Genomic DNA, 57,671 nt, shown 5'->3' with positions numbered 1-57,671 from the left:
GAGAATCAGTATCGCGAGCCAGGACACAAGGTTACTCCAGTACATTTTGAAACAAAACTTGACCGGCAGGGGGCATACGGTATATACGTCTGCGCCTCTTGCGTTCCGTGCCGGACGTAAGCTACTTATATAAAGGAAGCAATAGGCGGAATTATAGCGCATGGGTAAATCACTGGTCATTGTCGAGTCACCAGCCAAAGCCAAGACAATCAACAAATACCTCGGTAACGACTTCATCGTTAAGTCATCGGTGGGCCATATTCGTGACCTGCCGACCAGTGGCCAGTCGAAACCGGTCGATGCCAAGGCGCGCGCGCGTCAGGCCGCGGAAACCCGCAAGATGTCTCCGGAACAGAAGGCGCTGCACAAGAAGCGCAAAGCCAAGGAACAGCTGATCAACCGCATGGGGATCGACCCCGAGCACGGTTGGGAAGCCAATTACCAGGTGTTGCCGGGTAAGGAAAAGGTGGTCGATGAACTGCGTCGTCTCGCCAAATCTGCCGATGCCGTCTATCTCGCGACGGATTTGGACCGCGAAGGGGAGGCCATCGCCTGGCATCTGAAAGAAAGCATCGGTCTGGCTCCGGAGAAGTATCGCCGCGTGGTGTTCAACGAGATCACCAAAAAGGCGATTCAGGAAGCGTTCGAGGAACCGGGCGAGCTGGACCTGAACCGCGTTAACGCCCAGCAGGCGCGCCGCTTTCTGGATCGGGTGGTTGGCTACATGGTGTCGCCGCTGCTCTGGGCGAAGGTGGCCCGTGGCCTGAGTGCCGGGCGGGTACAGTCTGTGGCGGTCCGGCTTATCGTCGAACGGGAACGTGAAATCCGTGCTTTTATACCCGAGGAATTCTGGGACCTGCATGCGCAGACCCAGGCTTCGAAAGGGGATGAGGTGCGGTTCGAAGTCGCCCGCTACCAGGGCGAAAAATACCGACCGGTCAACGAAGCGCAGAGCAATGAGCATGTCGAGCGATTGCGCGATCAAGCCTTCAAGATCACCGACCGGGAAGATAAGCCGACCCAGTCGAAACCCGCGGCACCCTTCATAACGTCGACCCTGCAGCAGGCGGCGAGTACCCGGCTCGGGTACAGCGTGAAGAAGACGATGACCATGGCTCAGCGGCTGTACGAGGCCGGCCACATCACCTACATGCGAACCGACTCGACCAATCTGAGCGGCGAGGCGGTCGCCTCGGCGCGCGAATTCATCGGCGATCAGTTCGGTGATGCCTACTTGCCGGAGAAGCCGCAGGTCTATGGCAGCCGAGAAGGCGCCCAGGAAGCCCACGAAGCGATTCGCCCGTCCTACGTGACCCGCAAGAGCCAGGATCTCAGCGACATGGAGCGGGACGCACAGCGGCTCTACGAGCTGATCTGGCAACGCTTTGTGGCCTGTCAGATGACGCCGGCCAAATACAAGAGTACGACCCTGACCATCGAGACCGCGGGTTACGAATTGAAGGCCCGTGGCCGGGTTGTGGTGTTCGACGGTTATACCCGAGTGATGAAACAGGCCGCCAAGGGCGACGAGGCCGTTGTGCTGCCCGACCTCAAAGTCGGCGAGCCGATGACCCTGAAAAAACTGGAACCCAAGCAGCACTTCACCAAACCGCCGGCACGCTACACCGAGGCCTCGCTGGTGAAAGAGCTGGAGAAGCAGGGCATTGGCCGTCCTTCGACGTATGCCTCGATCATCTCCACCATCCAGGACCGGGGCTATGTGCGGCAGCAAAATCGCCGTTTCTACGCCGAGAAGATTGGTGACATCGTGACCGATCGACTGACCGAGTCGTTCCGCGATTTGATGGAATACCAGTTCACCGCGCGTTTGGAAGAGTACCTGGATGAGATCGCGACGGGTGAGCGGACCTGGAAGCAGGTGCTGGATTCGTTCTACGACGATTTTACCCGTCAGTTGGAAAAAGCCGAGTCGAACGAAGACGGCATGCGCGCCAACGAGCCGACACCGACGGACATCGAATGCCCCAAATGCGGCCGACCGATGATGATTCGCAACGGCACCACCGGCGTTTTCCTGGGCTGTTCGGGCTACAACCTGCCGCCCAAGGAGCGCTGCAAGGGCACGCTCAATCTGATTCCGGGCGACGAAGCCCTGACGGTCGACGAGGACGACGATGAAGCCGAAGCCCAGGCATTGCGCCACAAAGAACGCTGCGACCGGTGCGGCACGGCCATGGACAGTTACCTGATCGATGAATCGCGCAAGCTCCACATTTGCGGGAACAACCCGGATTGTCCGGGTTTCAAGGTCGAAAAAGGGCAGTTCAAGATCAAGGGGTATGACGGCCCGACGCTCGAATGCGACAAGTGCGGTTCCGAAATGCAGCTCAAGAGCGGTCGCTTCGGCAAATATTTCGGCTGCACCAACGAAGACTGCAAAAACACCCGCAAGCTGTTACGCAATGGTGAGCCGGCACCGCCGAAAATGGATCCGATCCCGATGCCGGAGCTGCAGTGCCAGAAGGTGGACGACACCTACGTACTGCGCGACGGCGCCTCCGGTCTGTTCCTGGCGGCGAGCCAGTTTCCCAAGAACCGGGAAACACGGCCACCGCTGGTGAAAGAATTGCTGGCGCATAAAGCGGAGATTCCGGACAAGTACCAGTACATTCTCAAGGCACCGACCGAGGACGACGAAGGTCGCCCAACCGTGATCCGCTTCAGCCGCAAGGCGAAAGAGCAGTATGTGATGACGGAAAACGAAAACGGTAAGGCCAGTGGCTGGAAAGCGCACTACACCGGAAGTAAGTGGATTATCGATGAGAAGAAGGGCGGCAAGAAGAAGTAGACGCTCCGTTCCGGTTTGAAAAGGCCCTCCACGTGAGGGCGTTTTTGATTTCGGGGATGTTAGTGATGGTGGGCACCGCCCACCATCCATTAACCCAAAATCTTTCGATAGGCACATATCAGCCCTCAGGCATCGCACAAATAACCGCGGAACATAAAAAAACCGGCCGAAGCCGGTTTTTTATTTCTGCGAATCCGACTTTAGTCGCCGGACACATCCCGCTGGTCGTAACCTTTATACAGCTGGCGCGGACGACCGATGCGGTACGGGCCGCTGATCATCTCTTTCCAGTGGGCAATCCAGCCAGGCGTACGGCCCACGGCGAACAGCACCGTGAACATGTCGGTCGGGATGCCGATGGCCTTGAAAATAATGCCGGAATAGAAGTCCACGTTCGGGTAGAGCTTCTTCTCGACAAAATATTCGTCTTCCAGGGCGATTTTTTCCAGCCGCATGGCGATTTTCAGCAACGGATCGTCCTGAACGCCGAGCTCGGAGAGCACTTCATCGCAGGTGGCTTTCATGACTTTGGCGCGCGGATCGTAATTTTTATACACCCGGTGACCAAAGCCCATCAGACGGAACGGATCGTCCTTGTCTTTCGCACGGGCGATGTATTCCTCGATGTTGGCCTCGTCGCCGATTTCTTCCAGCATGTTGAGCACGGCTTCGTTGGCGCCCCCGTGAGCCGGGCCCCAGAGCGCTGCGATGCCGGCGGCGATGCAGGCGAACGGGTTGGCACCGGAAGAACCGGCCAGGCGCACGGTGGAGGTCGAGGCGTTTTGCTCGTGGTCCGCGTGCAGGGTGAAGATCTTGTCCATCGCCCGGGCCAGCACCGGGTTGACCTTGTATTCCTCGGCCGGGGTGCTGAACATCATGTGCAGGAAGTTCCCGCCGTAGGACAGATCGTTCCGCGGGTAGGCGAACGGCTGACCGATGGAGTATTTGTACGCCATGGCCGCCAGAGTCGGCATCTTGGAGATCAGTCGATGGGCCGCGACTTCGCGGTGCCGGTCGTTACTGATGTCCAGGGAGTCGTGGTAGAAAGCGGACAGGGCACCCACCACGCCGACCATGATGGCCATCGGGTGGGAATCCCGGCGGAAGCCCTTGAAGAACTGGTGCAGCTGCTCATGCACCATGGTGTGGTGCATGATGGCGTGTTCAAAGGTGGCTTTCTGGTCGGAGGAGGGCAGTTCTCCGTACAGCAGCAGGTAGCAGACGTCCAGGTAGTCGCACTCGTTCGCCAATTGGTCGATCGGGTATCCCCGGTGCAACAGAACGCCTTTCGCGCCGTCGATGTAGGTGATTTCAGACTCGCAGGATGCTGTGGACACGAAGCCCGGATCGTACGTGAACAGACCTTCACTGGTCAGGGATCGGACATCGACAACATCAGGACCCAGAGTGCCGGAATAAACAGGCAGTTCGATCGGGTCGCGTCCTTCGATGACTAACTTGGCTTTCTTGTCAGTCATGAGGCCTCCTCTCCAAAGCAGGGTTAGGCGTCGGATACGTGACGCGGGATGGTGTGGAAATGGCGCACCGGCGTTCGGGAGCCTGCTCCCCGGGGTCTGGGTACGACGTTGTACCGCTTTTGGTGAACCCGTTAACGCCCTGTCGTGCTTCTTTCTTTATAGAGTTGTGACACAGGGTGCGAAATCGCGCACAACTATAGAGAGTTTGAAACCTTTGTCAATTTGACTTCCGGGTGATACGGAGCCTTCTCCGCCGAAAGTCGCAGTTGAAAAGTTTTGTTAATGATTACAATAGCCAAAGGAAGTAATGTAGGAAAATTACAGTATTACCGGCACTGTGATCATTTGTAATTAGATACGACGATCACTATAATTCCGGCGCATTTCGGGGTTGGGCCCCCCTGGTCCAGCACTTCCAAACGCCCCATTGACGGGGCCCGCACTAAAAATTAAGAGTGACTGCCGTGAACGATCACCGACCAAAGAACCTTGATCTGACGACGATCCGAATGCCGGTTGCCGCCCTGGCATCCATTACGCACAGGATCACCGGTGTGATGCTGTTCTTCGCCGTAGGCTTCATGATCTGGGCGTTGAGCAACAGTCTGGAATCCCGCCAGGGATTCGAACAAACCGTTGCCATCATGACCCATCCTCTCGCGAAGTTCATTACCTGGGGCATCCTGTCCCTCATCGCCTACCATCTGCTGGCCGGCATCAAGCACCTGATTATGGATGCAGGCTATCTGGAAACACTGGAAACCGGTCCCGTGGCCGCCAAGGTAACCCTGGCCCTGACCGCTGTCGTCATCGTTCTGTTGGGGGTTTGGGTATGGTAAGAAGCATCACGAATCTGTCACGCAGCGGTCTCGCGGACTGGATGGTCCAGCGTGTATCCGCAGTCCTTCTGGCTCTCTATACACTCTTCCTGCTCGGCATCTTCATCGCCAACCCGGGTCTCGGTTACGAGCAATGGCAGCACCTCTTCTCCATTTTCTGGGTCAAAGTCTTCACCCTGATCACCCTGTTATCCCTGGTCGGACACATCTGGGTCGGCATGTGGACGGTCGTGACCGACTACATTCACAACGCCTGGGTGCGCTTCATCGTCCTGTTCGCGATCGCGGTGACTTCCTTTGTTTATCTGATTACCGGCATCACAGCCGTGTGGGGTGTATAAGATATGGCTAATGTAAAAACCATGACCTTCGATGCCATCGTCGTCGGTGGCGGTGGTGCCGGCCTGCGCTCGGCGCTGCAGTTGGCCGAATCCGGTCTCAACACGGCCGTGATTTCCAAAGTATTCCCGACCCGGTCGCACACCGTGTCCGCCCAGGGTGGTATCACCTGTGCGATCGCCAGTGCGGACCCGAACGACGACTGGCGCTGGCATATGTATGACACCGTCAAGGGTTCCGACTACATCGGCGACCAGGACGCCATCGAATACATGTGTTCCGTGGGTCCGCAGGCGGTGTTCGAGCTGGACCACATGGGTCTGCCGTTCTCCCGTTTTGAAAACGGCCGCATCTATCAGCGCCCGTTCGGCGGGCAGTCCAAGGGGCCGGACAACCCGACTCAGGCCGCCCGGACCTGCGCCGCGGCCGACCGGACCGGACACGCACTGTTGCACACCCTCTATCAGGGCAACCTGAAAGCCGGTACCAGCTTCCTGAACGAATGGTACGCGGTCGATCTGGTCACCAACGACAGCAATGCGGTTGTCGGTGTGGTGGCGATCGAAATCGAAACCGGCGACGTCGTCCATATCCAGGCGAAAGCGACGGTATTGGCAACCGGCGGTGCCGGCCGCATTTACGCATCCACCACGAACGCCCTGATCAACACCGGTGACGGCATCGGCATGGCGCTTCGCGCCGGCTTCCCGGTTCAGGATATGGAAATGTGGCAGTTCCACCCGACCGGCATCTACGGCGCCGGTACTCTGGTGACCGAAGGCTGCCGGGGTGAAGGCGGTTACCTGATCAATAAAGACGGCGAACGCTTCATGGAGCGTTACGCGCCCAACGCCAAAGACCTGGCCGGACGCGACGTCGTGGCCCGGTCCATGGTGCTGGAAATTCTGGAAGGCCGTGGCGGCGGTCCGGAAAACGATCACGTCTTCCTGAAGCTGGATCATCTGGGTGAAGAGCTGTTGCACAGCCGTCTGCCCGGCATTGTCGAACTGTCGAAGACCTTCGCTCACGTCGATCCGGCGAAGGAACCGATCCCGGTGGTGCCGACCTGCCACTATATGATGGGCGGTATCCCGACCAACGTCGGCGGTCAGGCACTGATGCAGGACGCCGACGGCAACGATCAGGTCATCGACGGCCTGTACGCCTGTGGCGAGGCGGCTTGTGTGTCCGTGCACGGCGCCAACCGCCTGGGCGGCAACTCCCTGCTCGACCTGGTGGTTTTCGGCCGTTCCGCCGGTATGCAGATCGAGAAAGTGCTGCGCGAAGGCTACGAGTCCAATGCCGCCACCCAGTCCGACATCGACAAGGCCATGGCCCGTCTCGATGCGCTGGACAACTCGCAGCAGGGCGAGAGCGTCGCCGAGGTCCGCAAGGACCTGCAAAATACCATGCAGCTGCACTTCGGGGTGTTCCGCGAAGGCAAGAGTATGTCCGAAGGTCTCAAGAAGCTGGGTGAGATCCGCGAGCGAGTCGGCCGGATCAAGCTGGACGACAAGAGCCGGGCCTTCAACACGGCGCGCATCGAGGCGCTGGAATTAACCAATCTCCTGGAAGTGGCCGAGGCGACCGCCGTGGCGGCCGAGCAGCGGACCGAGAGCCGGGGCGCCCACGCGCGCGAGGACTACCAGGATCGTGACGATGAAAACTGGCTGTGTCACTCCATCTTCAAGCCGGGTGATAAGACCATCTCCAAGCGGGCGGTCAATTTCACACCGAAGACAGTTGATACCTTCCAGCCCAAGGTCCGGACGTATTAATCCAACGAATTCGGGGAGCGCCGCAGTATGAAAGTCAGTATTTATCGTTACAATCCGGAAACCGACAAGAAGCCCTACATGCAGGACTATGACGTCGACATTCCGGCGGGCAAGGACCTGATGGTTCTCGACGTCCTGAACCTGGTCAAGGAACGGGACACGACCGTCTCCTACCGCCGCTCCTGCCGTGAAGGCGTGTGTGGGTCGGACGGTTTGAACATCAACGGCAAAAATGGCCTGGCCTGTATCACGCCACTGTCCTCAGTGAAGGGCGGACGTGATAAACTCGTCATCCGGCCGCTACCGGGCCTGCCGGTCATTCGTGACCTGGTCGTCGACATGGGCGTCTTCTACAAGCAATACGAGAAGATCAAGCCCTATTTGATCAACGACAAGCCAGCCCCGGCGATCGAGCGCCTGCAAAGCCCGGAAGATCGGGAAAAGCTGGACGGTCTGTACGAGTGCATCCTGTGCGCCTGCTGTTCGACCTCTTGCCCGTCCTTCTGGTGGAATCCGGACAAGTTCGTCGGACCGGCCGGCCTGTTACAGGCCTACCGGTTCCTGGCGGACAGCCGGGACACGGCCACGGCGGATCGCCTGGCCGAGCTGGACGATCCGTTCAGCGTGTTCCGTTGCCGTGGCATTATGAACTGCGTCAGCGTATGCCCCAAAGGCCTGAACCCGACCCGGGCGATCGGCCATATTCGGGAAATGCTGCTGGCCAACGCCACTTGATCGAATACAACCGCCGTCACTCTGCGGTTGAGCCCCGGTAGCCTCTGGCTCCGGGGTTTTGTTCGACTGTTAAGATGTGTTTCATCGTCGCCGTTGAATACAAGAGTGACATTGATTAGGAAACAATTTGAGCCGATGCCTCTGGCATCATCTTCTCCGCGGTATTGAACAAACAGGGTTCAAGCAATGCAAAACGGCACCATGGAGGAACTTTGGTCGACGTCCCATCTATCGGGCGGCAACCAAACCTACCTTGATGAAATGTACGAAGCCTATCTGGCTGACCCCAATTCTGTTCCCGAGCAATGGCGCTCGGTCTTCGACAAACTCCCCAATATCAACGACCAGGTAACGACCGACACTCCGCACGCCCCGGTCCGCGATCACTTCCTGTTGCTCGGCAAATCCAAGAAAGTCGCCGCCGACACTCTGGCCCCCAGCCTGGTATCCGATCACGAACGCAAGCAGGTGCGGGTGCACCAACTGGCGACGGCCTACCGGTTTCGCGGCCATCAGATCGCCAAGCTGGACCCGCTCGGTCTGTTCGAGCGCGAGCCCGTTCCGGATCTGGATATGCAATATCACGGTCTTTCAAAGGCCGATGAAGACACCGTTTTCCAGTGCGGAAACCTGTACATCGGCAAGTCCGAAGCGCCGCTGAAGGAAATCGTCTCGGCCATGGAGCAAACCTATTGCTCCTCCATTGGCGCCGAATTCACGCACATCGTCAACACCGCCGAGCGCCGCTGGATCGAGCAGCGCATGGAGTCGGTGCGCTCCCATCCGGAGTATTCACCGGAAGCGCGCAAGCACATTCTGGAGCGTCTGACCGCTTCGGAAGGGCTGGAAAAGTTCCTGGGTTCCAAGTATCCGGGTACCAAGCGTTTCGGCCTGGAAGGCGGCGAGACCCTGATTCCGTTGATGGACGAGTTGATCCAGCGCTGCGGCTCCTACGGTACCAAGGAAATCGTCATCGGTATGGCCCACCGCGGCCGTCTGAACATGCTGGTCAACATTCTCGGCAAGAACCCGGCCGAGTTGTTCGAAGAGTTCGAGGGCAAGTCCTTCCTGTCCCAAGGCTCCGGCGACGTCAAATACCACCAGGGCTTCTCCTCCAACGTCATGACGGCCGGTGGCGAAGTGCATTTGGCGCTGGCGTTCAACCCGTCGCATCTGGAAATTTCCGCACCCGTGGTCGTAGGCTCGGTCCGGGCCCGTCAGGACCGTCGCAAGGACCATGTCCGCGATCAGGTCGTACCGGTCAATATCCATGGCGATGCGGCCTTTGCCGGTCAGGGCGTGGTCATGGAGACTTTCCAGGCTTCACAGACCCGGGCATATCGTACCGGTGGCACGATTCACGTCATCATCAACAACCAGGTCGGCTTCACCACCTCCAAGCGCGAAGACGCCCGGTCCACCGAGTACTGCACCGACATCGCCAAGATGGTTCAGGCGCCGATTTTTCACGTCAATGGAGACGACCCGGAAGCGGTGGTGTTCGTGACTCAGCTGGCGGTCGATTATCGTCAGCAATTCAAGAAAGACGTGGTGATCGATCTGGTCTGCTACCGTCGACGCGGCCATAACGAGGCCGACGAGCCGGCGATGACCCAGCCTATGATGTACCAGGCCATCCGCAGCCGTAAGAGTTCGGTTGGTATGTATGCCGATCGTCTGGTCGAAGACGGTGTGCTGGCCGGCGAGGACATCAAGTCGATGGCCGACGAGTACCGCGACCTGCTCGACAGTGGCGAGCATGTGGTCAAGTCCCTGGTCAAGGAGCCGAACAAGTCCTTGTTCGTGGACTGGTCGCCGTATCTGAACCAGCCGGTGGTCGACCATCACGACACCAGTTGGCCGCTCAAGGACCTGCAGGAACTGGCCAATGCCATGAACCAGGTTCCCGAAGGCTTCCCGCTGCAGCGTCAGGTCAACAAGATCATCGAAGACCGCAAGAAGATGGCGAAAGGGGCCTTGCCGGTCAACTGGGGCATGGCCGAGATGCTGGCCTACGCGACCCTGTTGAAAGAAGGTCATCCGGTGCGCATGACCGGTCAGGACTCCGGCCGGGGCACCTTCGTGCACCGTCACGCGGTTCTGCACAACCAGAAGGACGGCAGCACCTATACACCGCTGGCGCACCTCTATGAGGATCAGCCCTCGTTCGAAGTGTACGACTCCTTCCTGTCGGAAGAAGCCGTACTGGCCTTCGAATACGGTTACTCCACCACTGCGCCGAGCGGTCTGGTGTTGTGGGAAGCCCAATTCGGCGATTTCGCCAATGGCGCCCAGGTAGTGATCGATCAGTTCATCACCTCCGGTGAACACAAATGGGGTCGACTGTGTGGTCTGGTCATGCTGCTGCCGCACGGTTACGAAGGGCAGGGGCCGGAACACTCGTCCGCCCGTCTGGAGCGTTTCCTGCAATTGTGCGCCGAACAGAACATCCAGGTGTGCGTGCCGACGACACCGGCGCAGGTGTACCACATGCTGCGCCGCCAGGTGCGTCGCAATCTGCGCAAGCCGCTGGTGGTCATGTCGCCGAAGAGCCTGTTGCGTCATAAGGATGCGGTATCCAGTCTCGAAGACCTGGCCAAAGGCAGCTTCCAGACCGTGATCGACGAGACCGACGCCAACATCGACAAGAAAAAGGTCGACCGGGTTGTGCTCTGTTCCGGCAAGGTCTATTACGACCTGCTCGAGAAGCGCCGCAAGGAAGACGCCAACAATGTGGCGCTGGTCCGCATCGAACAGCTCTATCCGTTCCCGGAAGAGACTCTGTACGAGGCGATCTCGGGCTACCCGAACCTGAAAGACGTGGTTTGGTGTCAGGAAGAGCCGATGAACCAGGGCGCCTGGTACTCCAGCCAACACCACATGCGCAAGGTGCTCGGCCGGGTGAATCCGGATCTGCACCTCAGCTACGCCGGCCGAGAGGCATCGGCGGCGCCCGCAGCGGGTTACATGTCGCTGCACCTTGAACAACTTGAAAAATTCCTTAATGAAGCAATCCTGCTTGCTCAGTGATCGACGGGTATACGACTAAGGATCCACACAATGGCCATAGATATTAAAGCACCGCAGTTTCCAGAATCCGTCGCCGACGGAACCATCGCTACCTGGCACAAGCAGCCCGGTGAAGCCGTTTCCCGCGATGAGTTGATCGTCGACATTGAGACCGACAAAGTGGTTCTGGAAGTGGTGGCTCCGGCGGACGGCGCCATCCAGGAAATCAAGAGAGGCGAAGGCGATACCGTCGAAAGCCAGGAAGTCATCGGGACCTTCGAGGAAGGCGCCGGTGGTTCCGCCGGTGGCGATGCCAAAGAAGACAAGAAAGAAGAACCCAAGGCGGAAGCGTCCAAATCCGAAGCCAAGTCGGAATCGGCCGGGTCCGACAAGGGCGAGCAGGGCGGTGACCCGAATGCCGCCATGAGTCCGGCGGCCCGTCGCCTGGCCGACGAAGCCGGCCTGACCGCCGCGGACATTACCGGTACCGGCAAGGGTGGCCGCATTACCAAGGAAGACGTGGTCAAGGCCGTCGATGGCGGCGTCAAGGGCGCGGATTCCAAAGATCAGCCGGCGCACTCCATGCCGGGCATGATTCCGCAAAGCCAGACCGCGACGGCGTCCCAGCCGACCGTGCAAGCCGGCGAGCGCGCCGAGAAGCGTGTGCCGATGACCCGTTTGCGCAAGCGCGTCGCCGAACGGTTGCTCGACGCCAAGAACAGCACGGCCATGCTGACCACCTTCAACGAGGTCAACATGAAGCCGATCATGGACCTTCGTTCGCGCTACAAGGAAACCTTCGAGAAGACGCACAACGGCACTCGCCTGGGCTTCATGTCGTTCTTCATCAAGGCCGCCGCCGAAGCGCTGCGCCGTTTCCCGGAAGTGAACGCCTCGATTGACGGCGACGACATCGTCTACCACGGTTTCTACGACATCGGTGTAGCCGTATCCAGCGATCGCGGTCTGGTGGTCCCGGTTCTGCGCGACACCGACCAGATGAGCCTGGCCACCATGGAAAGCACCATCCGCGATTTCGGCAAGAAAGCACAGGAAGGCAAGCTTGGCCTTGAGGATATGCAGGGCGGTACCTTTACCATCACCAACGGCGGTGTGTTTGGCTCGCTGTTGTCGACGCCGATCCTGAACCCGCCGCAGACGGCTATTCTGGGCATGCACAAAATCCAGGAACGGCCGATGGCGGTCAACGGTGAAGTCAAAGTCCTGCCGATGATGTACCTGGCCCTGTCCTACGACCACCGACTGATTGACGGCAAAGAAGCCGTTCAGTTCCTGGTGGCCATCAAGGATATGCTGGAAGATCCGGCCCGTATTCTGCTGGAGCTGTGAACAGGCTGTAAGACGGCCACGCAGAGCCCCTACACGGTCGGGTCGCTGTATGGAGCGGCCTGACCTGAACGAATCCATTGAAAGGTAAGAGTTCTATGGCACAACAATTTGATGTGGTAGTGATCGGTTCGGGCCCGGGTGGCTACGTAGCCGCGATCAAGGCGGCCCAGCTGGGCCTGAAAACCGCCATCGTCGAGAAATGGCTGACCAAGGATGAAAAACCGTCCTACGGCGGTACCTGCCTGAACGTAGGCTGCATCCCGTCCAAGGCGTTGCTCGAGTCCTCCGAGAAGTACGTCGAAGCCGCTCACGACTTCAAACTCCACGGCATCGGTCTGAAAGACCTGAAAATCGACGTCAAGGCGATGATGGAGCGCAAGGTCGGCATCGTGAACAAGCTGACCCAGGGCGTATCCGGCCTGCTGAAGGGCAACGGCGTGACCGCCTTCGAAGGCAAGGGCATGCTCAAGTCCAACAAGGTGGTCGAGGTCACCAAACATGACGGCAGCACCGAGACTCTGGAAGGCAAGAACGTCATCCTGGCCACGGGTTCGGTACCGGTCGAGATTCCGCCGACGCCGACGGACGGCAAGTTGATCGTCGATTCCGAAGGCGCCCTGGAATTCGATTCCGTACCCAAGCGCCTGGGCGTGATCGGCGCCGGCGTCATTGGTCTGGAACTGGGCAGCGTCTGGCGCCGCCTGGGCTCCGAAGTGGTTGTCCTCGAAGCCATGGATACCTTCCTGCCGGTGGCCGACCAGGGCGTCGCCAAGGATGCCTTCAAGTACTTCACCAAGAAAGAAGGCATGGACATCCGCCTGGGCACCCGCGTGACCGGTTCCGAGGTTAAGAAAAACAAGGTGGAAGTCACCTTCGAAGACAGCGACGGCGAGAAGAAAGAGACTTTCGACAAGCTGATCGTCTGCGTCGGTCGTCGTCCCTACACCGAAGGCTGCCTGGACAAGGGCTGCGGCGTCGAGCTGGACGAGCGCGGCTTCATTCAGGTGGACGACCAGTGCGCCACCACCGTACCGGGCGTGTTCGCCATCGGCGACGTGGTGCGTGGCCCGATGCTGGCACACAAAGGCTCGGAAGAGGGCCTGATGGTGGCCGAGATCATCGCCGGGCACAAAGCCCAGATGAACTACGACGCCATCCCGAACGTTATCTACACCCATCCGGAAATGGCCTGGGTCGGCAAGACCGAGGAAGAGCTGAAATCCGAAGGCGTCGACTACAAGGTCGGTGCTTTCCCGATGGCGGCTATCGGTCGAGCCATGGCTCAGAACGCCACAGACGGACAAGTGAAGATCATCGCGGACGCCAAGACCGATCGTGTGCTGGGGATGCACATTTTCGCCGCCGGTGCCTCCGAGATGATTGCCCAGGGCGTCATCGCCCTGGAGTTCGCATCCAGCGCGGAAGACCTGCAGTTGACCTGTTTCGCCCACCCGACCAACTCCGAAGCGGTGCACGAAGCCGCTCTGGCGGTCGACAATATGGCGATTCACAAGGTTAACCGCAAAAAGCGTTGATAGAGAATGAAACCGGAGCCCAGGCTCCGGTTTCTTTATTCGCTAATCAGAGTGCGAATCGGGCGAAACCCACGATAAGAACAAATTCTCCCACACACTCGAGTTCAGAGAACGGAAAGAATCATGAACCTACACGAGTATCAATCCAAGCAGCTGTTCAAAGAGTACGGCTTGCCCGTGTCAGAGGGCTTCGCCTGTGATACTCCCGATGAGGCGGTCGAAGCCGCCAAGAAGATCGGGGGTGACATGTGGGTGGTCAAAGCCCAGGTGCACGCCGGCGGACGCGGCAAGGCCGGCGGTGTGAAGCTGGTCAAGAGTGACGCGGAGATTCGCGAGTTCGCAGAAAAATGGCTGGGCAAGAACCTGGTCACCTTTCAAACAGACGAAAACGGTCAACCGGTCAGCAAGATTCTGGTTGAATCCTGCACCGACATCGCCCAGGAACTCTACCTGAGTGCCGTGGTCGATCGCGGCAGCCGTCGTGTGGTTTTCATGGCCTCCACCGAAGGCGGTGTCGAGATCGAGAAAGTCGCCGAGGAAACACCGGAGAAAATCCTGCGTGCGGTCGTTGATCCGCTGGTCGGTGCGCAGCCGTTCCAGGCGCGTGACATTGCCTTCCAACTGGGCCTGAAAGGCGACCAGATCAAGCAGTTCGTCAAGATCTATCTGGGCCTGGCCAAGCTGTTCGAAGAGAAGGATCTGGGGCTGATCGAGGTCAACCCGCTGGTGATCACCGATGAAGGCAATCTGCATTGCCTGGACGCCAAGATCAATGTCGACGGCAACGCCCTGTACCGCCAGAAGAAGATCGCCGACATGCGCGATCCGTCCCAGGAAGACGAGCGCGAAGCCCAAGCCGCCCAATGGGACCTGAACTACGTGGCGCTGGAAGGCAACATCGGCTGCATGGTCAACGGTGCCGGTCTTGCCATGGGCACCATGGACATCGTCAAGCTGCACGGTGGCCAGCCGGCCAACTTCCTGGACGTCGGCGGCGGCGCGACCAAGGAACGCGTGGCTGAAGCGTTCAAGATCATCCTGTCCGATACTTCCGTGAAGGCCGTTCTGGTGAACATCTTCGGCGGTATCGTTCGCTGCGACATGATCGCCGAAGGCATCATCGGTGCCGTCGAGGAAGTCGGCGTCAAGGTACCGGTTATTGTGCGCCTCGAAGGCAACAACGCCGAACTTGGCACTCAGAAACTGGCCGACAGCGGCCTGAACATCATTGCCGCCACTTCATTGACCGACGCAGCCGAGAAAGTGGTTCAAGCGGCTGGAGGTGCAGCATGAGCGTATTGATCGACAAGAACACCAAAGTAATCTGCCAGGGTTTCACCGGTTCTCAGGGCACCTTCCACAGTGAACAGGCCATTGAGTACGGAACCCAGATGGTCGGCGGCGTGTCCCCGGGCAAGGGCGGCACCACCCACCTGGGCCTGCCGGTATTCAACACCGCCCGCGAAGCGGTTGAAGCCACCGGCGCCCAGGCGTCCGTCATTTATGTTCCGGCACCGTTCTGCCTGGACGCCATCGTCGAAGCGGCGGACAGCGGCGTCGAGCTGATCGTCTGCATCACCGAAGGCATCCCGACGCTGGACATGCTGAAGGCGAAAGAATACGTCGACAAGAAAGGCGTTCGCATGATCGGCCCGAACTGCCCCGGCGTAATCACACCGGGTGAATGCAAGATCGGTATCATGCCGGGTCACATTCACCAGCCGGGCCGTGTCGGCATCGTCTCCCGTTCCGGTACCCTGACGTACGAAGCCGTCAAGCAGACCACGGATCATGGCTTCGGCCAGTCCACCTGCGTCGGCATCGGCGGCGACCCGATTCCGGGTTCCAACTTCATCGACATCCTGGAGATGTTCGAGAAGGATCCGAAAACCGAAGCGATCGTCATGATCGGCGAAATCGGCGGCACCGCCGAAGAAGAAGCCGCGGCCTACATCAAGGCCAACGTCTCCAAGCCGGTCGTCTCCTACATCGCCGGTGTGACCGCCCCTCCGGGCAAGCGTATGGGCCACGCCGGTGCGATCATCGCCGGCGGCAAAGGCACCGCCGACGAGAAATTCGCCGCCCTGGAAGACGCCGGTGTCAAAACCGTGCGTTCTCTGGCGCAAATCGGCGACGCACTGAAGGAAGTCACCGGCTGGTAAGATCGGCGGGTTTGACTCCAAAAAAGGCGGCCTCTGGCCGCCTTTTTTGTATGTGGACGCTGTAGGGTGGGCACTGCCCACCAGTAGGTTGGATTAGCCCGAAGGGCGTAATCCAACATTCACATGGGTGGCAATACCATCACCCTTCGTGAGGAATGGTTGTTGGATTACGCGCTCACGCGCTACCGAGACGTCGGACCGATCCAACCTACACTGCCGAACCATGGTGGGCGGTGCCCACCCTACGTGAATCCGTTAAACTAAGGGGGTAAACCCGACGGACCGACTCCTATGACCTATTTTTTCGATTGGCTCGCCCTCCTCATCTTCTTCACCGCCTGGGTTGCCTACACCCGTTACGCCTCCGAGCAAGGCAAGCGTTACCACAGCCTGTCCTCCATCATGCATCACTACCGGATGGATTGGATGCAGCGCCTGCTGCGTCGTGAAAACCGGGTCGCGGATATGTCGGCCGTGGGTAACCTCGAGCGCAATTCCGCCTTCTTCGCCTCGGCGAGCATCTTCATCGTCGCCGGTTTGATCACGGCTCTGGCGGCGTCCGAGCAGGTGATCCGGTTGTTGAACGAGATCTCGTTCGTACAGACCGGCACCAAGGCCCTGTGGGAAGCCAAGGTTGGCGTCTTGATCGTGGTGTTCATCTACGCCTTTCTCAGTTTCACCTGGAGCATGCGGCAATTCGGGTTCATGTCGGTCATGATCGGCTCGGCCCCAACACCGACCGAAAGCATCGACGACAGCGTGAAGCGGCAGTTCGCGATTCACGGCGCCAAGGTCATGGACTTGGCCGGACGTCAGTTCAACCTGGGCTTGCGGGCGTTTTATTTCAGTCTGGCGGTGGTCGGCTGGTTGCTCGGGCCGTTCTGGTTTGTGGCGGGGACGGCGGTCATCATCGGTGTGCTGTATCGCCGCGAGTTTCGCAGCACCACCTTGAAGGAACTGATCCGGGCGAGGGGGCTGGACCCGGATCAGCGGATTGATCGGGAGTAGGGTGGGCACCGCCCACCATGGAAGGAAACCACGTTACGGTATGGAGCCCGTTGATCGCCTTTGTAGGTTGGATTAGGTCCGCAGGACCGTAATCCAACATCTTAACCGTGCCTGCGAGTATTCCCGTACCAGCGATAACACTGTCGGATTACGGTCCTGCGGACCTAATCCTACACATTATTCCGTGCCGCCGTCCGCTCATCATGAATCGCTTCCTTGAGCGGAACCCGCGACAGCAAGATCGCCCCCAACACGAAATAGGCCATGATCACCAACAGCGCCTGATGGCGTCCCACCGCATCAGCGATCGGCCCGAACGTCATGCCGATGATGATGGCGAAGCGGCCGAATGTACCCCATAAACCGAACAGCAAAGCGGAGTCACCCGGCTTGGCGAGCAGGCCAACCACGGCGCGGCTGGCGCTCAGCGTCGCGCCCATGGCGCTGCCGGCGATGAAGGCGATGACCACGAACAACGGAACGGTTTCCATGCCGGTGAGCGCCTGCAGCGGCAACAGAAAGTAGATGCCGATCAATCCCATCAACCACCAGCCGAGCGTCAGGATCAGGGTGTTCTTCGAGCCCAGCTTGTCTTCGACGAATCCGAATGCCACGGCACCGATCATGGCCGCGACTTGCAGGGTGGCGCCGATGGTGACCATCTGGCTGCCGGCGATGCCGATTTCCTCCTGGGCATAGATGCCGAAGAATTTAATCACCACCGAGATACCGGCCGAATACACCATGAAGGCGATGAAAAACCGGAACAGAACCGGATAGTCGGCGATGATGTTCTTCATGGCGATTAGCCGGCTGACCGCGGCTTTGGACAATTGAACGAAGCTGGCGTTTTCAAACCCCGGGTGGGGCTGAGCCCGTTCCTTGACGAAAATGAACGTGGGCAGGGCACCCAACCCGTAGAAGCCCGCGATGAGCAGCATCGCCAGCTGGTTGCGGTCGACCACATCGCCGTAGTTGGAATCCAGTACCACCAGGGTCAGGATCAGACTGGCAAGCCCGCCGACATAACCGATCCCCCAGCCGATGCCGGAAATGCGCCCCATGGTGTCCTTGTTGGCCAGGTCGGTCAGAAAACTGGCGATGAAACTTTCCGACAGCATCCAGGCGGTGTTGCTCGCCACCAGAAACGCTATGCCCAGCCAGACATTGCCCGGTTCCACGAAAAAGAGCCCGCCGGTGCCGATGACCGAGAGCCAGGTGCACCAGGCCAGATAGCGCTTCTTGTGCCCGCTGTAGTCGCATAGAACGCCGACCAGCGGCGCCAGGATAATGGCCAGCCCGGTCGAAATGGCGATGGAAATGGCCCAGAAGGTGTTGTTCAGGTGCGCCAGTTCGGGCGGAACAATGGTCGAAACGAAGAAGGCGCTGTAGACAAAGGTGACCACCACAGTGGTGTAGCTGCTGTTGGCGAAGTCGTACATCGCCCAGCCGACGATTTCGCGTTTACGGACGTCGGTCGGCGGAGCGGCGGTTGCATAGGCTGTCATGTCTGTCTTCCTTGTGAATGTTGACCCGGCGGCCAGAGCACCATCGCAGCCCCCGGGAGAGCGATCTAGTGTGCCCCAGACGGCCCGGACTGAAAAGCACCGCTTGAAAACCGCCAGACGACCCATAAATAGCGGGGAGCCATTCCGCTTTTCTAATCTAAGTGATTGATTTTGAGGTGTTCTATGTCTGAGACCCAACAGGAAACGCTCAGTTTTCAGACAGAAGTGAAGCAGCTTCTGCATTTGATGATCCACTCTCTGTATTCAAACAAGGAGATCTTTCTACGGGAGCTGATCTCGAATGCGTCGGACGCCTGCGACAAGCTGCGCTTCCAGGCCTTGAAAGACGACTCCCTGCTCAGCGACGACGGCGATCTCGCGGTCACGGTCGAATTCGATAAAGACGCCGGCACCGTCACGATCAACGACAACGGCATCGGTATGAACCGCGATGACGTGATCGCCAACCTGGGCACCATCGCCAAATCCGGCACCGCCGAATTCCTGCAGAACCTGACCGGGGACGAACGCAAGGACAGCCAGCTGATTGGCCAGTTCGGCGTCGGTTTCTATTCCTCGTTCATCGTTGCCCAGGGCGTGGACGTCTATACCCGCAAAGCCGGTGAGCCTGTCGAGAACGGCGTACACTGGCACAGTGGCGGGGAAGGGGAGTTCACCCTGGCCGACATCGAGAAACCCGAGCGCGGCACCCGGATCGTCCTGCACCTCAAGCCGGAAGAAACCGAATTCGCCGATGGCTGGCGCCTGCGCAACCTGATTCGCAAATATTCCGACCACATCTCCATGCCGGTCCGCATGCTGAAGGAAAACTTCGAAGCGGACGAAGACGGCAACACCGAGGAAAAAGCGCCCGAGTGGGAGACCGTCAACTCGGCCACCGCCCTGTGGACCCGTCCGAAGAGCGAAATCTCCGACGAGGAATACCAGGAGCTCTACCACCACATCTCGCACGACTTCGGCGACGCCCTGACCTGGTCCCACAACAAGGTCGAAGGCAAGCTGGACTACACTAGCCTGCTCTACATCCCGAAAAAAGCGCCGTTCGACATGTGGAACCGCGAGCGCGTTCGCGGCCTCAAACTGTACGTCCAGCGCGTCTTCATCATGGACGACGTCGAGCAGTTCCTGCCCATGTACCTGCGCTTCACCAAGGGCATCGTCGACTCCAACGACCTGCCGTTGAACGTCAGCCGTGAAATCCTGCAAAGCAACGACGCCATCGACAGCATGCGCTCCGCACTCACCAAGCGCGTGCTCGACATGCTCGCCAAACTGGCCAAGAAAGACCCGGAAGGCTACCAGCAGTTCTGGGACGAATTCGGCCAGGTCCTCAAGGAAGGGCCCGCCGAAGACCCGTCCAACAACGAAAAGATCGCCAAACTGCTGCGCTTCGCCACCACCCACACCGGCGAAGCCAACCAGAACCAGTCCCTGGACGACTACATCGGCCGCATGAAAGAAGGCCAGGACAAGATCTACTACGTCGCCGCCGACAGCCACCAGACCGCCAAGAACAGCCCGCACCTCGAAGTCTTCCGCAAGAAAGGCATCGAAGTCCTGCTGATGAGCGACCGCATCGACGAATGGCTCATGGGCTACCTGCGTGAATTCGACGGCAAACAATTCGTCGACATCGCCCGCGGCGACCTCGACCTCGGCGAGATCGAGAGCGAGGAAGACAAAGAAGCCGAAAAGAAAGCCAACGACGAGCACAAACCCCTGCTGGAGCGCCTCAAGACCCTGCTCGAAAGCGAAGTCGAAGAAGTCCGCATGACCAACCGCCTGGTCGACAGCCCCGCCTGCATCGTCGTCGGCCAGAACGACATGGGTGCCCAGATGCGCCGCATCATGGAAGCGGCCGGCCAGAAAGTGCCCGACAGCAAACCCATCTTCGAGCTCAACCCCGAACACCCGCTGGTGCAGCGGCTGGAGACGGAGAGTGGTGAAGAACGCTTCGCCGATCTGGCCAACATCCTGTTGGAGCAGGCGCGGTTGGCCGAAGGGTCCCATCCGAAGGATGCGGCCGGGTTTGTATCCCGGTTGAATAAGTTGTTGTTGGATATGGCGCAGTAGTGAGGCGGTTTGTTGTCGGATTTCGCCGCTTCGCGGCTAATCCGACCTACGAGCCTGAGTGGAATTGAGTAGCCACAGACCCGAGCCCCGGTGGGGAGGGCATTCCATTCAGGGATGTCCGAGGCAGGATGCCGAGGTCAAGCGCCCATGGAAGGGTTCACAGCGACCCTGAATGGAATGCCCTCCCCACCGGGGCGGACCCCTGGCTATACGTTAAACTCACCTTTTCCTCATATTGACCAACAATCCTGGAACACCGCTCATTTACGGGCATACCACGGGATGCCCGCCTGCGCGGAATCCAGTACAATGCGCGGCTACACCGTTTTTGGAGTAATGGCATGCGTTTTAAACATGGGTTGCTCGCCGTCTGCGCGACACTGCCGATGACCGCCCTCGCGGGTGGATCCCTCGACCTTTCCCTGTCCGACACCTCCGTGCGTCTCGAACACGAAGCCGTACGTGTTGGTTCCGGCGCACACATCACCACCGGCCTGCTGTACAGCGAAGAACGTCAGTCCTACGCCTTCAGCGCCGGTTTCAACGCCGTCGACGCGACCCTCTCCAACAACGACCTTATCGGCGGCCTTGGCTTCAAAGGCTTCTTGTTCGATGCTCAGGAACCGGGTTTCGCCATCGGCGTCGGTGGTTTTCTGCGTTGGCAGCCGGATTTCATGAACGGCCTCGGTACCGAAGCCAATCTCTACTACGCGCCGGACATCCTCAGCTTCAAAGACGTCACCGCCTTCCACGAAATCATCGCCCGGGTGACCTACAAGGTCCTGCCCCAGGGGCGTGTGTTCGTCGGTTGGCACGACGTCTCCGGTTACTACACCGGTACCCAGGCCACCGTGGACGAAACCTTCCACATTGGCTTTCGCATCAGCTATTGACCGGTTGAAACCGGCCGGAGCACCCGCATCATGAACCGTCGCGCGCAAACCAACCACCAGCTGTACCAGGCTCGGCTGATGCTCGACCTGGTCGACGGCACCGGTCCCGAGGCTCGGGAGCAGGCGGCGCTGGATGCCAGCGTCGTCTTTCTGTATCGCGCCTGGTGCGCGGCCCTGGCCGAGGTTGGAGAGGTCTATGGGCTGACGTTACAGGCCGACGAACCGGTCAAGTTGTTGCTCGATCGGTTGGGCGAGCAACGGCCGGACGCCTGGGAATACCGCACGGTCCGCGAGGCACTGAACGAGCCGGGTCACTGGATGGCCGAGCTGAAGCGGGAAGCCGAGCACTGGGCGTTCGATCCCGGCGCTCGGACCGCAAAGCCCTCCGACGGCAGCCTGATCGCTTCGGTCGCGGACGATAACGAAGATCATACAAATTATTACCGTAGGTGGCTGGCCGAACTGCAACAATGGGTGGACGAAGTCCGCTCATTGAGTGACTACAGCTGACAAGCCGTCACCACAACGAAGCAGGGTGTTATGTACTGGGAAATCATTGAATTGGCGAACGGTGAAATCGCGCTGCGCAAGGCGGATTCCGATGACGAACCGTTACTGACCATCAAGTTTTCGGATGAAGCCAAAGACCGGTTGCAGGATCAGACCGTCGATGTCGCTCGCGCCATGATCAGCGCCGGTGTACAGGTCGCGACCGATATCGAAAACATGGAAGAAGATGAAGAGCTGGAAATGGAAGCATCCGAGTCCACGATCCACTGATCCCGGGAGTCACCGGTACTCCCGGTACCACTCCTTGACCGCCTGCACATACGCCTGGGTTTCCGGGTAGGGCGGTATTCCCCGATAGCGTGCCACGGCCGTTTCCCCGGCGTTGTAAGCCGCGAGCGCCAGATCCAGATCATTCCGGTACCGCTGCAACAGATACCTCAGATGCCGGGTGCCGGCGTGGATATTCTGTCGGGCATCGAACGGATCGGACACCCGATACATCCGCGCCGTGCCGGGCATCAACTGCATCAACCCCTGAGCTCCCTTGCTGGAGACCGCGTTCAACCGGAAGTTGGATTCCTGACGGATCACAGCCCGAATCAGGGCTTCTTCGAGCTGGTAGAGATCGGCGGCGGTTCGTATGTGCTGTTCAATTCGCTGGCGATTGGCGGGGGAATCCTGGTAGCGCAGGGCTCGACCGGCCCCAGTGGCGTTCAGCCGACTGTGTTCCAGCTCATAGCCGTCGAGCTGGATCGGGCGATCGGTCACCACCCGTTCTCCGTTGGGGGCCCGGTAGATATAAAGTTCAGCCCAGCAACGCGGGACCGATACCAGCAGTAATACCAACCAGACCCAGGGGTGTGCCCTGGATCCGACACCCTTACTCTTCATCGAAATAAAATACGTCCCGGTTAACCAGCTCTGCCAACAACGTTAGACGACCGACCTCGGCGCTGCCACCCAGATCGCCCGGTTGAATGGTTTTTTGCTCGCACAGCCACTTCAACCCTTCCATCGGCAAGGTTGTGGGCAGGGCTTCGCCTTCCACAAAAAGACAACCGCGGACATAGGCCAGGCGGGCCGACTGGTTGCGCATCAACGGGGCGTGATCCAGTTTGCGGGCGATTTCCCGGGGCGACAGCGGGGCTTCGTCGTTGGGCGCCTCGGCGTACTTGGGTTCGGTCATGTATCGGCCGAACCACTCAAGCAGGGCGGCACGGTCGCTCGTCAGCTGTTGCAGCAGTGACTGGACCCGATCGATGTCTTCATCGATGATCCGGAACGCATCCTCGCGAGCCGAGAGGTCCGGATCCGCATAGCGATCGAACTCGCTGCTGCGTTCGGCGACGAACTGACTGAAATCGACCAGGGTCTCGGCCAGACTGGGCGCGCGAAACCCCACCGAGTAGGTGATGCCGTTGTCCAGGGCCGTGCCCCAGTGAGCGATGCCGGGTGGTACGTACAGCATGTCGCCGGGCTCAAGCACCCAGCGCTCCTGCTCGTCGAAGTCGACCAGGATCTGCAATTCGGTATCGTCGCGACAGTCGTCCGCTTCGGTGCAGCTCTGGCCGATGCGCCACTCGCGCCGGCCTTCCACCTGTATCAGGAAGACGTCGTACTGGTCGAAATGCGGTCCGACGCCCCCGCCCGGTGTGGCATAGGAGATCATGATGTCATCCAGCCGCCAGGCCGGCAGGAAGTGAAAGTGGTCGAACAGGGCGGCCACTTCGGGCACCCAGTGATCGACGGCCTGGACCAGCAGGGTCCAGTCTTTTTCCGGTAGGGCGGTGAAATCCTCGTCGTAGAAGGGGCCGTGACGAAGCCGCCAGTCACCGGCGGTGACGAGACGGGATTCCACTTCGGATTCGGTGGCCAGGCCGGCGAGCTCGTCGCCGCTGACCAGGGATTCCAGGTTCGGGAAGGCTTGGCGCACCAGTAGCGGTGTCTTCTGCCAATACCGGGAGAGGAACGCTTGAGCCGACAGTCCGCCCAGCAGTTTCATAATGCATCCCCGTAATCAAAAAGGCCGGTGAAGGAATTCGGCGGTCACCGAATATGGGCTACAGCATAGTTCAAATGACGGTCGAATGCCCACGATATCCAGAGGGCGCTGCCGTCTTTGTTGAGAGCCATCGAGATGGTGTCGTGCCACTGCCTTAGTGCCTGGGCTGTCTATTGTGCCAATAACTCGCACCGGGAGGCGGGGTATGCTCTTCCGGGGACCGCTGTGAACCCATCCATGGGCGCTTAGCTTCGGCATCCATGCCTCAGATGTCCCCTCCAGAGCATACCCCGTCTCCCGGTGCTGGCCTGTGGTGGTTTCATAGTAAGCCAGTGGGAGTTTGGCGTTCCAGTGCATGATCGATTTGTTCTTGGGGATTAGCGGTACCAATCCGAGTGGCGGGTGCCTGGGGTGGCCCCATCGGGGATGTGGGCAGCATGGATGCTGCCGTCAAGCTTACATGGATGTATTCACAGCGGCCCCGAGGGGGCTACCCCAGGCATCTGGCACGGGCCAATGGCAACAGAGTAGACCCAGGCACCAAGGCCGAGACGCTGTAGAATCTAGTAGATGCAACAGGCCGCCCAGGCACTGGGGCAATCCCGGGATTAGATGCGTTTGGCCTGTTCGGCGGCATTGCCCACGTAGGTCGATGGTGTCTGCGCCAGCAGTGCCTCCTTGGCGGATTCCGGCAGGTCCAGTTGATCGACGAATTCGCGCATCATCGGCTCGGTGATGGCCTTGCCCCGGGTGAAGGCTTTCAGTTTTTCATACGGCTCGTCGATGCCGTAGCGGCGCATCACGGTTTGTACCGCCTCGGCCATGACTTCCCAGGCCTGGTCCAGGTCCTGGCTGATGCGGGCGGGGTTGGCTTCGAGTTTGCTGATGCCTTTGCGGCTGGCCTGGTAGGCGATCAGGCTGTGCGCCAGGCCGACGCCCATGGAACGCAACACGGTGGAATCGGTCAGGTCGCGCTGCCAGCGGGAGATCGGCAGTTTGGCACCGAGATGGCCGAGCACGGCGTTGGCGATGCCGAGGTTGCCTTCGGAGTTCTCGAAATCGATCGGGTTGACCTTGTGCGGCATGGTCGAGCTGCCGACTTCGCCGGCGATGGTCTTCTGCTTGAAGTAACCGAGCGAAATATAGCTCCAGATGTCCCGGTCGAAGTCGATCAGGATGGTGTTGAAGCGGGCGGCGGCGTCGAACAGTTCGGCGATGTAGTCGTGCGGTTCGATCTGGGTGGTGTAGGGGTTGAAGTCCAGCCCCAGGCTTTCGATGAAGCTCTGGGCGTTGGCTTCCCAGTCGATGTCCGGATAGGTCGCCAGGTGGGCGTTGTAGTTGCCGACGGCGCCGTTGATTTTGCCCAGGTACTCGATGGATTCGAGCGCCTTCAACTGGCGTTGCAGGCGGTAGGCGACGTTGGCCATTTCCTTGCCGAGCGTGGTCGGGGAGGCGGTCTGCCCATGGGTGCGGCTGAGCATCGGCCGGTCGGCGTGTTCGCGGGCCAGACGGGCGATGTCCTGTTGCACCGCCTGCATTTCCGGCAGCAGCACCTCGGTCATGCCGGTTTTCAGCATCAGGGCGTGGGACAGGTTGTTGATGTCCTCGGAGGTGCAGGCGAAATGCACGAATTCGGTGACGGCTTTCAGTTCGTCGAGCTCGGCCAGTTTTTGCTTGAGGAAATACTCAACGGCTTTGACGTCGTGGTTGGTGGTGCGCTCGATCGCTTTGATGGCTTCGGCGTCGGCCAGCGAGAATTCGGACAGAATGCGGTCCAGAAAGGCGTTGGCCGGGTCGCTGAAGGCGGGCAGTTCGGTGATGCCGGGGTGACCGGCCAGTTGTTGCAGCCAGCGGACTTCGACGGTGACACGGGCCTTGATCAGGCCGTATTCGCTGAAAATGGATCGCAGGGGTTCGGTTTTGCTGCCGTAGCGGCCATCGATGGGGGAGATCGCGGTCAGCGCGTTGAGTTCCATAGGAGCGGGTTCCGGTCAGTGCATTCAGAAGGGCCGCGATTATACCGGGCTCGGCGGTGTCAGGCCAATCCGGGTTGGGTTGGGTGGTCGAACCCGCACCGGCTGGCGGGGGCTGGTATTCGGGGTCGCCGTAAACCCGTCCATGGGGGCTTGACCTCGGCATCCATGACTCGCACATCCCCGAATACCAGCCCCCGCCACCCGGTGCTAGCCAATTCAACCTGCCTAGGCACCGTACTGTAGGGCAGAAGAGCGACAGCGTTATCTGCCGTTGGGAGCACACTGAGCCATTGTCTGATCAAGTGGCACTTATTAAATGGCAGATAACGCCCTTCGGGCTCTTCTGCCCTACCACCCGGTGCCTAAATAGCCCCCAACATCTCCTGAACGGTGTTATGGATCCGATTGCGTCGAAACAAAATCTGCCAGCGACGACCCCCTTGCTGCTGCCACAAATGCGCACTGCGTACCCCGAACAGGAGCAACGCCCGCACCTGGTCGGCGACGCGCGAATTCTGCAAATAGGTCGGGTTGCCGACGACGCGAATCCTGAAATTGAGTCGGCTGACGCTTTCCTGGTAGCAATTGGCTACGGCTCCGACGACTGATTCGTGCAGCGGGTCGTCGAAGTAGCCGTATTGGTTTACGGCACGATTGAGAAGCTGGGTCAGGGTGTCCATCAGGTCGTCCCGGGCGTACAGCTTGCGCTGGGCGTGGAGGATGCCCATGGCGTAGCGCAGTACTTCGGGGGAGACGCCCTGGCCGCGTTTGGAGAGGACGTCTTTGAGCCCTTTGAGCCCGGTACGCAAGCCGGCCTTGCCTTCGTAGACGTCTTCAACGGATCCGGGGTTGAGGTTGAGGACACTGCGGATGCATCGGGCCATTTCGTCGTTGTCGATACTGCCATGGCGGGCCAGTTGCTCGACCAGGACGGCGGCCTGGAAAACGCCGGCCAGGGCCATGACCTGATTGTTGAAGTGATTCATTAAGAATCCTTAAAAAGCCAATAAAAACAATTGGTTACATTGAGTTTTTGAGGTTGTTTATAACTCGTAGGTTGGATTAGGGCGTCAGCCCGTAATCCAACAACCGGAACCCATGGGCGCCGCCTGAGTCGGATTACGGGCTGCCGCCCTGATCCGACCTGCACGACAATGCCCCACCGGGCTTTCTTGCATTCATTTCCAGGTCCGTTCGATAACCCCGCCACCCAGGCACACCTCGCCATCGTAAAACACGGCTGACTGACCGGGTGTGATGGCTCTTTGCGGGTCTTCGAAACGCACCTCGAAGCCGGTGTCGGTCTTGATCAGGGTACAGGCCTGGTCCGGCTGGCGGTAGCGGTGTTTGCAGACCAGACGGGCGGGCAGGGCCGGCGGTTCGCCGGCGACCCAGTGAATGTCGCTCAGGGACATCGCGAGGGTGAACAGGGCCGGATGGTCGGTACCCTGGACCACGGTCAGGACGTTTCGGTCCAGGTCTTTGCCGGCGACGAACCAGGGGGCTTCGCTGTGGTTGCGGGTGCCACCGATGCCCAGACCCTGGCGCTGGCCGATGGTGTAGTACATCAGGCCCTGATGTTCGCCGATCACTTCGCCGTCCAGTGTTTCGATGGTGCCGGGCTGCGCCGGGAGGTACTGTTTGAGGAAGTCGCTGAAGCGGCGTTCGCCGATGAAGCAGATGCCGGTGCTGTCTTTCTTGCGCGCGGTGACGAAGTCGTATTTCTCGGCGATGCGGCGTACTTCGGGTTTCTCCAGCTCGCCCACGGGGAAGAGGGTCTTCTCGAATTGTTCGTGACCGACGGCGTGCAGGAAGTAGGACTGGTCCTTGTTGTTGTCCAGTCCGCGCAGCAGTTCGGCGCCGTGATCGCCCATGCGGGTGCGGGCGTAGTGGCCGGTGGCGATCTTGTCGGCGCCGAGCATCAGGGCGTATTCAAGGAACGCTTTGAACTTGATCTCGCGGTTGCAGAGGATGTCGGGGTTCGGTGTGCGACCGGCTTTGTACTCTTCCAGAAAGTGCTCGAAGACATTGTCCCAGTATTCGGCGGCGAAGTTCGCTTTGTGCAGGTGGATGCCGAGCCGGTCCGAGACCGCCTGGGCGTCGGCCAGGTCTTCCTTGGCCGTGCAGTATTCGGTGCCGTCGTCTTCGTCCCAGTTCTTCATGAACAGGCCTTCAACCTGATAACCGGCCTCAAGCAGCAGGGCGGCGGTCACGGAGGAATCGACACCGCCGGACATGCCGACGATGACCTTGGTTGAAGCGGGCGTGCTCATCGTGTTGAAGTCTCCATCGAGGCGGTAAAGGGTTTGATGCATTCCAGCGGGAATCGTTGACCGGCCTGGTGGTCGGCCAGGCACTGATGTACCGATGGGTGGCGCAATGGGTAGTCGCCGGCCAATACCTCATCGATCGGCAACCAGCGCACTTCCTCTATATCGGCATCGAGCGGTGCGTTTTCAACCAGGCGCACCGGACGGGCGGCGAAACAGAGGCGCACGTAGTGTAAACCGCTGATCGGGCTCTTGGTCTGGTAGATGCCGACCAGGTGGGTCAATGCGACTTCGTAGCGGGTCTCTTCCAAGGTCTCCCGGAGTGCGCCGTCGGTCAGGCTTTCGCCGACCTCGATGTGGCCGGCCGGTTGGTTCCAGACCTTTATACCGTTATCTTTTTCGTGGACCATCAGTATCCGGTCTGCTTCGGTGACAATGACAGCGGCGGTCAGATGCGGGTAGGCTGTGCTCATGGTTGCTTCCTCTTGCGGCGAGCCCTGGATCTTACTGCTGAAGTTTCGGAGTTCGTCGCGGACCACCGCCTCCCGGCCGACCGAACTCCTGTCATTATAGGGACGGTGAGGGTACCCATCGATTCCTCGAGGTCAACTTTTCGTCACCGTCACAAGTCTTTTGCGTGCGAGGCCTCTCTGGCCCGGACCAGTCACAGTAGAATAGAAACGATTACGACGCGGCGCGTCATACGAACAACGAACCCGATTCAAGGATAAAGGCATGATTATCAAACCCAAAGTGCGTGGTTTCATCTGTACAACAGCCCACCCCGAAGGGTGCAAGGTGCATGTTCAGGAGCAAATCGACTACGTCAAAGCGCACAAGCCGGCCGCTACCGGCCCCAAGAACGTTTTGATCATTGGGTGTTCGAACGGTTACGGCCTGGCTTCGCGGATTTCCGCGGCGTTCGGTCATGGTGCGAAAACCCTTGGGGTGATGTTCGAGAAAGAACCCACTGAACGGCGTCCTGCCTCGGCCGGCTGGTACAACACCAAGGCGTTCGAAGCCGAGGCGGAGAAGGAAGGGCTCTATGCCAAGTCGTTGAATGCCGACGCCTTTTCGGACGACGCCAAGGCCCAGGTCATCGACGTGATCAAAAACGAGATGGGCGGACAGGTCGATCTGGTGGTTTACAGCCTGGGCGCACCGCGCCGGACCGACCCGGAGACCGGGCAAACCTACGCATCCTCGCTCAAGGCCATTGGCGAGCCGGTCACGCGCAAGAGCCTGAATACCGATACCAAACAGGTCGGCGAATTCACCCTGGACCCGGCCACCGACGAGGAAATCCACAACACCATCAAGGTGATGGGCGGGGAAGACTGGGAACGCTGGATCGACCAGCTTTCCGAAGCCGGTGTTCTGGCCGAAGGCGTTAAATCCACCGCGTACAGCTACATCGGTAAGGATCTGACCTGGCCGATCTACGGCGGTGCCACCATCGGTCGGGCCAAGCAGGATGTCGATCGCGCCAGTGTCGCCATCAACGAAAAACTGAAGAAAGAGCTGAACGGTGAAGCCAATGTCTCGGTGCTTAAAGCCGTCGTCACCCAGAGCAGCTCCGCGATCCCGGTGATGCCGCTGTACCTGTCGATCCTGATTCGTGTGATGAAAGAGCGCGGCACCAACGAAGGTTGCATCGAACAGGTTCACGGCCTGCTGACCGATCAGCTGTACGGCTCCGGCGACCGAACGCTGGATGATCAGGGCCGTATTCGCATGGACCTGAACGAGCTGGATTCCGACGTTCAAGCCGAAGTCGAAGCCATCTGGAATCAGGTGAACTCGGACAACGTGGACGAGCTGACCGATTTCGCGGAGTACCAGAAAGAGTTCTTCAAGCTTTTCGGTTTCGGGTTCGACGAGGTCGATTACGAGAAGGATGTGGACCCGATCGTTTAACGGGTTTGGCATTCCCGCGGGCGGGCCCGGAAGGGCGCCGCCTTTTCTTTTTCTCCAGATTTATACCGTTATCTTTCAGGTCTCCAATACCCAGCTGCCGGTACTGGCCCGGTTGCAAATCCCCTAGAGACAATTCTCCCAGTCCCCAGCGAATCAATCTCAAGGTGGGGAAACCGATGTGCGCCGTCATCCGCCGAACCTGGCGATTACGACCCTCGGTGATGCGGATCCTCAACCAGGTTGTCGGAATCTGCTTACGTTCCCGAATGGGCGGGTTGCGTTCCCAGAGCCAGTCGGGTTCGGCCACACGGTCGACATCGGCCGGTCGGGTCGGGCCGTCCTTTAGCGTAACGCCCCGGCGCAGGGGCTCCAGGTCATCGTCCGTGGGGGCTCCTTCCACCTGGGCGTAATAGGTTTTCGCCACCTTCTGGCTGGGGTGTGCCAGCCCGTGAATGACGGCGCCGTCGTCGGTGAGCAACAGCAGCCCCTCCGAATCGTAGTCCAGCCGGCCGGCTGAATAGACACCGGGAATGTCGACGCAGTCCGCGAGGGTGGGGCGACCCTGGTCGTCGGTGAATTGGGTCAGCACACGGAACGGTTTGTTCAGCAATATCAGGGTGGTCATGAGGGCCTTGTTTTGGTGCATGCATCGGCTCTGGATACGGGACCAAAGTCCCATGACGAGTCTCTATAAGAACCGGGTGGATTCCGGTATACTCCGCCGCCGCACGAACCATAACACTAGAGATGGAGTGAATCATGGGATACCAGAAAATTGAAGTGCCCGCCGGCGAGAAGATCACCGTCGGCGCGAACGGCGCTTTGAATGTGCCCAACAACCCTATTATCCCCTTTATCGAGGGCGACGGCATTGGTGTTGACGTCACCCCTCCCATGAAAGCGGTTATCGACGCCGCTGTCGACAAGGCTTACGGCGGCGAGCGCAAGATCAGCTGGATGGAAGTATACGCCGGTGAGAAAGCCACCACTGTATACGACGCCGATACCTGGCTGCCGGAAGAAACCCTGGAAGCGTTTAAGGACTTCAAGGTCGGCATCAAAGGCCCGCTGACCACCCCGGTCGGTGGCGGCATTCGCTCTTTGAACGTCGCTATCCGCCAGGAACTGGACCTGTTCGTATGCCAGCGCCCGGTTCTGTGGTTCGAAGGCGTTCCCAGCCCGATCAAGCACCCGGGCGATGTTGACATGGTCATCTTCCGCGAGAACTCCGAAGACATCTACGCCGGTGTCGAGTGGAAAGCCGGTACTCCCGAAGCGGACAAGGTCATCAAGTTCCTGCGTGAGGAAATGGGCGTCAACAAGATCCGTTTCCCGGAAAACTGCGGCATTGGTGTCAAGCCGGTATCCGAAGAGGGCACCAAGCGTCTGGTTCGCAAGGCGCTGCAGTACACGGTCGACAACGATCGTGAAAGCCTGACCCTGGTGCACAAGGGCAACATCATGAAGTTCACCGAAGGTGCCTTCAAAGACTGGGGTTACGAGCTGGCCAAAGAGGAATTCGGTGCCGAGCTGCTGGATGGCGGCCCCTGGATGCACTTCAAGAACCCGAAAACCGGCAAGCAGATCATCGTCAAGGACGTCATCGCCGACGCCATGCTGCAGCAGATCCTGCTGCGCCCGGCCGACTACGATGTCATCGCGACCCTGAACCTGAACGGCGACTACCTGTCCGACGCCCTGGCGGCCGAAGTTGGCGGCATCGGCATCGCGCCGGGTGCCAACATGTCCGACGACGTCGGTGTATTCGAAGCCACCCACGGTACCGCACCGAAATACGCCGGCCAGGACAAGGTGAACCCCGGTTCACTGATCCTCTCCGGCGAGATGATGCTGCGCCACCTGGGCTGGATCGAAGCGGCCGATCTGGTATTGAACGGTATGGCCGGTGCGATCTCTTCCAAGCGCGTCACCTACGATTTCGAACGTCTGATGGAAGGCGCTACCCTGGTCAAGGCGTCCGAATTCGGTCAGGAAATCATCAAGAACATGGGCTGAAGCCCATGATTCCAGGGCTCGAGCCCTAACTAAAAAAGCCTGGCAACCGCCAGGCTTTTTTTGTTGCGTGGATGTGTCTTTTGAACAGGGCGGAAACCTCAGTGGAGGTCGCCGCCCGACTTTATTCTTTGTCGCTGGTTACCTTCTGTCGTTGTTCGGCCTCATTACTTGCGTTTGTTTCACTGCGTCGCCCGGCTCCGACCGTTTCGGGCAGTACCCGAATATTGACGGCATGGATGCCTCGCTCGGCTTTCACCGTGTCGAATTCCACGGCCTGACCGGCCTTGAGCGTCTTGTACCCTTCCATCTGAATGGAGGAATAGTGCGCGAAGAGATCTTCCTCATGTTCGTCGCAGATGACAAACCCGAATCCCTTGGCATTGTTGAACCACTTCACTTTCCCTACTGGCATAACGGACTCCTTACGACCACGTTAACAGATTGACTTTTTGTCGGATCCGGGTTGGATCCGGCGTCTCTAACCGCTGACGTCTCAGTTCAAACAGGGTACCCTATGAACGAACAAGGCCAGTTTCGAGGCCTTCCATGACGTCCGCTATCCTTAGCGAGGCTGTCTTGATATCAAGACGCCCGAACACTGGTTTTCGTACGGGGTTCGCCTGGTTACAAAGTAGACGATTCCAGCGACACATCTATGTTTGAGTGTTGAATCGTTGAAGTCAACCCCAATCGGGTCCACTTATGACAGGATGCTCGCTGTGTCACTGTAAAAAGGTGAACCAGTTGGCCAAATTCATGTACCGATTACATTTTGTGACGTAAAAGACAAGATCCGGGCCAATCGGGTCGGTGCGAAAACCGTTCGTAAATCATCACCGTATTGCATTCAACGAGAACCGACAGTCTGTTATGAATTTCAGCTACATTGAGACCATGGGTAACGTACAAATGATTCTGGCCCGGGCCATGCATGGTATAACCCGACTGGGACCGGACGAACCGGGACAGGAGGGGGATCATGGCGTCGCCGTCGAGACCAGCGATCCGGAGGTTAAACAGCCACCGTTGTACCGGGTCGTCTTGTTGAATGACGACTACACCCCCATGGAGTTTGTTGTTCACATCCTGGAACAGTTTTTTTATATGTCCCGGGAAAAAGCCACCCAGGTCATGTTGACGGTACATACACAAGGCAAAGGCGTGTGTGGCGTCTATACTAAGGATATTGCAGAAACCAAGGCCGCTATGGTGAACGAGTACTCCAGGGAGAACGAACATCCCTTGGTGTGTGAAGTGGAAGAAGTGGACGACGAGTGATCAGCGAGAGGGCCTGTTATCATGTTAAGTAAAGATCTTGAGCTCACGCTCAACAATGCGTTTAAAGAAGCCCGGGCCAAACGCCATGAGTTCATGACGGTTGAGCACCTGCTGTTGGCCCTGCTGGACAACAATGCGGCGGCCGAGGTCCTCAATGCCTGCGCTGCGGACATTCCCCAACTCAGGCGGGACCTGACCGAGTTCATCGACTCGACGACCCCGCTGATACCCAAACACGATGAGGACCGTGAGACCCAACCCACGCTGGGTTTCCAGCGGGTGCTGCAACGTGCTGTATTCCACGTCCAGTCTTCCGGCAAGAAGGAAGTGACCGGTGCCAACGTGCTGGTCGCCATCTTCTCCGAACAGGAAAGCCAGGCTGTGTTCTTTTTGAAGCAGCAGAGCATCTCGCGCATCGACGTGGTCAACTTCATTGCCCACGGCATCTCCAAGGTGCAAAGCGAGAACGCCCAGCCGCATGAGGACTTCAACGCCGAGCAGAACGATGAAGGCGCGGGCGAAGGCGTGCAGGGCAGTGCCCTCGACAGCTTTGCCTACAACCTGAACGAGCAGGCGCGCAAGGGCCAGATCGACCCCTTGGTCGGCCGCGAGCATGAAGTCGAGCGCGTAATCCAGGTGCTGTCCCGCCGGCGCAAAAACAACCCGCTGTTGGTGGGTGAGACCGGTGTCGGTAAAACCGCCATCGCCGAAGGTCTGGCCAAGCGTATCGTCGATGGCGATGTGCCCGAAATCGTTCAGAACGCCGTGGTTTTTTCACTCGACCTGGGTGCCTTGCTGGCCGGTACCAAATACCGGGGCGACTTTGAAAAACGCCTCAAGGCCCTGTTGGCTGAATTGAAGAAGAAAGAGAAGGCCATCCTGTTCATCGATGAGATCCACACCATCATCGGTGCCGGCGCCGCCTCCGGAGGCGTCATGGATGCGTCCAATCTGCTCAAGCCGATGTTGAGTTCCGGCGAGCTGCGTTGCATGGGGTCCACCACCTTCCAGGAATTCCGTGGCATCTTCGAGAAGGACAGCGCACTGACACGTCGCTTCCAAAAGATTGACGTCAACGAACCGACGGTGGATGAAACCTATCGCATCCTCAAGGGGCTTAAATCCCGCTTCGAGGAACACCATCACCTGAAGTACACGGACAAGGCGCTGAAAGCGGCCGCGGAATTGTCGGCCCGCTACATCACCGACCGCCACCTGCCGGACAAGGCGATCGATGTGATCGACGAAGCCGGCGCCGCGCAGCGGTTAATGCCGGTGAGCAAGCGCAAGAAATCCATCGGTGTGCCCGACGTGGAAAAGGTGATCTCCTCGATCGCCCGCATTCCCGAGAAGAGCGTCAGCCGCAACGACAAAGAAGTGCTGGAAAACCTCGAACGCAACCTGAAGATGACCGTTTTCGGTCAGGAGCAGGCCATCGAGCAGCTGTCTTCCGCCATCAAACTGGCCCGTGCCGGCTTGAAACCGGTCGACAAGCCGATCGGTTCTTTCCTGTTTGCGGGGCCGACCGGTGTCGGTAAGACAGAGGTCTCGAAGCAACTGGCCGAATCGCTCGGCATTCCGCTGCTGCGTTTCGACATGTCCGAGTACATGGAGCGCCATACCGCTTCCCGTCTGATCGGCGCACCCCCGGGGTATGTCGGGTTCGACCAGGGCGGCCTGCTGACCGACGGTGTGACCAAGCATCCGCACTGTGTGCTGTTGCTGGATGAAATCGAAAAGGCGCACCCGGATGTCTTCAACCTGCTGTTGCAGGTGATGGACCACGGTACCCTGACCGACAACAACGGTCGCAAGGCGGATTTCCGCAACGTCATTGTGATCATGACCAGTAACGCCGGCGCCCAGGAGCGCAATCGTCGGTCCGTCGGGTTCACAACCCAGGACCACAGCACGGATGGTATGGAAGTGATTCGCAAGTCCTTCACGCCGGAATTCCGCAACCGCCTCGACGGCATCGTTCAGTTCCGGGCGTTGCCGATGGAAGTCGTCATCAACATCGTCGACAAGTTCCTCACCGAGCTGCAGGCCCAGTTGGACGACAAGCGGGTCATGCTGGAAGTGGACGAGGATGTTCGCGAATGGCTGGCGGAGAAAGGCTACGACGAGAGCATGGGCGCCCGCCCGATGAATCGTCTGATCCAGGACAAGGTCAAGCGTCCTTTGGCGGACATGATCCTGTTCGGCGCCCTGTCGCGCGGTGGCACCGCCAATCTGCGGATCCGGGACAACGATCTGTCGATCGAAGTCGCGGAAGAGGTCGAGCCGGCCTGACAGCCGACCGTCTTCGATACGCATTAAAAAAGCACCTCAAGGGGTGCTTTTTTATTGAGTCACACTAGAACCCAGTACCTGTGCTTGCCGCGGATGGGCGGCATGCGTCCCAGAAAGTCGACGGTCGGCTTTCTGTCAGGGCAGGGCAGGCGATATCAGCGGGCGCGGTACACGATGCGACCTTTGGTCAGGTCGTAGGGTGTCAGCTCAACCTTGACTTTGTCGCCGGTCAGAATGCGGATGTAGTTCTTGCGCATCTTGCCGGAGATGTGAGCTGTAATGACGTGACCGTTTTCCAGCTTGACCCGGAACATGGTGTTGGGAAGGGTGTCGAGGATTTCCCCTTCCATTTCAATTACGTCTTCTTTTGCCATATGTGCCTTTGAATGCCTCTGGAATCGAGAATCTGGGGTGCGCGGAACAAGTGTCAACCCCAAGTAAGTAAAATAGCCGGCGGGCATTCTGCCTCAATTTCCGGCAAACATCAAAAATTCGGCTCAAATCAGGAGGTTATTTAGGGGGGCATCACCTGTGGCAGTCTTTCTCCTGGCCTATGTCTGTGCCAGTGGTCCGCCCGGGGTGCCGGTGGTCCCGCCTGCGGACCGCTGCAAGTACTTCCCTGTAAGCTCGACGGCCCGCGTCCCTGCGGGCCGACGTCCGCGAGCGGGACCACCGACACCCCGGGCTTTCACCGTGGCAAACAACCAATGTAGGGTGGGCACCGCCCACCAGAAAGTTTTTGAATCCTCTGCATTGCGCCATTGACTCTTTTGAGGAAAGGGCACTAGCCGATGGATTGTTTTCTTCCCTGGTGGGCTGTGCCCACCCTACGGATTTGGAATGTCTATCAGGAATGAAAACTGTCCGTGTACGATGATGGAAATGTTGGATCGGTTTAAAAGTGACTGGAAAAGAGTCCGAGGGGCACCCGGCACCCTTGGACGGACCATTAGCAATCAATTCTGCCCAGTTGAAGCCAACCTGAGGCACGAACCACTCCACTGGCAACCAACTCTACCTGGCGAGCCACGACCCTAACCAATGGCAAGATGATCGATCATATGGTCCTCAAGCGCCCGCCAGCGGCGGTTGACGAGGATGTCCATCGGCCGAAAATCGGATTTGTAGGTCATCTGCGGGGAGCCGGGGACCCAGTAGCCGAGGTAGAGGTAGGGCAGGCCGAGTGTCTGGCAGAGCTCGATTTGGGAGAGGATGGCGAAGGTACCCAGGCTGCGTTCCGCCTGGTCGGGGTCGAAGAATGTGTAGGTGGCCGACAGGCCTGTGCTCAGGCGGTCGGTGAAGGCGACCGCGACCAGTTCCTCGCCTTGACGGAACTCCAGGATAAACCCCAGATCCGGGCGGCTGACCAGGAAATCCCGGTAGCTTTCTTCCGACGGCGGGTACATGTCGCCGTCCCGGTGCCGTTCGCTGATGTAATGGTGGTACAGCGCATAATGCTCCGCCTCGAAGCGACACGGGCGGCGGTGCATGTGGATGTCCCGGTTCTTTTTCAGGATGCGGCGAAAGCGACGCTTCCAGTGGAATTCATTGATGCGGACGCGGGAGGGCAGGCAGGCGCCGCATTGCTCGCAGTCCGGCCGGTACAGGTGCAGCCCGCTGCGACGGAAGCCCATATGGGTCAGCTGTTCATACAGCTCCAAGCTGAACGTCAGCTCCGGGTCCAGGAACAGGGTTCTGGCCTGCTGGTTGCTCAGGTAGCTGCAGTTATGCTCTCCCGTCCGGTAGAGCTTGACCGTTTCTTCCTGGTTGTCCGTTTCACTTTTCATGGTGACCCTCAACCGGCGGATCCAGACGCTGTCGTACCCATTCATTCAGCAACTGGCTATCCGGAGGCTGGATGGGCGCTGTCTCCCGAGGCAGGCGTTGTTCGAACCGCCGACGGTCGATCTCATGCGCGCCCAGGCTGCTGAGATGGTCATTGTACACTTGGCAATCGATCATCGTCATGCCCCGGTTGCGAGCCCACTCGCTGACCGCCAGCAGGGCGATCTTGGAGCCGCCGGTCCGGCGCGAAAACATGCTTTCCCCGTAGAACACCCGATCGATGCCGATGCCGTAAAGACCGCCGACCAGTTCATCACCGCTCCAGACCTCCACCGAATGCGCCCAGCCGGTTTGATGCAGGTGTTCATAGGCGTCGCGCATATCCTCGGTGATCCAGGTGCCCGGTTGGCCTTCGCGCGGTTCCTGGCAGGCTTGAATGACATCGGAAAACGCCCGGTTCAGCGAAACCGTGACCGGATGACGGCGATAGGTCTTTTTCAGGCTGCGGGAGACATGCATGCCGCCGGGCTCGAGTATCATGCGCGGCGAGGGCGACCACCACAGAATCGGTTCGCCTTCGTTGAACCAGGGAAAGATGCCGCGTTGATAGGCCAGCAACAGCCAGGGCGGGGTCAGATCCCCGCCGGCGGCGAGCAGACCATTGGGGTGGTCGAGGGCGGCCCAGGTGGGTGGAAACTCGGGCGGCTGGTCGGGTTCCAGCCAGATCAATTGGGGCATAAAAATGCTTGCCGTATCAATAAGTTGGGCATCAGTCTGTGGTATCTTAGGCATTGGCGGCGCACATCGCCAGTCGGTACCGGGCAGAGTGGGGGTGGCCCACCGCCCTTTTTGTCTGTTTCCCGGTGGGCCGTGCCCACCCTACAATGCGGGTCCTGACCCCGTTTTGATCAAGACAAGGTGATTCGAGTTTGACCCAGAAATCTGTGCGCGCGCGGGACGATGACCGCGTGCTCGACATAAAACACCGTTTGCTTCACGAGGGCAGCCTGTTGTTGTCGCTCGCGGTGGGTCTGTATCTGCTGATCGCGTTGGTCACCCACCATCCGTCCGATCCGGGCTGGGCTTTTTCCGGCGCCGGTGAAGGCGTCCGGAACCTGGCCGGCACCGCCGGAGCCTGGCTGTCATCCCTCCTGTTCAGCCTGATCGGCGGTCTGGCCTACGGTTTACCGATTATTTTCTTTTACCGGGCCTGGGCCACGTTCCGGGACCGGCGCGCGGGCCACCAATGGAACCCCGTGCTGATCGCACTGCGCACCCTGGGCTGGCTGTTGTTCATGGCGGTCAGCTGTGCTCTGGCGACGGTTCACCTGGCCAGTGACAGCGCGGCCAGCGCGGGCGGTTATCTGGGTATCTGGTTATCCGAGCTGGTGTTCCCCTTGCTCGGGCTGACCGGCACCACCTTGCTGTTGGTCGTCTTCTGGTTCATTTCCCTCACAGTGGCGATGAACGTCTCCTGGCTGGCGCTGATGGAGCGCATCGGTCGCGCCTGCCTTTCAGCGGTGGGTGCGGTTCGTGATCGCATCCGGCAACGCCGCCGCAAACAGGCGGAAGCGGCCAAGGTTAAGCAGGTGGTCGAAGAGCGCAAGGCCAATCTGGAAGTCCAGATGGAAAAGCAGTCCAAGCGCAAGCCACCGCAAATCAAGCCGCTGCAACCCAAGGCCGCCGAGCCGAGTGACCGGGTGCAGAAAGAGAAGCAGCAACCGCTGTTTACCGGTTCGGACGCGACCACTCCGCTGCCGGAACTGAGTCTGCTGACGTCCGGCGAGCACGATGCCAACAACGGTTACAGCGAAGAAGCGCTGGAAGCCATGTCGCGTCTGCTGGAGCTGAAACTCAAGGACTTCGGCGTTCAGGCCGAGGTTACCGAGGTAGCTCCGGGCCCGGTCATTACCCGGTTTGAAATCCAGCCGGCGGCCGGCATCAAGGTCTCCAAAATCTCCAACCTGGCGAAGGACCTGGCCCGCTCCATGGCCCTGGTCAGTGTTCGGGTGGTCGAAATCATTCCGGGCAAGACCACGGTCGGCATCGAAATCCCGAACGAGCAGCGGGATATCGTACGTCTCAGCGATACCCTGCATTCGACCGCCTACGACAAATCCAAGTCGGCACTGACACTGGCGCTGGGCGATGACATCTCCGGTTCGCCCATGGTGGCGGACCTGGCCAAAATGCCGCATTTGCTGGTTGCCGGCACCACAGGCTCGGGTAAGTCAGTTGGCGTTAATGCGATGTTGTGTAGCATCCTCTTCAAAGCCACACCCGAGGAAGTGCGATTGATCCTGGTCGACCCGAAGATGCTCGAACTGTCGGTCTACGAAGGCATCCCGCACCTGTTGACGCCGGTGATCACCGACATGAAGGACGCCGCCAACGGTCTGCGCTGGTGCGTGGCCGAGATGGAGCGTCGCTACAAGCTCATGGCTGCCGTCGGGGTGCGCAACATCGCCGGCTTCAACAAGAAGGTAACCGAGGCGAAGAAAGCCGGCGACCCGATTCGCGACCCGCTCTACGAGCCGTTCGATCAGTTGGATCCGCATGCCCCGGCCCCCGAATTGGAGCCGCTGCCGTTTATAGTGGTCGTGGTCGACGAATTCGCCGACATGATGATGATCGTCGGCAAGAAAGTGGAGGAACTGATCGCTCGACTGGCTCAGAAAGCCCGAGCGGCGGGCATCCACCTGATCCTGGCGACCCAGCGTCCGTCGGTCGATGTCATCACCGGTCTGATCAAGGCGAACATTCCGACGCGCATCGCCTTCCAGGTGTCGTCCAAGATCGATTCGCGCACCATTCTCGATCAGGGCGGGGCGGAGCAGTTGCTCGGCCATGGCGATATGCTGTATCTGCCGCCGGGCACCGGTCTGCCGGTACGGGTGCATGGCGCCTTTGTCGACGACGATGAAGTGCATCGCGTCGTCGCCGACTGGAAAAAACGCGGTTCGCCAGACTACATCGAGGAAATCCTGCAGGGCGGCGAGTCCGACCTGCCGGGTGTCCCCAGCCTGGATGAGGGGGGAGGCGACGACGGCGAGTCCGATGCCCTGTTCGACGAGGCCGTCGCCTTCGTGACCCAGAGTCGCAAGGCGTCGATTTCCTCGGTGCAACGCAAATTGCGCATCGGCTACAACCGGGCCGCCCGGTTGGTGGACTCGATGGAAGCGGCCGGCATCGTCAGCCCGGCCGGACACAACGGTACCCGGGAAGTGCTGGCACCGCCGCCCCCGGCCGACTGAAAGGAGTTTTCATGCTGAAACGTTTTACACTCGCGCTGGCGATGGCCGGCGCGCTGGTCACCCAGGCCCAGGCCGACGAAGCCGCGCGTGAGCGACTGATCGACCGGCTCGCCGCCACGGCGACCCTGACCGCCGACTTCACCCAGGAAACCTACGGCGATGGCGAGCTGAGCCAGGAGAAATCCGAAGGCCACATGAAGGTGGCGCGGCCGCTGAAGTTCGCCTGGCTGGTTAACCAACCCTATGAACAGCAGGTGATTTCCGACGGCGAAACGCTCTGGGTGTACGACCCGGATCTGGAGCAGGCCACCTACCAGCCGGTCGGGGATCAGATCCAGCGTTCCCCGGCGATGATCCTGGCGCAGCCGGAATCGACCCTGAATAACGATTACGACGTGATGGAGGCCGGTGACGACGCCCTGACCGCCTACCGGCTGTTCCCGACCGACGAAGACGCGGTTTTCAACCAAATGACCTTGATGTTCGAACAAGGCGAGATTCGGGAAATTCGTTTGAAAGACAACCTGGGTCAAACCACACTGATCACGTTCAGTAATGTCAAAACCGGCGTCGAGATCGATCCCGCCGAGTTCGACTTCACGCCGCCTCCGGGCACGGACGTGTTCGAGCAAATGTAGCGGTCGGCGTCGTCATGGATCTCTTCGAACCCCGCGGTAACCCCTATCAACCTCTGGCCGAACGCTTGCGACCGGCCACGCTGGATGAATACGTCGGCCAGGATCATCTCCTGGGGCCGGGCCAGCCGTTGCGCCGGGCCATCGAGCAGGACCAGCTGCATTCGATGATTTTCTGGGGGCCGCCCGGCGTCGGCAAGACCACGCTGGCCCGGTTACTGGCGCACTCCACGGCCAGTCGTTTCGAACCGCTGTCGGCCGTGCAGAGCGGTGTGAAGGACATCAAGGCCGCTGCTGAACGCGCCAGACAGGGCGCGGCCGAAGGCAAGCGCACGCTGTTGTTCGTCGATGAAGTGCATCGCTTCAACAAGGCCCAACAGGACGCTTTTCTGCCCTATGTCGAGGACGGCACCTTCATCTTCGTCGGCGCCACCACCGAAAACCCCAGTTTCGAACTGAACGCGGCGCTGTTATCCCGGGCGCGTGTTTACCCGCTGAAAGCCCTGAGTGACGAGGACATGGCAAAACTCCTGGCCCAGGCGCGTCAGGGCGACCCCAATGTCGCCCGACTCACGATTCCCGACCCGGTGCAACACACCCTGTTCGGACTGGCGGATGGCGATGCCCGCCGACTGTTGAACCTGCTGGAGCTGTCGGCCGATCTCTATGCCGACGACCCGGACGGCCTGACGGCCGAGCGCCTTGGTCAAATGACACAGGGACAGCGCCGGCGCTTCGACAAGGGCGGCGACGCCTTTTACGATCAGATTTCCGCCATGCACAAGAGCGTACGCGGCTCTTCGCCGGATGGCGCCCTGTACTGGATGTGCCGCATGCTCGATGGCGGTTGCGACCCCATGTACATCGCTCGTCGCCTGGTTCGAATGGCCTCCGAAGACATCGGCAACGCCGACCCGCGCGCGCTGACCATCGCTATGGACGCCTGGCAGGTCCAGGAACGCCTGGGCAGCCCCGAAGGCGAATTGTCGCTCGCCCACGCCTGTGTCTATCTGGCCTGCGCACCGAAGAGCAACGCGGTATACACCGCCTACAACAAGATGATGGATCTGGTGCGCTCGCAGAAGAGCTACGAAGTACCGGTGCATTTACGCAACGCACCGACCAAACTGATGAAGGAACTGGGCTACGGATCCGAATACCGTTATGCCCACGACGAGCCTCACGGCTATGCAGCCGGCGAACACTATCTGCCGGAGGAAGTCGGCGACCGAACCTTTTATCACCCTGTCGATCGAGGCCTGGAAAAGAAAATCCGCGAAAAACTGGCCTTTCTGCATCAATTGGACGAACAGGCCCGCAACGACTCGGGGAATCATTCATGAGCATCGGTCTTGGACACTGGCTGGCCGTCGCACTCGGCGGCGGCCTTGGCGCCATGGGGCGCCTCTGGGTGGTTCATCAAGTGAATCGGTTGCAAGGCGGTCATTTTCCCTGGGGCACCCTGACCGTCAACGCGGTCGGCAGTTTTATCATCGGCCTGGCGTTTGTTTTCTTCGCGATTAAACACACCGACCTGTCGAGCGGCTGGCGCAGCTTTTTGATCGTCGGTGTGCTCGGCGCGTTTACCACCTTCTCCAGTTTCGCGTTGGAAAGCCTCGTATTGCTGCAGGAACATCATTACCTGTCCGCCGCGCTGTATATGGCCGGCAGTGTTTTGATCTGCCTGATGGCCGTGGCACTGGGCTTCGGGGCCGGGAAACTGATATTCTAATACGTTCTCACGGGGTGGTGGGCGGTGCCCACCCTACGACATAGTTCATCCGTAGGGTGGGACGGTCCGACGTTTCGGTCGCCCACCACCTCTTGAATCAACCACGGTCCTCACCCCGTGGCTATACACCCACACGTACCAACACATTCAACACAGGACTTGTATTCCAATGCTGGACATCAAACGTCTAAGACAGGACACCGACGCGCTCGCCCAACAACTGAAGGTCAAGGGGTTTTCCCTGGACGTTTCCGCGTTTGAGTCCCTGGAATCGAGTCGCAAGCAGTTGCAGGTCGAGACCGAGCAGTTGCAGGCCGAGCGCAAAAAAGCCTCGAAACAGATCGGTCAGTTGATCGGGCAGGGCATGTCCGTCGACGACGCCAAGGCCGAAGTGCAGAAAACACTGGACACCATCGCCGAACAACTCGACAGCAAAGAGACCGAGTTGAAGCGCATCCAGGCCGACCTGAACGACTTTCTGCAGGGCATTCCCAACGTGCCGGATGCGGCCGTGCCGGAGGGCGATGACGAAGAGGACAACCTCGAAATCAGCCGCTGGGGTGAACCGCGTCAATTCGATTTCGAGGTCCGGGACCATGTCGATGTCGGTGCCGCCATCGGCGGGCTGGACTTCGAACGCGCCGCCAAACTCACCGGCAGCCGGTTTGCCGTCATGCAGGGCGGCATCGCGCGTCTGCATCGCGCCCTGGCGCAGTTCATGCTCGACGTTCACACACGTGAACACGGCTACCTGGAAACCAATGTGCCGTTCATCGTTAACCAGGATTCCCTCTACGGCACCGGACAACTCCCGAAGTTCGAGGAAGACTTGTTCAAGCTGAACCACGACGGAGAGCTCGACTATTACCTGATTCCGACGTCCGAAGTGCCGCTGACCAACCTACTGCGCGATGAAATCGCCGATGCCGACGATGTACCGTTCAAATTCGCGGCCCATACGGCGTGCTTCCGGTCCGAAGCCGGCAGTTACGGCCGGGATGTGCGCGGCATGATTCGCCAGCACCAGTTCGAAAAAGTCGAACTGGTGCACCTCGTCCGTCCCGAGGATTCCATGGACGCGCTCGAGGAACTGGTCGGTCATGCCGAAGTGATTTTGCAGCGGCTCGAACTGCCGTATCGCAAGGTTCTGTTGTGCGGCGGCGACCTCGGTTTCGGCGCCGCCAAAACCTACGACCTCGAAGTCTGGCTGCCGGCGCAGAACACCTACCGGGAAATCTCCTCCTGCTCCAACATGACCGACTTCCAGGCCCGTCGCATGCAGGCGCGCTATCGCAACCCGGAAACCAACAAACCCGAGTTGCTGCACACCCTGAACGGCTCCGGCCTGGCGGTCGGGCGCACCCTGGTGGCGATCCTGGAGAACTACCAACAGAAGGATGGAAGTGTCGAAGTACCCAAGGTGCTTCAACAGTACATGGGTAGCCAGACAATTCTCGAAGGAGAGAAGAAGTAACGTTGATCTCGACTGACTAGCGTAGGGTGGCCGGGGTTCCCATTTGGGGATATCTGAGGCATGGATGCCGAAGTTAAGCCCCCATGGACGGGTTTACGGCGGCCCCAAATGGGAACCCCGGCCAACCTTCGCGGTTTGAACCACCGTAAGTTGTTAGCCGGCGTGATGTCGGCGCTTTCAACTACCCAACGACGGGTTTCCATCAACACTGAGCGCGGTGTTGTTCGGCCTCGTCGTTGAACTATCATCCTTCTCGAAGCCAGCACCAATACCCCGCTCACCCAAACAAAAGGGCATGGCCGTGCATTATTTCCCCCTGTTCCACAAACTGACGGGTAAAACCATCCTGGTTGTCGGCGGTGGCGACATCGCACTGCGTAAAATCACACTGCTGAAACGCGCCGGGTGCAAGGTCCGTGTGGTTGCGCCCAGCATTCTGCAGGCCATCGAGAGCGACCCGGCCTGTCACTGCGAATACCGTGAATTCCAGCCGGACGACGTTCAGGGCATGGCCCTGGTGGTCAGCGCCACCGACATCGAAAGCGTCAATAAAATCGTCAGTGAATGCGCCCGCAAGGCTGGCGTGCTGGTCAACGTGGTCGACTCTCCCGAACTGTGCGACGTGATCTTTCCGTCCATCATCGACCGGGATCCACTGATCATCGGCATAACTTCCAGTGGACAGGCGCCGGTGCTGGCGCGGTCCATCCGCGCCAAACTCGAAAGCACCATTCCAGCCAGTTACGGCCACCTGGCGAAGCTCGCGTCGCGCTTTCGTGAACGCGTAAAACAGCGCTTCCGGAAAATGGACGATCGACGCTACTTTTGGGAAAAAGTGCTCAACGGCACGGTCGCCGAACACGTCTACGCCGGCCGGAACGAACAGGCCGAACACGAACTGGAACGGTTGCTCGAGAATACGAGCTTCGAACAAACCGGCGAGGTGTACCTGGTGGGCGCCGGTCCCGGCGATCCGGACCTGCTGACCTTCAAGGCCCTGCGTTTGATGCAACAGGCCGATGTGGTGCTGTACGATCGCCTGGTGTCCGAACCGATTCTGGATCTGGTGCGCCGCGATGCCGAACGCATTTATGTGGGTAAGCAACGCTCCGATCACGCCGTCCCGCAAACGGACATCAACCGACGATTGCTGGACCTGGCCCTGGAAGGCAAGCGGGTTTTGCGTCTGAAAGGCGGTGATCCGTTCATTTTCGGACGCGGCGGGGAAGAGATCGATTTGCTCGCCGAACACGGCGTACCCTTTCAGGTGGTACCCGGCATTACGGCGGCCTCCGGGTGTGCCTGCTACACCGGAATTCCGCTGACTCATCGGGACCACGCCCAGTCCGTACGATTCGTCACCGGTCATTTAAAGGATGGCAGTCTGGATCTGCCGTGGTCCGAGCTGGCCAGCCCGCAGCAGACCGTCGTGTTTTACATGGGCCTGCAAGGGCTGCCGAAGATCTGCACTAAATTGATCCAGCATGGACGGGCACCGGACACACCCATCGCCCTGGTGCAAAAAGGCACCACGCCGGATCAACGGGTCTGGGTCGGTACACTGGCCACCATGCCGGACCTGATCAGGCACGACCCGCCGCAGGCGCCCACGCTGACCATCGTCGGTGAAGTCGTCACCTTGCATGAGCGCCTGAATTGGGCCGGCGCCGTGACCGATCCATAAAAGTCGAGCGTGTCGGCACAGACCCCGGGGCCATCGTCAGCGCCCCGGAGTGTACCGACAGGTTCAGGTCACACCATCGGCAACAACCGTTTCGGCAGTTGCGCGCGGATGTCCGATACCGAATGGGTGACCAGGTTCTTGTGGATTTCCGCCTTAATGGTCTCGCACACCTTGGGGCTCAGTTCTTGACGAACCAGGCCCAGGAAAGACGGGCTGCAGATCAGATACAGGGTGTTGAACCGGTTTTCGTGATACGCCTTCTCCAGGTGGCCGGCCAGCTCGGCGGCGAAGCGCTCCTGCTCGTGCTTCTTGGCGCTGGGCTGCTCGTAGGATTCGGTTTGAAGTGCCGCGCTGTTGCGGGAAAGTCCCTGACGATCCGTTATAAGGTCGCGTTCGTGCAGGCGATTGTAGGGGTTGACCAAAGTTTCGATTTCCTCGAATTCTTCGATCGAGCTGGATGCAAACAGGCGGGCATTGCCTCCGTTTGCGACAACGACCCAGGCGGTCATATAGAACCTCCTTTATGGCATTGAATGGTATCCCGAGGCTGGGGAATGCAGCTTGAGTCACATTCCTTACAGCGTTCACCCAGGCTGCGGCCCGAGTGACGGAAGAGCCTTCGCCTATCCATCATAGTTTGTTTGAAAATCCTCGTTTCAAGCATGACGCAGATCAATGCGGCGACTATGCTGTGCTGGCATTTTAGCCAGTAAACCTGCCTAGGCCTGACACAGACCTGCTGTAGGCAATCCGTCCAAATCTTAAACAGGGTTAGACCACCTTGGGGGGATTCATCGACATGCAGGTACGCAACCGACATCGTTTGACCAGAGAGTTGACCGAGAACAGCCTCGCTCTGATTCTGGCCGGAGGAAACGGTTCCCGACTTAAGCACCTCACCCGCTGGCATGCCAAGCCGGCCATCCCGTTCGGCGGAACCTACCGAACGATCGATTTTTCACTGTCCAACTGCCTGCACTCGGGGATACGGCGCATTGGAATCCTGACGCAGTACAAATCCTACTCACTGAACCGTCACATCCAGCGCGGCTGGAATTTCCTGAACAACGGCATGGGCGAATTCATCGACCTGTTGCCGGCCCAGAAGCGGTTGGGTGAAGGGTGGTACAGTGGCACCGCCGACGCGATTTACCAGAATCTGGACATCATCGAGGAACACGCGCCGCAATTCGTGGTCGTGCTTGCCGGCGATCACGTTTACAAAATGGACTACGGTGACCTGCTGGAACAGCACGTCGAGTCCGGCGCGGAAATGACAGTGGGCTGTGTTCCGGTCGACATCAAGACCGCTCGCGGCTTGGGTGTCATGGCTGTGGACCGGCAAAACCGCGTATTCGCGTTCGAGGAAAAACCGGAGCACCCGAGACCCATGCCCGGCGATTCGAGCCTGGCTTTGGCCTCCATGGGCATCTACGTATTCAATACCGAATTTTTACGCACACAGTTGATTCGGGATGCACGCGACAACCAATCGAGTCATGATTTCGGCAAGGACATCATTCCCCGCCTGGTCGATCAATATCCGATCCACGCCTACGCTTTCACCGATGACAACGGGGAGCCCGCCTATTGGCGCGACGTGGGCACGGTGGATCATTATTGGCAGGCCAATATGGAATTGCTGGGACGAAACCCGGCGCTGGACGTCCATGATCGCTATTGGCCCATCTGGACGTACCAGGAGCAATTACCGCCGGCCAAGTTCCTGTTCGACGCACAGCGGGGTTGTCAGGGGCTATCGGTGAACTCCATCGTCAGTAATGGCTGTCTGCTGGATGGTGCGTCGGTCCGCAACAGCATCCTGTTCAACGATGTCATCGCCGATACCGGCACGGTGATCAGCGATTCGCTGATTCTTCCCGGCGCCCGGATCGGCAAGGACTGTCGACTGAACCGGGTCATCGTCGACCAGCGGTGTGTGATACCGGACGGCACCACCATCGGGGTCGACCCCCACCTGGACGCCATTCGTTACCACCTCTCGACCGGAGGCATCACTCTGGTCTCCGATTCGGGACAGACGTCCAACCTCGGTCGCGACCGGCAACGGATAACGGCGGTCGCCTGACCAGCTACTTCGCGGGGATGGACACCAGTCCATCGTCCCCGCACACCTCTTTCCATAAACAGCCTTGATACGCTTTTGCCACAGGTCAGGTTGAAGCTGCCCTGGCCGATATTTATTGCAATCATTCAATACGTTGTCCGAAGAAAGGACTAGACTAATACCCAGTGCAACAGCATGCATTCAAACTGTCCTGTGTAACGCCCGGAAGAATCAAAACATCAGGGATGAGGAGAACAAAAACACCACCGTACCGGAGATGTAATGAGAGGACGGACCGACAACAGCCTGTTCGAAGGGGTATTTCCAAGCCTCGCGGAGAAAGTCAGATTCCTGTCGACCCCGGGGCACTACCCGGGATACCCCTCCCGGGTCCAGGTTGTGCAAACGCACATGTCCTATGTGTTCCTGACCTCCCGCGATGTCTACAAGTTGAAAAAACCGGTCCATAACCACTATTTCGATTTCCGCACCCTGGACGCGCGACGCCGTAATTGTGAAGCGGAAATGCAACTCAACCGGCGTTTGGCGCCGATGACCTACCTCGGCCTGGTCTCGCTCAACCGGCTCGATTCCACAACCTTGCAGTTGGGGGGCAAGGGGCGGGTGGCCGAATGGCTGGTCCACATGCGCCGCCTGCCCACCGAGCAGATGCTCGAAAACCTGATTCGTAACCGTCAACTGACACCGGACCGCATCGATCTGTTGGGCCGGGTTCTGGTCGACTTTTATCGCCGTGCCGCGCCGGTCGACATTACGCCGGAAGACTACCGCTTTCGGTACCAGGGTTACGTCGAGACCAACATTCAGGACTTGCGTGATCCGCTCTTCGATCTGCCCGGTCATCGACTCGACGGCTTGGCCGGTCGGTTGCAGCGATATTTGTCGCTGCGCGGGCTTTACGGTCTGGAACCCAGGGCAGGGCGGGTCGTGGAGGCACACGGCGATTTGCGGCCGGAGCACATCTGTTACACCCATCCACCGGCGATCATCGACTGTCTGGAATTCAGCCGGGAATTGCGCAGTCTCGACCCGGTCGAGGAACTCAGTTTCCTCGCCATCGAATGCGAACGGCTCCAGGCGGGCCTGGTCGGCGAGCGGCTATTGCAACTCTACGGTCGGCTGACCGAAGACATGGTGCCGGATTCGCTGATTTACTTTTACAAAGCCTACCGCTGCTTGCTGCGCGCCAAACTCTCCGCCAGGCATTTGTTGGACGATGGCGTCAAAAAACCGGAACACTGGCTGGAACGCACCGGGGACTATCTGGAGCGGGCGGAGCATTACGCCGCCCAATTGGAGCTGTAAACGAATTCTCAGCCCATCACCCCTTCAAGGCCTCATCAATCTCCCGTCCCCGATGGCTGTGCTCAATCGCACGGGCAATCTGCCCGGATACATCCAACACCGTCAGCTTGTCCCGCGCCTTGCCGTCGCCCAGCCGCCAGGGCGGCAGGCTGTTGCTGACGATGATGTGCTCGATCTCCGGGGTCGCCAGAACCGTCGCGGACTGATCGGAAAACACACCATGGGTCGCGCAGGCGATGATCTTCAGCGCTCCGGCCTGGCGATAGGCTTCGGCGGCACGGGCCAAGGTACCGCCACTGGCGATCAGGTCGTCGATCAGCACAACGGTGCGATCCTTGAGATCGCCGGCGATCAACTCGCCGCTGACCGCTCCCCGGCTGCGATGTTTCTCCATGAAGGCGAGACCGACCGGGCGATCGAGGGTGTTTTCCAGCGCTTCGCGCAGCGGATTGGCGCGCTTGATGCCGCCCACATCCGGTGAGGCGACGGTGACGTCCGCGTGACGCAGGGAGGGCTCCAGGTGTTCGATCAGAGTGTTGCGCCAACTCAGATGCAAGGCCGGCCGGCGGAAGGCATTCTGATAGGCGGCCAGGTCGTGGACGTCCATTGTCATCACCTGGTCGACATTCATGGCTTCGATCATTTGCGCGAGGTACCGCAGCGAGAGCGGGTCGAGCGCCTTGGTCCGACGGTCCTTGCGCGCGTAGGCGAGGTAGGGACAGACCAGAGTCAACCGGCCAGCGCCGGCATCGCGCAGGGCGCCGAGCAGAAAACACAGACGAATCAGTTTGTCGTTGACGCTGAGGTTGGGGTCGCCGTGCAGCGATTGCACGACATAGACGTCGTTGCCGCGAACGTTTTCCAGCGGCCGGATCTTGTGCTCGCCGTCCTCGAAATCACGTTCTTCATGCCGGGCCGGCACAGTGCCCAGGTGTCGGGCGACGCGCTCGGCGAACGCCCGGTCGGCGTCCAGGCTGAACAGTTGCACAGTGTTTGGCGTGGCCATAATGCCTCCCGTGGGACGCTTGCCCCTTGAATCCGCGAATTTGCCTATCATCTAACACACCAGAGCATTGAAACGGGTCGGATCCGGATGCCCCGGAGCCTGCCATACCCGAAGATCTCCACAACGTATCCATGAGTGATACAGGAGGTTCGCCATGAATCCCGATACTCTGTTGCAAGACCATGACGCCTTGCTGCTGGTGGATGTCCAGAACGACTTCTGCCCCGGCGGCAGCCTGGCGGTGCCTAAAGGCGACACGATCATACCGTTGCTGAATGACTGGATCGTTTCGGCACGCAGGAACGGAAACCCGATCATCGCATCTCGCGACTGGCATCCGGTCGAGCACGTCAGTTTCGATATGCGGGGCGGGCCCTGGCCGGTTCACTGTGTACAGGACACCAAAGGCGCCGAGTTCCATCCGGATCTGGACATCGACAACAGGGTGGTGCGCGTCAGCAAAGGCACGCACTTCGACCAGGACGCCTATTCGGCGTTCGACAGCACCGGTCTTGGTACCTATCTGCGCCGCGCCAACATCCAGCGGCTCTGGGTCGGCGGCCTGGCACAGGATGTCTGCGTGCTCGCCACCGTGCTCGACGGTATGAAAGAGGGCTTCGAGATGCACCTGATCCGGGCCGCCACGCGGCCGGTCGATGAGGCGCAGGGCGAGGACGCCCTGAACCGGATGAAAGACGCCGGGGCGATTTTGGACTGACACGGTTCAGGACCAGGCCCGATTCAGCAGTTCCCGAACCTCGTCGTCCGAGGTCTGATTGAAGTCGACGTACCAGGCGCCGATGGCATTCATCATGTCCGGCGCCAGCACGCAGACGACGTCATCGGCCAGGTCTCGGAGGGCCGACAACGTTTCCGGCGGCGCCACCGGGACCGCCACGGTGATGTCGGCCGGTTTTCGGCTGCGCACGCCCTGAACCGCCGCTTTCATGGTGGCGCCGGTGGCGATGCCGTCGTCGACGATAATGACGCGACGACCCTGGATGGTCGGCATCGGCCGATCCCCGCGATAAGCCGTTTCACGGCGTTTCAGTTCCTTTTCCTCGTCCTGCTGCACCTGATCGATGCTCGCCTCACTGACGCCGCTGCCGCGCACAACGTCCTCGTTTAAAATGCGAATACCGCCGCTCGCGATGGCGCCCATTGCCAATTCCGAGTGCCAGGGCAGGCCGAGTTTGCGCACCACCATCAAATCCAGTTCGGCGCCCAGTTTTTGCGCGACTTCGAATGCCACGGGCACCCCGCCGCGCGGCAGGGCGAGGACCAGGAAATAGTCGTCTTTGTCGGGTTCGAGTCTGTCCAGCACGGCCTGGGCCAGCTCCTGGCCCGCTGAGACCCTGTTTTTAAAGGCTCTCATGGGTTAGCTCCTGCCAGATCGTTTGTGTGTGCGCGCCTCAGGTTAGTCGAGGTTCCAGATAGGTCACAAGTTCCCCGAGCGTTTGCAATTTGGCGAAGTCGGCTTCCGGTATGTTGACGCCGAGAGACTTGTGGATTTCGGCGGCCAGATTGAACGAGTCCATCGAATCCAGATCATAATCGTCGCGCAGGCTGGCGTCGTCGCTCACCTCTTCGGGTGAAAGATCCGGCGCGATATCGACGATGGCTTCGATCAGGGCGGTGCGTAACTCATTACGGTTCATGGTGTCGTTTCCTTTTGCCGGGGTTGAACGGACGGGGTCCGGTCGAGTTGATCGGGGTGTTGCAAGAGTTCGGCGATACGGGCGAGAAAGAGACCGCCGCGATGACCGTCGCTGACCCGGTGATCAGCGGCCAGGGTCGCCTGCATCACCGGCCGGACGGCCAGGGCGTCGCCCACCGCCCACGGCTTCGGTGTCACTTTACCAAAGCCGAGGATGGCGACCTGGGGCGGATAGATCACCCCGTAGACGGATTCCACGCCGCGCTCGCCCAAAGCGGTGATGGTCAGGGTGGCGTTGGTCATTTCCGAGCTGCGCAACCCGCCTCGCCGGGCGCGCCGGGTCAGGTCCTGAAGCCGGGCCATCAGGTCGGCGAGCGAGCCCTGATCGGCGTTCAACAGGGCCGGCGTGATCAGCCCGATGCCCCTCAGGTTAATGGCGATCCCGGGATGCACGGCGTCGCTGGGCTCGAAATATCCGTCCCGATGGAAACCGTTCATCTCGGGGAATTCCCGGGCCGCCAGGGCCACAGCCCGGAACACGAGTACGGACATCAACAGTCGTTGTTCCGGCGGCCGGGTGGCGTTGTAGTCGGACAACCAATCGGTCGCCGTCTTCATATCGATCGACTCGGCCAGATAGTAATGCGGTATTTCGCGTTTCGAACGCGCCATGGCGGCGGCGATGGCCTTGCGCATTTCACCAGGGTCGAATCCGGTTCGGCTGGGTCTTTCCCGGGCCGGCCGATTCACGTCCGGGCGGGAGGCGAGATCGCCGGCAAGAATGGCCCCTCTTGGACCGCTGCCGCGAACCTGTTCGAGCGGGGTACCGGTATCCCGGGCCCGCTTTCGGGCCAACGGCGTCGCCAGAATACGCTCCCAGATCTGCTCGGGTTCCGGTGACGGTGTCGGCGGCGCTTTTACGGGAGGCTCGGGTTTGGCGGCCCTGGGTTTCGGCTGTTCGGGTACCGTTGGTGCCGGTTTGGGCGGGGCGGCTTCCGGCGCTCCGGTCTCGACACCGGACAACCGCGCGATGGGTTGACCGACCGGCACGACGGTATCGACCGGGACATAGAGCTCCTCGACCACGCCTTCTTCGAAGACTTCGACTTCGATGGCACCCTTGGCGGTTTCCACCACAGCGATCACGTCGCCTTTCTTGATGCGGTCACCGGGCTTCACATCCCACTCGACCAGCGTGGCCTCGTCCATATCGGCGCCCAGCGAGGGCATCAGGAAGTCGCTCATGGTCCACCTCCTATCAGACGTTTGGCGGCTTCCACAATATCATCGATTTGGGGCAGGGCGGCGATTTCCAGGTGACGGGCATACGGAATGGGAACTTCTTTACTCGCCACGCGTGCGATCGGGGCATCGAGCTCCCAAAAGGCCTGGTCCACCAACCGCGCGCTGACTTCGGCCATCATGCCGCCGGTTTGCCAGGCTTCCTCGATCAGGACCGCCCGATGGGTACGGGACAGGCTCTCGACCAGGGTGTCGATGTCCAGCGGACGCAACACCCGCAGGTCGACCACTTCCGCGTCGATGCCGTCCTTGTTCAGTGTCTCGGCCGCTTTCAGGGCCTTGTGCAGGCTGCCGCCATAGGTGATCAGGCTGACGTCCCGGCCGGGGCGGCGGATGGCCGCCCGCTCGATGTCCACGCCCTCGGGGCAGGGCGTCAGTGTACCTTTCTGGTTGTACAGCGCCGCGTGTTCGAAGATCAGCACCGGATTGGGATCATGCAGAGCGCTCCAGAGCATGTAGCGGGCGTCTTCCAGGGTTGCCGGCGTCAGCACCCGCAGGCCCGGCACATGGGCATACCAGTGTTCCAGGCTGTGTGAATGCTGGGCGGCCAGTTGCCGACCGGCTCCGGTCGCCATGCGGATCACCAGCGGGACGTTGAACTGCCCGCCGGACATGTGCAGCAGGGCGGCGGCCGTATTGACGATCTGGTCCATCGCCAACAGGCTGAAATTGACCGTCATGATCTCCACAATCGGGTGCATGCCGCCCAGCGCGGCACCGACGCCGGCGCCGGTAAACCCGTTTTCCGACAAGGGCGCATCGCGCACACGGACCGCCCCGAATTGCGCCAGCAGGTCATGGCTGACGGCGTAACAGCCACCATAGTGACCGACGTCCTCGCCCATCAGGAAGGTGCGCTCGTTGTGTTCCAGGGCTTCCTTCAAGCTGAGGTGGCAGGCTTCCCGGTAGGTCGTCTCGAACGCCTCCGGTTCAAGATTCGGCGGCGGTGGAGGGGCGGTGTCCCGGGGACGAGAGACAAAGTTGGATAACGTGTCCTCGGTCTCCCAGGTGGCGGATTCGGCAAACTGGACGGCGGCGTCGATCTCCGCCGCGACCCGTTGCTCGATGGCCTCCAGATCGCCGTCGTGCAACAGGGCATTGTGCTCCATCCACTCCTGCAACAATTTGATCGGACCTTTCTGTTTCCATTCCTCCACCTCAGACTTGTCCCGATACAACTGGGGGTCGAACATGGAGTGGGCGCGAAATCGATAGGTGTGGCATTCCAGCAAGCGGGGCCCATCGCCATTGCGAATCGAATCGATGGCGCGCTGGGCGGCGGCCTCCACATCGACGACGTTCATGCCGTCGACGGACTCCGCCTGCAGGTTGTAGCTCTGGGCTTTGGTGTACACATCGGTCTGGGACTGGGAGAGCGTCAGGGCTGTCCCCATGGCGTAATTGTTGTTCTCGCAAATGAACAACACCGGTAATTGCCACAATGCGGCCAGGTTCAGGCTCTCGTGAAAGGCGCCCTCGGCCGCCGCGCCCTCGCCGAAGAAACAGACCGTCACCCGGTCGCGTCCGGCCATCTTGTCGGCCAGTGCCAGGCCGACCGCCATGGGCAAGCCACCGCCGACGATGGCATTGCCACCGAAAAACCGGTGCTCGGCGCTGAACAAATGCATGGAACCGCCACGGCCCCGGCTGCACCCCTCGGCCTTGCCGTACATCTCGGCCATAACGCTGTTCATGCTCAGTCCGCGCAGCAGGGCATGGCCGTGTTCGCGATAGGTGGCGACCACGGCATCATCCGCGGTCAGGTGCCGGGTGACCCCGACGCCCACGGCTTCCTCACCGATATACAGGTGAAGAAAACCGCGGATCTTCTCCTGGGTGTAGAGCTCGGCGCACTTTTCCTCGAAGCGACGGATGCGAATCATGTCGCCCAGCAGTCCGAGCAGATGCTCGCGTGACACACGCAGTTTGCGACCCAGGTCGAGCTTGCCGGGTTGGGGTTGAACGGTATTCATCGGCCGCTGTCCTCCAGGGTGGATGTGTCGCCCTCTGGCAGCCCCAGCTCCCGGGCCTTCAACAGACGCCGCATGATCTTGCCACTGCGTGTCTTGGGCAGGCTCTCACGGAATTCCAGCGACTTGGGCGCTACCGCCGGGCCCAACCGTTTGCGCGCCAGGCCCATGATCTCCTTGAGTAAAGCGTCGCCGGGTTCGTAGTTCGGTTTAAGCGCAACGAACGCCTTGACCACCTCGCCGCCGATGTCATCCGGAATACCGATCACACCGGCCTCGGCCACCGCCGGATGTTCCAACAAGACGCTTTCCACCTCGAACGGCCCGATCAAATGACCGGACGACTTGATGACATCGTCGGCCCGGCCGACAAACCAGAAATAGCCGTCCTCATCCTTGAAAGCGAGGTCCCCGGTGAAATACCAATCCCCGACAAAGGCCTTCCGGTAACGCTCCTCTTCGTGCAAATAGCCCCGGAACATCGACGGCCAGCCGCTTTTCAGCACCAGCTCGCCGGTTTCGTTCGGCGCCTCGATCAGCGTCATGCCATCGTCCGTCCGATGCGCGATCGCCGCCTCGATGCCCGGCATCGGCCGGCCCATGGAGCCGGGCTTGATGTCCATACTGGCGTAATTCGCGATCATGATGCCGCCGGTCTCGGTCTGCCACCAGTTATCGTGAAACGGCAGACCCAGCGTTTCCAGGCCCCACACCACCGCCTCCGGATTCAAAGGCTCCCCGACGCTGGCCAGAAAGCGCAACGACGACAAATCGTAGCGGTCCGCCAATTCCTTACCGTATTTCATCAGCATGCGAATCGCCGTCGGCGCCGTATACCAGACCGTTACCCCCTGATCCTGCAAGGTTCCGTACCAGCGCTCGGCATCGAACTCCGCCTCGTCCACGATCATCGTGACCCCGTGGCAGAGTGGGGCGATCATCCCGTACGACGTACCTGTCACCCAACCGGGATCCGCCGTACACCAATACACATCGTCCGGATGCAGATCCAGCGCGAAGGCCGCCGTCTTCATATGCGCCACAACCGCCTCGTGCACATGCACCGCGCCCTTCGGGCGGCCGGTCGTGCCACTGGTAAAATGCAACAACGCCATATCTTCGGGTTGCATCGGCTCCGTATCGAACGTCGTCCCGCAACGCTCCAGCAACGGAGCCAGGCTCTTGGTGCGATAGGGCTCATCCTCCAACTCATCGAACAGCAGCACATAGCGCAGCGACGGCAACTCCTGAATCCACCCCGCCAGCTTCTTCCGATACAACCGCGACGTCGTCACAATCGCCGTCGCCTCGCCGATCTCCATCCGCGCCCGAATCGGCTCTGGCCCGAACGCCGAAAACAGCGGCGAAAACACGCACCCCGCCTTCAACGTACCCAGCAGCGCCATATACAAATCCGGCGTCCGGCCGCTCAAACCGTACACCCGGTCACCCTTCTTCAAACCCAGCGACGTCAACGCATTCGCAAAGCGATTCGCCCGCTCCCACAGCGCGTGATAGGTAATGTCTTCGGGCGCCGCCCCCGGCTCCTTCGACAAAAACCGCAACGCCACCCGATCTTCCGTCGGCGTACCAATATGCCGATCCAACGCCTGGTGGGCGATATTCACCTTCCCGTCACCAAGACCGGACAACTCGACCTCCGACACCGCCTCCTGCCAACTGAACGACCGACGCACCTGATCGTAACTCTCCAGATTGGGCTTCACCGGCATGGAATGCGGATCTTTGGAAATCTTCGGATAAGACATGACAGACACTCCTCGTCCGGCCCTGTCGACACCACCCCTGGCAGGCGCCCGGATTTGATTTGTTGTTGATGGACAGAATCAGTCTATTCCTCGCCGTTCACCGAGTGTTGATACACGTCAATACCCGAGTCTCACCAGAGGGGTATCCCTATTCTCTATATTCGAAAATGATAAAAAGGGGGGTGGAGAGTCGGCTTGCAGCGATGCATCG

At 59.8% G+C, this 57,671-nt stretch carries 49 protein-coding genes (1 of these 49 only partly in view); 28 read left to right on the top strand and 21 right to left on the bottom strand.

Annotation, left to right across the window (positions count from 1 at the left end; genetic code table 11):
* On the bottom strand, positions 1–27 hold the 5' portion of the coding sequence (locus IE111_RS10500) for a hypothetical protein (RefSeq protein WP_189608499.1). Its footprint begins 717 nt before the window's first position; the window shows 27 of its 744 coding nt (coding positions 1–27); its start codon is at positions 25–27; its stop codon lies off the left edge, out of view.
* 133 nt (positions 28–160) lie between these two features.
* On the opposite strand from IE111_RS10500, the gene topA reads away from it, so the two are divergent.
* Positions 161–2,809, top strand: coding sequence for a type I DNA topoisomerase (topA, locus tag IE111_RS10495; protein ID WP_189608498.1), 2,649 nt, complete (start codon positions 161–163; stop codon positions 2,807–2,809).
* 200 nt (positions 2,810–3,009) lie between these two features.
* Here topA and gltA read toward each other — a convergent pair whose 3' ends face one another.
* Positions 3,010–4,287, bottom strand: a complete 1,278-nt coding sequence (gene gltA, locus IE111_RS10490; protein ID WP_189608497.1) for a citrate synthase — start codon at positions 4,285–4,287, stop codon at positions 3,010–3,012.
* Between the two features lie 455 nt (positions 4,288–4,742).
* Here gltA and sdhC point away from each other — a divergent pair, with 455 nt between their 5' ends.
* From sdhC to IE111_RS10440, 10 genes are all read left to right on the top strand, one after another.
* A complete protein-coding gene (gene sdhC, locus IE111_RS10485) occupies positions 4,743–5,126 on the top strand; it encodes a succinate dehydrogenase, cytochrome b556 subunit (RefSeq protein WP_268245024.1) in 384 nt (127 codons plus the stop codon).
* Positions 5,120–5,467, top strand: a complete 348-nt coding sequence (gene sdhD / locus IE111_RS10480) for a succinate dehydrogenase, hydrophobic membrane anchor protein (RefSeq protein WP_189608495.1) — start codon at positions 5,120–5,122, stop codon at positions 5,465–5,467. The genes sdhC and sdhD overlap by 7 nt, the downstream gene beginning before the upstream one ends.
* A gap of 3 nt (positions 5,468–5,470) precedes the next feature.
* Positions 5,471–7,243 carry a succinate dehydrogenase flavoprotein subunit gene (sdhA, locus tag IE111_RS10475; protein WP_189608494.1) on the top strand — a complete coding sequence of 591 codons (1,773 nt, stop codon included), beginning with the start codon at positions 5,471–5,473 and terminating at the stop codon, positions 7,241–7,243.
* A 27-nt stretch (positions 7,244–7,270) separates the two neighbouring features.
* On the top strand, positions 7,271–7,978 hold the full coding sequence (locus tag IE111_RS10470; RefSeq protein ID WP_189608493.1) for a succinate dehydrogenase iron-sulfur subunit: 708 nt from the start codon (positions 7,271–7,273) through the stop codon (positions 7,976–7,978).
* Positions 7,979–8,164: 186 nt separating this feature from the next.
* Complete coding sequence (locus IE111_RS10465; RefSeq protein ID WP_189608492.1) at positions 8,165–11,008, top strand: 2-oxoglutarate dehydrogenase E1 component; 2,844 nt, start codon at positions 8,165–8,167, stop codon at positions 11,006–11,008.
* 30 nt (positions 11,009–11,038) lie between these two features.
* Positions 11,039–12,337, top strand: a complete 1,299-nt coding sequence (gene odhB, locus IE111_RS10460; RefSeq protein ID WP_189608491.1) for a 2-oxoglutarate dehydrogenase complex dihydrolipoyllysine-residue succinyltransferase — start codon at positions 11,039–11,041, stop codon at positions 12,335–12,337.
* Between the two features lie 95 nt (positions 12,338–12,432).
* Positions 12,433–13,872: a dihydrolipoyl dehydrogenase gene (lpdA, locus tag IE111_RS10455; RefSeq protein ID WP_189608490.1), complete on the top strand. Its 1,440-nt coding sequence runs from the start codon at positions 12,433–12,435 to the stop codon at positions 13,870–13,872.
* Between the two features lie 123 nt (positions 13,873–13,995).
* Complete coding sequence (gene sucC, locus IE111_RS10450; RefSeq protein WP_189608489.1) at positions 13,996–15,165, top strand: ADP-forming succinate--CoA ligase subunit beta; 1,170 nt, start codon at positions 13,996–13,998, stop codon at positions 15,163–15,165.
* Positions 15,162–16,034, top strand: a complete 873-nt coding sequence (gene sucD / locus IE111_RS10445) for a succinate--CoA ligase subunit alpha (RefSeq protein WP_189608488.1) — start codon at positions 15,162–15,164, stop codon at positions 16,032–16,034. Before sucC ends, sucD begins: the two co-directional genes overlap by 4 nt.
* A gap of 291 nt (positions 16,035–16,325) precedes the next feature.
* A complete protein-coding gene (locus tag IE111_RS10440) occupies positions 16,326–17,042 on the top strand; it encodes a DUF599 domain-containing protein (protein ID WP_189608487.1) in 717 nt (238 codons plus the stop codon).
* A 170-nt stretch (positions 17,043–17,212) separates the two neighbouring features.
* On the opposite strand, the gene IE111_RS10435 is transcribed toward IE111_RS10440, so the two are convergent.
* Positions 17,213–18,550 carry an MFS transporter gene (locus IE111_RS10435; protein ID WP_189608486.1) on the bottom strand — a complete coding sequence of 446 codons (1,338 nt, stop codon included), beginning with the start codon at positions 18,548–18,550 and terminating at the stop codon, positions 17,213–17,215.
* A gap of 183 nt (positions 18,551–18,733) precedes the next feature.
* Between IE111_RS10435 and htpG the strand changes: the two genes are divergently transcribed.
* The 4 genes from htpG (at position 18,734) to IE111_RS10415 (ending at position 22,317) form a co-directional block, all read left to right on the top strand.
* Entirely contained in the window at positions 18,734–20,644 is a 1,911-nt protein-coding gene (gene htpG, locus IE111_RS10430; protein ID WP_189608485.1) for a molecular chaperone HtpG, read from the top strand.
* 341 nt (positions 20,645–20,985) lie between these two features.
* Complete coding sequence (locus IE111_RS10425; protein WP_189608484.1) at positions 20,986–21,537, top strand: YfaZ family outer membrane protein; 552 nt, start codon at positions 20,986–20,988, stop codon at positions 21,535–21,537.
* A 30-nt stretch (positions 21,538–21,567) separates the two neighbouring features.
* Positions 21,568–22,047: a DUF6586 family protein gene (locus tag IE111_RS10420; protein ID WP_189608483.1), complete on the top strand. Its 480-nt coding sequence runs from the start codon at positions 21,568–21,570 to the stop codon at positions 22,045–22,047.
* Positions 22,048–22,077: 30 nt separating this feature from the next.
* Positions 22,078–22,317 (top strand): hypothetical protein, encoded by a 240-nt coding sequence (locus IE111_RS10415; protein ID WP_189608482.1) that lies wholly within the window; start codon positions 22,078–22,080, stop codon positions 22,315–22,317.
* Between the two features lie 9 nt (positions 22,318–22,326).
* Here IE111_RS10415 and IE111_RS24625 read toward each other — a convergent pair whose 3' ends face one another.
* The 6 genes from IE111_RS24625 to IE111_RS10385 all read right to left on the bottom strand — a co-directional run bounded on the left by IE111_RS24625 (position 22,327) and on the right by IE111_RS10385 (position 28,768).
* Complete coding sequence (locus IE111_RS24625) at positions 22,327–22,815, bottom strand: lytic transglycosylase domain-containing protein (RefSeq protein ID WP_308427532.1); 489 nt, start codon at positions 22,813–22,815, stop codon at positions 22,327–22,329.
* Between the two features lie 112 nt (positions 22,816–22,927).
* Positions 22,928–24,049, bottom strand: coding sequence for a cupin domain-containing protein (locus tag IE111_RS10405; protein ID WP_189608480.1), 1,122 nt, complete (start codon positions 24,047–24,049; stop codon positions 22,928–22,930).
* Positions 24,050–24,657: 608 nt separating this feature from the next.
* Entirely contained in the window at positions 24,658–26,025 is a 1,368-nt protein-coding gene (purB, locus tag IE111_RS10400) for an adenylosuccinate lyase (RefSeq protein ID WP_189608479.1), read from the bottom strand.
* A gap of 362 nt (positions 26,026–26,387) precedes the next feature.
* Positions 26,388–27,011 (bottom strand): high frequency lysogenization protein HflD, encoded by a 624-nt coding sequence (gene hflD, locus IE111_RS10395; protein WP_189608478.1) that lies wholly within the window; start codon positions 27,009–27,011, stop codon positions 26,388–26,390.
* Positions 27,012–27,203: 192 nt separating this feature from the next.
* A complete protein-coding gene (gene mnmA / locus IE111_RS10390) occupies positions 27,204–28,298 on the bottom strand; it encodes a tRNA 2-thiouridine(34) synthase MnmA (RefSeq protein ID WP_189608533.1) in 1,095 nt (364 codons plus the stop codon).
* Entirely contained in the window at positions 28,295–28,768 is a 474-nt protein-coding gene (locus IE111_RS10385; protein ID WP_189608477.1) for an NUDIX domain-containing protein, read from the bottom strand. The genes mnmA and IE111_RS10385 overlap by 4 nt, the downstream gene beginning before the upstream one ends.
* 262 nt (positions 28,769–29,030) lie before the next feature.
* Between IE111_RS10385 and fabV the strand changes: the two genes are divergently transcribed.
* Positions 29,031–30,212 (top strand): enoyl-ACP reductase FabV, encoded by a 1,182-nt coding sequence (gene fabV, locus IE111_RS10380; protein WP_189608476.1) that lies wholly within the window; start codon positions 29,031–29,033, stop codon positions 30,210–30,212.
* Here the strand turns inward: fabV and IE111_RS10375 are convergent.
* Complete coding sequence (locus IE111_RS10375) at positions 30,148–30,837, bottom strand: pseudouridine synthase (protein ID WP_189608532.1); 690 nt, start codon at positions 30,835–30,837, stop codon at positions 30,148–30,150. The two genes, fabV and IE111_RS10375, sit on opposite strands and share 65 nt — an antisense overlap.
* Positions 30,838–30,971: 134 nt before the next feature.
* On the opposite strand from IE111_RS10375, the gene icd reads away from it, so the two are divergent.
* The gene (gene icd / locus IE111_RS10370; RefSeq protein WP_189608475.1) at positions 30,972–32,228 is read left to right on the top strand and encodes an NADP-dependent isocitrate dehydrogenase; all 1,257 of its coding nucleotides are present in this window, start codon (positions 30,972–30,974) and stop codon (positions 32,226–32,228) included.
* Positions 32,229–32,349: 121 nt separating this feature from the next.
* Here the strand turns inward: icd and IE111_RS24470 are convergent, their stop codons facing one another.
* Positions 32,350–32,640: a cold shock domain-containing protein gene (locus IE111_RS24470; protein ID WP_189608474.1), complete on the bottom strand. Its 291-nt coding sequence runs from the start codon at positions 32,638–32,640 to the stop codon at positions 32,350–32,352.
* Positions 32,641–33,155: 515 nt separating this feature from the next.
* On the opposite strand from IE111_RS24470, the gene clpS reads away from it, so the two are divergent.
* Positions 33,156–33,506, top strand: a complete 351-nt coding sequence (gene clpS, locus IE111_RS10360) for an ATP-dependent Clp protease adapter ClpS (RefSeq protein WP_268245025.1) — start codon at positions 33,156–33,158, stop codon at positions 33,504–33,506.
* Between the two features lie 21 nt (positions 33,507–33,527).
* On the top strand, positions 33,528–35,798 hold the full coding sequence (gene clpA, locus IE111_RS10355; RefSeq protein WP_189608473.1) for an ATP-dependent Clp protease ATP-binding subunit ClpA: 2,271 nt from the start codon (positions 33,528–33,530) through the stop codon (positions 35,796–35,798).
* A 155-nt stretch (positions 35,799–35,953) separates the two neighbouring features.
* Here the strand turns inward: clpA and infA are convergent, their stop codons facing one another.
* The 3 genes from infA to aat form a co-directional block, all read right to left on the bottom strand.
* Entirely contained in the window at positions 35,954–36,172 is a 219-nt protein-coding gene (gene infA / locus IE111_RS10350) for a translation initiation factor IF-1 (protein ID WP_008043370.1), read from the bottom strand.
* 660 nt (positions 36,173–36,832) lie between these two features.
* A complete protein-coding gene (locus IE111_RS10345; RefSeq protein WP_189608472.1) occupies positions 36,833–37,585 on the bottom strand; it encodes an arginyltransferase in 753 nt (250 codons plus the stop codon).
* Positions 37,575–38,321, bottom strand: coding sequence for a leucyl/phenylalanyl-tRNA--protein transferase (gene aat, locus IE111_RS10340; protein WP_189608471.1), 747 nt, complete (start codon positions 38,319–38,321; stop codon positions 37,575–37,577). The genes IE111_RS10345 and aat overlap by 11 nt, the downstream gene beginning before the upstream one ends.
* Before the next feature lie 191 nt (positions 38,322–38,512).
* Between aat and IE111_RS10335 the strand changes: the two genes are divergently transcribed.
* From IE111_RS10335 to cysG, 6 genes are all read left to right on the top strand, one after another.
* A complete protein-coding gene (locus IE111_RS10335; protein WP_189608470.1) occupies positions 38,513–40,837 on the top strand; it encodes a DNA translocase FtsK in 2,325 nt (774 codons plus the stop codon).
* 11 nt (positions 40,838–40,848) lie between these two features.
* Positions 40,849–41,475, top strand: a complete 627-nt coding sequence (lolA, locus tag IE111_RS10330; protein WP_189608469.1) for an outer membrane lipoprotein periplasmic chaperone LolA — start codon at positions 40,849–40,851, stop codon at positions 41,473–41,475.
* A gap of 14 nt (positions 41,476–41,489) precedes the next feature.
* Entirely contained in the window at positions 41,490–42,815 is a 1,326-nt protein-coding gene (locus IE111_RS10325) for a replication-associated recombination protein A (protein WP_189608468.1), read from the top strand.
* Positions 42,812–43,204 carry a fluoride efflux transporter CrcB gene (crcB, locus tag IE111_RS10320; RefSeq protein ID WP_189608467.1) on the top strand — a complete coding sequence of 131 codons (393 nt, stop codon included), beginning with the start codon at positions 42,812–42,814 and terminating at the stop codon, positions 43,202–43,204. The genes IE111_RS10325 and crcB overlap by 4 nt, the downstream gene beginning before the upstream one ends.
* A 169-nt stretch (positions 43,205–43,373) precedes the next feature.
* The gene (serS, locus tag IE111_RS10315) at positions 43,374–44,678 is read left to right on the top strand and encodes a serine--tRNA ligase (RefSeq protein ID WP_189608466.1); all 1,305 of its coding nucleotides are present in this window, start codon (positions 43,374–43,376) and stop codon (positions 44,676–44,678) included.
* Between the two features lie 301 nt (positions 44,679–44,979).
* Positions 44,980–46,362: a siroheme synthase CysG gene (gene cysG / locus IE111_RS10310; RefSeq protein WP_189608465.1), complete on the top strand. Its 1,383-nt coding sequence runs from the start codon at positions 44,980–44,982 to the stop codon at positions 46,360–46,362.
* A gap of 68 nt (positions 46,363–46,430) precedes the next feature.
* On the opposite strand, the gene IE111_RS10305 is transcribed toward cysG, so the two are convergent.
* A complete protein-coding gene (locus tag IE111_RS10305) occupies positions 46,431–46,871 on the bottom strand; it encodes a host attachment protein (protein ID WP_189608464.1) in 441 nt (146 codons plus the stop codon).
* A gap of 290 nt (positions 46,872–47,161) precedes the next feature.
* Between IE111_RS10305 and glgC the strand changes: the two genes are divergently transcribed.
* Together glgC and IE111_RS10295 are read left to right on the top strand one after the other, a co-directional pair.
* A complete protein-coding gene (gene glgC / locus IE111_RS10300) occupies positions 47,162–48,451 on the top strand; it encodes a glucose-1-phosphate adenylyltransferase (RefSeq protein WP_189608463.1) in 1,290 nt (429 codons plus the stop codon).
* Positions 48,452–48,712: 261 nt separating this feature from the next.
* Positions 48,713–49,756 carry a hypothetical protein gene (locus IE111_RS10295; RefSeq protein WP_189608462.1) on the top strand — a complete coding sequence of 348 codons (1,044 nt, stop codon included), beginning with the start codon at positions 48,713–48,715 and terminating at the stop codon, positions 49,754–49,756.
* A 16-nt stretch (positions 49,757–49,772) separates the two neighbouring features.
* Here the strand turns inward: IE111_RS10295 and IE111_RS10290 are convergent, their stop codons facing one another.
* Positions 49,773–50,762 (bottom strand): ribose-phosphate diphosphokinase, encoded by a 990-nt coding sequence (locus tag IE111_RS10290; RefSeq protein WP_189608461.1) that lies wholly within the window; start codon positions 50,760–50,762, stop codon positions 49,773–49,775.
* A gap of 154 nt (positions 50,763–50,916) precedes the next feature.
* Here IE111_RS10290 and IE111_RS10285 point away from each other — a divergent pair, with 154 nt between their 5' ends.
* Positions 50,917–51,480 carry a nicotinamidase gene (locus IE111_RS10285; RefSeq protein ID WP_189608460.1) on the top strand — a complete coding sequence of 188 codons (564 nt, stop codon included), beginning with the start codon at positions 50,917–50,919 and terminating at the stop codon, positions 51,478–51,480.
* A 6-nt stretch (positions 51,481–51,486) separates the two neighbouring features.
* Here IE111_RS10285 and IE111_RS10280 read toward each other — a convergent pair whose 3' ends face one another.
* From IE111_RS10280 to acsA, 5 genes are read right to left on the bottom strand one after another with little or no spacing between them, the layout of a single operon-like run.
* Positions 51,487–52,137, bottom strand: a complete 651-nt coding sequence (locus tag IE111_RS10280) for a phosphoribosyltransferase (protein WP_189608459.1) — start codon at positions 52,135–52,137, stop codon at positions 51,487–51,489.
* Positions 52,138–52,174: 37 nt separating this feature from the next.
* On the bottom strand, positions 52,175–52,420 hold the full coding sequence (locus IE111_RS10275) for an acyl carrier protein (RefSeq protein WP_189608458.1): 246 nt from the start codon (positions 52,418–52,420) through the stop codon (positions 52,175–52,177).
* The gene (locus IE111_RS10270; RefSeq protein ID WP_189608457.1) at positions 52,417–53,664 is read right to left on the bottom strand and encodes a dihydrolipoamide acetyltransferase family protein; all 1,248 of its coding nucleotides are present in this window, start codon (positions 53,662–53,664) and stop codon (positions 52,417–52,419) included. Before IE111_RS10270 ends, IE111_RS10275 begins: the two co-directional genes overlap by 4 nt.
* Positions 53,661–55,694, bottom strand: a complete 2,034-nt coding sequence (gene pdhA, locus IE111_RS10265; protein WP_189608456.1) for a pyruvate dehydrogenase (acetyl-transferring) E1 component subunit alpha — start codon at positions 55,692–55,694, stop codon at positions 53,661–53,663. The genes IE111_RS10270 and pdhA overlap by 4 nt, the downstream gene beginning before the upstream one ends.
* Positions 55,691–57,460: an acetate--CoA ligase gene (gene acsA, locus IE111_RS10260; protein WP_189608455.1), complete on the bottom strand. Its 1,770-nt coding sequence runs from the start codon at positions 57,458–57,460 to the stop codon at positions 55,691–55,693. The genes pdhA and acsA overlap by 4 nt, the downstream gene beginning before the upstream one ends.
* Positions 57,461–57,671: the final 211 nt, after the last annotated feature.

The organism is Saccharospirillum salsuginis (assembly GCF_014651855.1).
Taxonomy (GTDB): domain Bacteria; phylum Pseudomonadota; class Gammaproteobacteria; order Pseudomonadales; family Natronospirillaceae; genus Saccharospirillum; species Saccharospirillum salsuginis.
The sequence above is the reverse complement of the archived record's forward strand: the minus strand, read 5'-3'. Positions and strand labels throughout refer to the sequence as shown.

What these genes read in the sequence shown, in the direction of transcription:
- IE111_RS10405 (WP_189608480.1), bottom strand. Translation starts at nt 24,049, where the DNA reads ATGAAACTGCTGGGCGGACTGTCGGCTCAAGCGTTCCTCTCCCGGTAT.
- IE111_RS10425 (WP_189608484.1), top strand. Translation starts at nt 20,986, where the DNA reads ATGCGTTTTAAACATGGGTTGCTCGCCGTCTGCGCGACACTGCCGATG.
- htpG (WP_189608485.1), top strand. Translation starts at nt 18,734, where the DNA reads ATGTCTGAGACCCAACAGGAAACGCTCAGTTTTCAGACAGAAGTGAAG.
- IE111_RS10285 (WP_189608460.1), top strand. Translation starts at nt 50,917, where the DNA reads ATGAATCCCGATACTCTGTTGCAAGACCATGACGCCTTGCTGCTGGTG.
- acsA (WP_189608455.1), bottom strand. Translation starts at nt 57,460, where the DNA reads ATGTCTTATCCGAAGATTTCCAAAGATCCGCATTCCATGCCGGTGAAG.
- topA (WP_189608498.1), top strand. Translation starts at nt 161, where the DNA reads ATGGGTAAATCACTGGTCATTGTCGAGTCACCAGCCAAAGCCAAGACA.
- IE111_RS10385 (WP_189608477.1), bottom strand. Translation starts at nt 28,768, where the DNA reads ATGAGCACAGCCTACCCGCATCTGACCGCCGCTGTCATTGTCACCGAA.
- IE111_RS10375 (WP_189608532.1), bottom strand. Translation starts at nt 30,837, where the DNA reads ATGACCACCCTGATATTGCTGAACAAACCGTTCCGTGTGCTGACCCAA.
- hflD (WP_189608478.1), bottom strand. Translation starts at nt 27,011, where the DNA reads ATGAATCACTTCAACAATCAGGTCATGGCCCTGGCCGGCGTTTTCCAG.
- IE111_RS10415 (WP_189608482.1), top strand. Translation starts at nt 22,078, where the DNA reads ATGTACTGGGAAATCATTGAATTGGCGAACGGTGAAATCGCGCTGCGC.
- IE111_RS10325 (WP_189608468.1), top strand. Translation starts at nt 41,490, where the DNA reads ATGGATCTCTTCGAACCCCGCGGTAACCCCTATCAACCTCTGGCCGAA.
- IE111_RS10305 (WP_189608464.1), bottom strand. Translation starts at nt 46,871, where the DNA reads ATGACCGCCTGGGTCGTTGTCGCAAACGGAGGCAATGCCCGCCTGTTT.
- IE111_RS10345 (WP_189608472.1), bottom strand. Translation starts at nt 37,585, where the DNA reads ATGAAAAGTGAAACGGACAACCAGGAAGAAACGGTCAAGCTCTACCGG.
- odhB (WP_189608491.1), top strand. Translation starts at nt 11,039, where the DNA reads ATGGCCATAGATATTAAAGCACCGCAGTTTCCAGAATCCGTCGCCGAC.
- IE111_RS10420 (WP_189608483.1), top strand. Translation starts at nt 21,568, where the DNA reads ATGAACCGTCGCGCGCAAACCAACCACCAGCTGTACCAGGCTCGGCTG.
- clpA (WP_189608473.1), top strand. Translation starts at nt 33,528, where the DNA reads ATGTTAAGTAAAGATCTTGAGCTCACGCTCAACAATGCGTTTAAAGAA.
- serS (WP_189608466.1), top strand. Translation starts at nt 43,374, where the DNA reads ATGCTGGACATCAAACGTCTAAGACAGGACACCGACGCGCTCGCCCAA.
- crcB (WP_189608467.1), top strand. Translation starts at nt 42,812, where the DNA reads ATGAGCATCGGTCTTGGACACTGGCTGGCCGTCGCACTCGGCGGCGGC.
- IE111_RS10280 (WP_189608459.1), bottom strand. Translation starts at nt 52,137, where the DNA reads ATGAGAGCCTTTAAAAACAGGGTCTCAGCGGGCCAGGAGCTGGCCCAG.
- IE111_RS24470 (WP_189608474.1), bottom strand. Translation starts at nt 32,640, where the DNA reads ATGCCAGTAGGGAAAGTGAAGTGGTTCAACAATGCCAAGGGATTCGGG.
- mnmA (WP_189608533.1), bottom strand. Translation starts at nt 28,298, where the DNA reads ATGAGCACGCCCGCTTCAACCAAGGTCATCGTCGGCATGTCCGGCGGT.
- aat (WP_189608471.1), bottom strand. Translation starts at nt 38,321, where the DNA reads ATGCCCCAATTGATCTGGCTGGAACCCGACCAGCCGCCCGAGTTTCCA.
- purB (WP_189608479.1), bottom strand. Translation starts at nt 26,025, where the DNA reads ATGGAACTCAACGCGCTGACCGCGATCTCCCCCATCGATGGCCGCTAC.
- IE111_RS10465 (WP_189608492.1), top strand. Translation starts at nt 8,165, where the DNA reads ATGCAAAACGGCACCATGGAGGAACTTTGGTCGACGTCCCATCTATCG.
- sucD (WP_189608488.1), top strand. Translation starts at nt 15,162, where the DNA reads ATGAGCGTATTGATCGACAAGAACACCAAAGTAATCTGCCAGGGTTTC.
- fabV (WP_189608476.1), top strand. Translation starts at nt 29,031, where the DNA reads ATGATTATCAAACCCAAAGTGCGTGGTTTCATCTGTACAACAGCCCAC.
- lolA (WP_189608469.1), top strand. Translation starts at nt 40,849, where the DNA reads ATGCTGAAACGTTTTACACTCGCGCTGGCGATGGCCGGCGCGCTGGTC.
- IE111_RS10435 (WP_189608486.1), bottom strand. Translation starts at nt 18,550, where the DNA reads ATGACAGCCTATGCAACCGCCGCTCCGCCGACCGACGTCCGTAAACGC.
- clpS (WP_268245025.1), top strand. Translation starts at nt 33,156, where the DNA reads ATGCATGGTATAACCCGACTGGGACCGGACGAACCGGGACAGGAGGGG.
- lpdA (WP_189608490.1), top strand. Translation starts at nt 12,433, where the DNA reads ATGGCACAACAATTTGATGTGGTAGTGATCGGTTCGGGCCCGGGTGGC.
- sdhA (WP_189608494.1), top strand. Translation starts at nt 5,471, where the DNA reads ATGGCTAATGTAAAAACCATGACCTTCGATGCCATCGTCGTCGGTGGC.
- IE111_RS10295 (WP_189608462.1), top strand. Translation starts at nt 48,713, where the DNA reads ATGAGAGGACGGACCGACAACAGCCTGTTCGAAGGGGTATTTCCAAGC.
- gltA (WP_189608497.1), bottom strand. Translation starts at nt 4,287, where the DNA reads ATGACTGACAAGAAAGCCAAGTTAGTCATCGAAGGACGCGACCCGATC.
- IE111_RS10290 (WP_189608461.1), bottom strand. Translation starts at nt 50,762, where the DNA reads ATGGCCACGCCAAACACTGTGCAACTGTTCAGCCTGGACGCCGACCGG.
- pdhA (WP_189608456.1), bottom strand. Translation starts at nt 55,694, where the DNA reads ATGAATACCGTTCAACCCCAACCCGGCAAGCTCGACCTGGGTCGCAAA.
- glgC (WP_189608463.1), top strand. Translation starts at nt 47,162, where the DNA reads ATGCAGGTACGCAACCGACATCGTTTGACCAGAGAGTTGACCGAGAAC.
- sucC (WP_189608489.1), top strand. Translation starts at nt 13,996, where the DNA reads ATGAACCTACACGAGTATCAATCCAAGCAGCTGTTCAAAGAGTACGGC.
- IE111_RS10440 (WP_189608487.1), top strand. Translation starts at nt 16,326, where the DNA reads ATGACCTATTTTTTCGATTGGCTCGCCCTCCTCATCTTCTTCACCGCC.
- sdhD (WP_189608495.1), top strand. Translation starts at nt 5,120, where the DNA reads ATGGTAAGAAGCATCACGAATCTGTCACGCAGCGGTCTCGCGGACTGG.
- IE111_RS10275 (WP_189608458.1), bottom strand. Translation starts at nt 52,420, where the DNA reads ATGAACCGTAATGAGTTACGCACCGCCCTGATCGAAGCCATCGTCGAT.
- IE111_RS10270 (WP_189608457.1), bottom strand. Translation starts at nt 53,664, where the DNA reads ATGAGCGACTTCCTGATGCCCTCGCTGGGCGCCGATATGGACGAGGCC.
- IE111_RS10470 (WP_189608493.1), top strand. Translation starts at nt 7,271, where the DNA reads ATGAAAGTCAGTATTTATCGTTACAATCCGGAAACCGACAAGAAGCCC.
- icd (WP_189608475.1), top strand. Translation starts at nt 30,972, where the DNA reads ATGGGATACCAGAAAATTGAAGTGCCCGCCGGCGAGAAGATCACCGTC.
- infA (WP_008043370.1), bottom strand. Translation starts at nt 36,172, where the DNA reads ATGGCAAAAGAAGACGTAATTGAAATGGAAGGGGAAATCCTCGACACC.